54 protein-coding genes, 1 tRNA gene and 2 pseudogenes (2 of these 57 only partly in view) are annotated in these 56,416 nt (G+C 64.6%); 13 read left to right on the top strand and 44 right to left on the bottom strand.

Features of this window, described 5'->3' with window-relative positions; translation table 11 throughout:
* On the bottom strand, window positions 1–873 hold the 5' portion of the coding sequence (locus LRR16_RS14755; protein WP_232206334.1) for a glycosyltransferase. 6 nt of this gene lie to the left of the window's left edge; 873 of the gene's 879 nt are visible here — the first part of the coding sequence; it begins with the start codon at window positions 871–873; its stop codon lies off the left edge, out of view.
* 171 nt (window positions 874–1,044) lie between these two features.
* Between LRR16_RS14755 and LRR16_RS14750 the strand changes: the two genes are divergently transcribed.
* On the top strand, window positions 1,045–1,287 hold the full coding sequence (locus tag LRR16_RS14750) for a DUF2164 family protein (RefSeq protein WP_006575799.1): 243 nt from the start codon (window positions 1,045–1,047) through the stop codon (window positions 1,285–1,287).
* Between the two features lie 79 nt (window positions 1,288–1,366).
* Here LRR16_RS14750 and LRR16_RS14745 read toward each other — a convergent pair whose 3' ends face one another.
* On the bottom strand, window positions 1,367–1,930 hold the full coding sequence (locus tag LRR16_RS14745) for an ureidoglycolate lyase (protein WP_064577013.1): 564 nt from the start codon (window positions 1,928–1,930) through the stop codon (window positions 1,367–1,369).
* Window positions 1,931–2,133: 203 nt separating this feature from the next.
* On the opposite strand from LRR16_RS14745, the gene LRR16_RS14740 reads away from it, so the two are divergent.
* The 8 genes from LRR16_RS14740 (at window position 2,134) to LRR16_RS14705 (ending at window position 12,018) form a co-directional block, all read left to right on the top strand.
* Window positions 2,134–3,465 carry an MFS transporter gene (locus LRR16_RS14740; RefSeq protein ID WP_232206333.1) on the top strand — a complete coding sequence of 444 codons (1,332 nt, stop codon included), beginning with the start codon at window positions 2,134–2,136 and terminating at the stop codon, window positions 3,463–3,465.
* Window positions 3,466–3,594: 129 nt separating this feature from the next.
* On the top strand, window positions 3,595–4,311 hold the full coding sequence (locus LRR16_RS14735; RefSeq protein ID WP_232206332.1) for a FadR/GntR family transcriptional regulator: 717 nt from the start codon (window positions 3,595–3,597) through the stop codon (window positions 4,309–4,311).
* 271 nt (window positions 4,312–4,582) lie between these two features.
* On the top strand, window positions 4,583–6,013 hold the full coding sequence (dcm, locus tag LRR16_RS14730; RefSeq protein ID WP_232206331.1) for a DNA (cytosine-5-)-methyltransferase: 1,431 nt from the start codon (window positions 4,583–4,585) through the stop codon (window positions 6,011–6,013).
* A gap of 253 nt (window positions 6,014–6,266) precedes the next feature.
* Window positions 6,267–6,731: a very short patch repair endonuclease gene (locus tag LRR16_RS14725; protein ID WP_255674136.1), complete on the top strand. Its 465-nt coding sequence runs from the start codon at window positions 6,267–6,269 to the stop codon at window positions 6,729–6,731.
* Between the two features lie 148 nt (window positions 6,732–6,879).
* Window positions 6,880–8,160 carry a type II restriction endonuclease gene (locus LRR16_RS24510; protein WP_232206330.1) on the top strand — a complete coding sequence of 427 codons (1,281 nt, stop codon included), beginning with the start codon at window positions 6,880–6,882 and terminating at the stop codon, window positions 8,158–8,160.
* A gap of 357 nt (window positions 8,161–8,517) precedes the next feature.
* The gene (locus LRR16_RS14715; protein WP_232206329.1) at window positions 8,518–10,431 is read left to right on the top strand and encodes a hypothetical protein; all 1,914 of its coding nucleotides are present in this window, start codon (window positions 8,518–8,520) and stop codon (window positions 10,429–10,431) included.
* Window positions 10,428–11,270 carry a hypothetical protein gene (locus tag LRR16_RS14710; protein ID WP_232206328.1) on the top strand — a complete coding sequence of 281 codons (843 nt, stop codon included), beginning with the start codon at window positions 10,428–10,430 and terminating at the stop codon, window positions 11,268–11,270. The genes LRR16_RS14715 and LRR16_RS14710 overlap by 4 nt, the downstream gene beginning before the upstream one ends.
* Window positions 11,260–12,018, top strand: a complete 759-nt coding sequence (locus tag LRR16_RS14705) for a DUF6339 family protein (protein WP_232206327.1) — start codon at window positions 11,260–11,262, stop codon at window positions 12,016–12,018. The genes LRR16_RS14710 and LRR16_RS14705 overlap by 11 nt, the downstream gene beginning before the upstream one ends.
* A 377-nt stretch (window positions 12,019–12,395) precedes the next feature.
* Here the strand turns inward: LRR16_RS14705 and LRR16_RS14700 are convergent.
* From LRR16_RS14700 to petA, 6 genes are all read right to left on the bottom strand, one after another.
* Window positions 12,396–12,471: transfer RNA gene (locus LRR16_RS14700), tRNA-Thr, on the bottom strand.
* An 81-nt stretch (window positions 12,472–12,552) separates the two neighbouring features.
* On the bottom strand, window positions 12,553–13,047 hold the full coding sequence (locus LRR16_RS14695; protein WP_006575791.1) for a ClpXP protease specificity-enhancing factor: 495 nt from the start codon (window positions 13,045–13,047) through the stop codon (window positions 12,553–12,555).
* Window positions 13,048–13,101: 54 nt separating this feature from the next.
* A complete protein-coding gene (locus LRR16_RS14690) occupies window positions 13,102–13,713 on the bottom strand; it encodes a glutathione S-transferase N-terminal domain-containing protein (RefSeq protein ID WP_006575790.1) in 612 nt (203 codons plus the stop codon).
* 237 nt (window positions 13,714–13,950) lie between these two features.
* Complete coding sequence (locus LRR16_RS14685) at window positions 13,951–14,694, bottom strand: cytochrome c1 (protein ID WP_232206326.1); 744 nt, start codon at window positions 14,692–14,694, stop codon at window positions 13,951–13,953.
* A 26-nt stretch (window positions 14,695–14,720) separates the two neighbouring features.
* Window positions 14,721–16,124: a cytochrome b gene (locus LRR16_RS14680; RefSeq protein WP_006575788.1), complete on the bottom strand. Its 1,404-nt coding sequence runs from the start codon at window positions 16,122–16,124 to the stop codon at window positions 14,721–14,723.
* Window positions 16,125–16,126: 2 nt separating this feature from the next.
* Window positions 16,127–16,744 carry a ubiquinol-cytochrome c reductase iron-sulfur subunit gene (gene petA / locus LRR16_RS14675; RefSeq protein WP_023263298.1) on the bottom strand — a complete coding sequence of 206 codons (618 nt, stop codon included), beginning with the start codon at window positions 16,742–16,744 and terminating at the stop codon, window positions 16,127–16,129.
* Between the two features lie 232 nt (window positions 16,745–16,976).
* Here petA and mscL point away from each other — a divergent pair, with 232 nt between their 5' ends.
* Window positions 16,977–17,408 (top strand): large conductance mechanosensitive channel protein MscL, encoded by a 432-nt coding sequence (mscL, locus tag LRR16_RS14670; protein WP_064577018.1) that lies wholly within the window; start codon window positions 16,977–16,979, stop codon window positions 17,406–17,408.
* Window positions 17,409–17,470: 62 nt separating this feature from the next.
* Here mscL and LRR16_RS14665 read toward each other — a convergent pair whose 3' ends face one another.
* A complete protein-coding gene (locus LRR16_RS14665; RefSeq protein WP_232206325.1) occupies window positions 17,471–18,217 on the bottom strand; it encodes a Nif3-like dinuclear metal center hexameric protein in 747 nt (248 codons plus the stop codon).
* Between the two features lie 19 nt (window positions 18,218–18,236).
* On the opposite strand from LRR16_RS14665, the gene LRR16_RS14660 reads away from it, so the two are divergent.
* Window positions 18,237–19,427, top strand: a complete 1,191-nt coding sequence (locus LRR16_RS14660) for a Do family serine endopeptidase (RefSeq protein WP_006575784.1) — start codon at window positions 18,237–18,239, stop codon at window positions 19,425–19,427.
* 534 nt (window positions 19,428–19,961) lie between these two features.
* Here the strand turns inward: LRR16_RS14660 and LRR16_RS14655 are convergent.
* The 26 genes and pseudogenes from LRR16_RS14655 to LRR16_RS14530 form a co-directional block, all read right to left on the bottom strand.
* Complete coding sequence (locus LRR16_RS14655) at window positions 19,962–21,050, bottom strand: porin (protein WP_006575783.1); 1,089 nt, start codon at window positions 21,048–21,050, stop codon at window positions 19,962–19,964.
* Between the two features lie 236 nt (window positions 21,051–21,286).
* Window positions 21,287–22,075 carry a twin-arginine translocase subunit TatC gene (gene tatC, locus LRR16_RS14650; protein ID WP_006575782.1) on the bottom strand — a complete coding sequence of 263 codons (789 nt, stop codon included), beginning with the start codon at window positions 22,073–22,075 and terminating at the stop codon, window positions 21,287–21,289.
* A 125-nt stretch (window positions 22,076–22,200) separates the two neighbouring features.
* Window positions 22,201–22,722, bottom strand: a complete 522-nt coding sequence (tatB, locus tag LRR16_RS14645; protein ID WP_006575781.1) for a Sec-independent protein translocase protein TatB — start codon at window positions 22,720–22,722, stop codon at window positions 22,201–22,203.
* 144 nt (window positions 22,723–22,866) lie between these two features.
* A complete protein-coding gene (gene tatA / locus LRR16_RS14640; protein ID WP_006575780.1) occupies window positions 22,867–23,109 on the bottom strand; it encodes a Sec-independent protein translocase subunit TatA in 243 nt (80 codons plus the stop codon).
* A gap of 147 nt (window positions 23,110–23,256) precedes the next feature.
* Window positions 23,257–23,613, bottom strand: a complete 357-nt coding sequence (locus LRR16_RS14635; protein WP_006575779.1) for a histidine triad nucleotide-binding protein — start codon at window positions 23,611–23,613, stop codon at window positions 23,257–23,259.
* Between the two features lie 66 nt (window positions 23,614–23,679).
* The gene (locus LRR16_RS14630) at window positions 23,680–24,087 is read right to left on the bottom strand and encodes a hypothetical protein (protein WP_232206324.1); all 408 of its coding nucleotides are present in this window, start codon (window positions 24,085–24,087) and stop codon (window positions 23,680–23,682) included.
* 85 nt (window positions 24,088–24,172) lie between these two features.
* A complete protein-coding gene (locus LRR16_RS14625) occupies window positions 24,173–24,565 on the bottom strand; it encodes a phosphoribosyl-ATP diphosphatase (protein ID WP_232206323.1) in 393 nt (130 codons plus the stop codon).
* A complete protein-coding gene (gene hisI / locus LRR16_RS14620) occupies window positions 24,565–24,972 on the bottom strand; it encodes a phosphoribosyl-AMP cyclohydrolase (protein WP_006575776.1) in 408 nt (135 codons plus the stop codon). Before hisI ends, LRR16_RS14625 begins: the two co-directional genes overlap by 1 nt.
* Before the next feature lie 2 nt (window positions 24,973–24,974).
* Window positions 24,975–25,745, bottom strand: a complete 771-nt coding sequence (gene hisF, locus LRR16_RS14615; RefSeq protein ID WP_006575775.1) for an imidazole glycerol phosphate synthase subunit HisF — start codon at window positions 25,743–25,745, stop codon at window positions 24,975–24,977.
* A gap of 75 nt (window positions 25,746–25,820) precedes the next feature.
* Complete coding sequence (hisA, locus tag LRR16_RS14610) at window positions 25,821–26,567, bottom strand: 1-(5-phosphoribosyl)-5-[(5-phosphoribosylamino)methylideneamino]imidazole-4-carboxamide isomerase (protein ID WP_006575774.1); 747 nt, start codon at window positions 26,565–26,567, stop codon at window positions 25,821–25,823.
* A gap of 90 nt (window positions 26,568–26,657) precedes the next feature.
* Window positions 26,658–27,311 carry an imidazole glycerol phosphate synthase subunit HisH gene (gene hisH / locus LRR16_RS14605; RefSeq protein WP_023263297.1) on the bottom strand — a complete coding sequence of 218 codons (654 nt, stop codon included), beginning with the start codon at window positions 27,309–27,311 and terminating at the stop codon, window positions 26,658–26,660.
* Between the two features lie 143 nt (window positions 27,312–27,454).
* On the bottom strand, window positions 27,455–28,042 hold the full coding sequence (gene hisB / locus LRR16_RS14600) for an imidazoleglycerol-phosphate dehydratase HisB (RefSeq protein ID WP_006575772.1): 588 nt from the start codon (window positions 28,040–28,042) through the stop codon (window positions 27,455–27,457).
* Between the two features lie 4 nt (window positions 28,043–28,046).
* Window positions 28,047–29,147, bottom strand: a complete 1,101-nt coding sequence (hisC, locus tag LRR16_RS14595; RefSeq protein ID WP_232206322.1) for a histidinol-phosphate transaminase — start codon at window positions 29,145–29,147, stop codon at window positions 28,047–28,049.
* Window positions 29,148–29,224: 77 nt separating this feature from the next.
* A complete protein-coding gene (hisD, locus tag LRR16_RS14590) occupies window positions 29,225–30,553 on the bottom strand; it encodes a histidinol dehydrogenase (RefSeq protein WP_232206321.1) in 1,329 nt (442 codons plus the stop codon).
* A 31-nt stretch (window positions 30,554–30,584) separates the two neighbouring features.
* Window positions 30,585–31,247, bottom strand: a complete 663-nt coding sequence (gene hisG / locus LRR16_RS14585; protein WP_006575769.1) for an ATP phosphoribosyltransferase — start codon at window positions 31,245–31,247, stop codon at window positions 30,585–30,587.
* A 19-nt stretch (window positions 31,248–31,266) separates the two neighbouring features.
* On the bottom strand, window positions 31,267–32,520 hold the full coding sequence (gene murA, locus LRR16_RS14580) for a UDP-N-acetylglucosamine 1-carboxyvinyltransferase (protein ID WP_064577025.1): 1,254 nt from the start codon (window positions 32,518–32,520) through the stop codon (window positions 31,267–31,269).
* 25 nt (window positions 32,521–32,545) lie between these two features.
* Window positions 32,546–32,818 (bottom strand): BolA family protein, encoded by a 273-nt coding sequence (locus LRR16_RS14575; protein ID WP_006575767.1) that lies wholly within the window; start codon window positions 32,816–32,818, stop codon window positions 32,546–32,548.
* Window positions 32,819–32,886: 68 nt separating this feature from the next.
* Window positions 32,887–33,657, bottom strand: a complete 771-nt coding sequence (locus LRR16_RS14570) for an ABC transporter permease (protein ID WP_043436578.1) — start codon at window positions 33,655–33,657, stop codon at window positions 32,887–32,889.
* 77 nt (window positions 33,658–33,734) lie between these two features.
* Window positions 33,735–34,772 (bottom strand): ABC transporter ATP-binding protein, encoded by a 1,038-nt coding sequence (locus tag LRR16_RS14565; protein WP_232206320.1) that lies wholly within the window; start codon window positions 34,770–34,772, stop codon window positions 33,735–33,737.
* 430 nt (window positions 34,773–35,202) lie between these two features.
* A pseudogene (locus LRR16_RS14560) lies at window positions 35,203–35,454 on the bottom strand (lipid asymmetry maintenance protein MlaB); the annotation flags it as partial.
* Between the two features lie 139 nt (window positions 35,455–35,593).
* Window positions 35,594–36,217 (bottom strand): phospholipid-binding protein MlaC, encoded by a 624-nt coding sequence (locus LRR16_RS14555; protein WP_006575763.1) that lies wholly within the window; start codon window positions 36,215–36,217, stop codon window positions 35,594–35,596.
* A 194-nt stretch (window positions 36,218–36,411) separates the two neighbouring features.
* Window positions 36,412–37,245, bottom strand: a complete 834-nt coding sequence (locus tag LRR16_RS14550) for a VacJ family lipoprotein (RefSeq protein WP_232206319.1) — start codon at window positions 37,243–37,245, stop codon at window positions 36,412–36,414.
* Complete coding sequence (gene mlaD / locus LRR16_RS14545; protein ID WP_006575761.1) at window positions 37,242–37,721, bottom strand: outer membrane lipid asymmetry maintenance protein MlaD; 480 nt, start codon at window positions 37,719–37,721, stop codon at window positions 37,242–37,244. The genes LRR16_RS14550 and mlaD overlap by 4 nt, the downstream gene beginning before the upstream one ends.
* Before the next feature lie 49 nt (window positions 37,722–37,770).
* The gene (gene mlaE / locus LRR16_RS14540) at window positions 37,771–38,559 is read right to left on the bottom strand and encodes a lipid asymmetry maintenance ABC transporter permease subunit MlaE (protein ID WP_231906581.1); all 789 of its coding nucleotides are present in this window, start codon (window positions 38,557–38,559) and stop codon (window positions 37,771–37,773) included.
* Window positions 38,559–39,380, bottom strand: coding sequence for an ABC transporter ATP-binding protein (locus LRR16_RS14535; RefSeq protein ID WP_006575759.1), 822 nt, complete (start codon window positions 39,378–39,380; stop codon window positions 38,559–38,561). Before LRR16_RS14535 ends, mlaE begins: the two co-directional genes overlap by 1 nt.
* Before the next feature lie 184 nt (window positions 39,381–39,564).
* Window positions 39,565–40,737 (bottom strand): tripartite tricarboxylate transporter substrate binding protein, encoded by a 1,173-nt coding sequence (locus LRR16_RS14530; protein ID WP_232206318.1) that lies wholly within the window; start codon window positions 40,735–40,737, stop codon window positions 39,565–39,567.
* A gap of 206 nt (window positions 40,738–40,943) precedes the next feature.
* On the opposite strand from LRR16_RS14530, the gene LRR16_RS14525 reads away from it, so the two are divergent.
* Window positions 40,944–41,468 carry a GNAT family N-acetyltransferase gene (locus LRR16_RS14525; protein WP_232206317.1) on the top strand — a complete coding sequence of 175 codons (525 nt, stop codon included), beginning with the start codon at window positions 40,944–40,946 and terminating at the stop codon, window positions 41,466–41,468.
* A 206-nt stretch (window positions 41,469–41,674) separates the two neighbouring features.
* On the opposite strand, the gene LRR16_RS14520 is transcribed toward LRR16_RS14525, so the two are convergent.
* From LRR16_RS14520 to LRR16_RS14480, 9 genes and pseudogenes are all read right to left on the bottom strand, one after another.
* Window positions 41,675–43,138: a glutamate synthase subunit beta gene (locus tag LRR16_RS14520; RefSeq protein ID WP_064577030.1), complete on the bottom strand. Its 1,464-nt coding sequence runs from the start codon at window positions 43,136–43,138 to the stop codon at window positions 41,675–41,677.
* Window positions 43,139–43,276: 138 nt separating this feature from the next.
* Window positions 43,277–48,082, bottom strand: a complete 4,806-nt coding sequence (locus LRR16_RS14515; protein ID WP_006578486.1) for a glutamate synthase-related protein — start codon at window positions 48,080–48,082, stop codon at window positions 43,277–43,279.
* Window positions 48,083–48,385: 303 nt separating this feature from the next.
* Complete coding sequence (locus LRR16_RS14510) at window positions 48,386–49,102, bottom strand: transposase (protein WP_232206316.1); 717 nt, start codon at window positions 49,100–49,102, stop codon at window positions 48,386–48,388.
* Window positions 49,103–49,346: 244 nt separating this feature from the next.
* Window positions 49,347–50,483: a deoxyguanosinetriphosphate triphosphohydrolase gene (locus LRR16_RS14505; RefSeq protein WP_006578484.1), complete on the bottom strand. Its 1,137-nt coding sequence runs from the start codon at window positions 50,481–50,483 to the stop codon at window positions 49,347–49,349.
* Between the two features lie 60 nt (window positions 50,484–50,543).
* Window positions 50,544–51,650, bottom strand: a complete 1,107-nt coding sequence (gene aroB / locus LRR16_RS14500; RefSeq protein WP_064577032.1) for a 3-dehydroquinate synthase — start codon at window positions 51,648–51,650, stop codon at window positions 50,544–50,546.
* Window positions 51,637–52,272 (bottom strand): shikimate kinase AroK, encoded by a 636-nt coding sequence (gene aroK / locus LRR16_RS14495; protein WP_023263292.1) that lies wholly within the window; start codon window positions 52,270–52,272, stop codon window positions 51,637–51,639. The genes aroB and aroK overlap by 14 nt, the downstream gene beginning before the upstream one ends.
* Before the next feature lie 187 nt (window positions 52,273–52,459).
* A pseudogene (locus LRR16_RS14490) lies at window positions 52,460–53,824 on the bottom strand (type IV pilus secretin PilQ); the annotation flags it as partial.
* 119 nt (window positions 53,825–53,943) lie between these two features.
* Window positions 53,944–55,083: a pilus assembly protein PilP gene (locus tag LRR16_RS14485; RefSeq protein ID WP_232206315.1), complete on the bottom strand. Its 1,140-nt coding sequence runs from the start codon at window positions 55,081–55,083 to the stop codon at window positions 53,944–53,946.
* Window positions 55,070–55,594, bottom strand: coding sequence for a PilN domain-containing protein (locus tag LRR16_RS14480; RefSeq protein WP_232206314.1), 525 nt, complete (start codon window positions 55,592–55,594; stop codon window positions 55,070–55,072). The genes LRR16_RS14485 and LRR16_RS14480 overlap by 14 nt, the downstream gene beginning before the upstream one ends.
* A gap of 638 nt (window positions 55,595–56,232) precedes the next feature.
* Here LRR16_RS14480 and LRR16_RS14475 point away from each other — a divergent pair.
* Window positions 56,233–56,416, top strand: the 5' end (the start) of a protein-coding gene (locus LRR16_RS14475) for a penicillin-binding protein 1A (protein ID WP_064577035.1). Its footprint extends 2,195 nt past the window's final position; the window shows 184 of its 2,379 coding nt (coding positions 1–184); its start codon is at window positions 56,233–56,235; the stop codon falls past the right edge of the window.

Below are 56,416 nucleotides of genomic sequence, written 5' to 3'. Positions count from 1 at the left end.
AAACGCCTGCACCGCCAGCAGCAGGATCACCGCCAGATAGCCCAGATGCATGCGCGTGCGCTGCCGCTTGTAGCGCCGCACCACGTCCGGCAGGAACAGCTGGCGCGCCATCTTGAAGCTCGTAATCGGATCGTCGACTACGTCCGAATAGACGTCCGTATTGTTGCGATAGATCGTCGCCAACGACTCGCGCTCATGGCCGCCCGATAACTGCTGCGTCGTTCGCGAACGCTTGCTGATGCGGTAGTAGAACAGCGGCGCATCGATCCGATGCACCTTCGCTTCGGAATCCAGCAGCCGGATATAGAACTCCCAGTCCTCGAAGCCGTGCTTCATCGCTTCGGAATAGCCGCTGGTCCGGTCGTACAACGCGCGCGGGTAGACCGCGCAGTTGTGGATCATGTTTTCGAACCGCAGCCGCTGATAGCTGTATTCGGGCAAGCGCCATTTGCCCTTCTTCGCGCCAAATCGCTTGACCTGGCAGTAGACCAGCGCGGTATCCGGCTGGCTGCGGAAATGCCGGATCGCGCGGCGCAGGTAGTCCGGATGGATCTTGTCGTCTCCATCGAGCGGCACGATGTATTCGCCCCCAGTCAGCCGGATGCCGAGATTGCGCGCCGACGCCACGCCGCCGTTCTGCTTGCGGATATAGGTGAAGCGGCGGTCCTTCTGCACAAAGGCCTGCACGCGCTGCGCGGTATCGTCGGTGGAGCCGTCGTCGACCACGATGCAGCGCCAGTGCCGGTAGGTCTGGCGCTGCACCGATTTCAGCGTGTCGGCGATCACGGCCGCCTGGTTGTAGCAGGGGACGATGATGGAGACTTCGGGTGGCGAATCGGTCCGCGAGCGGCGGATTTTGGAAAGAGACTTCAACAGCATCAAATGGGGAAAGCGGGTTCTGCGGTTGCGGCCAATGATCGCATATCCCCCGTGACGGGCCCGGAAATCGGGCATCGGCGTCCGGCGCGCTTGGTTGGTTACCGCCCCCGCTCCGTCAATTCGGCTCGATGGATTACATTCCTGAACTCGACCGAGGAGACATCGATGAGCCCGATGCAAAACGACAATTTCGACCTGATCAAGTTTTCTTCCGCAGTCCGGGATCTGCTCGACAGCGAGCTTCAGGTATCGGTCGGCAATATGGAAGTCGTCCCCTTTGCCGAGAAGCTGTACAAGCTGGTGCGATCGCAGGCCTACAACGAAGGCGTGCTCGACGCGAAACGCGTGATGGAGCGCAAGCTGACGGATGTTTCGGAGCAGCTCGATATCTTGCTGCAGTATCAGTAGCGCAATACGTCGGAGCGAAAGGCGAGGGCTCCTTCGCCTTTCGCTTCCCCGGGTTACGGCCAACGATACGGCCGGCAGCTCAGAACAGCGTGGCTTCGGTTCCCGATGCCTGTTCCAACTCTGTCTGCGACAAGGTCAGCCGCAGCGTGGCGCCCCCGGCCAGCTCCAGTTCATCGCAGTTATTGCCGGGCCCGCCACGGTCCACCACGATGAACCGGGCAACGCCTTCTGTCACGATCAGGGAGTGGTGCCACACGCCCTTCCGATAGTTGACGCCCTGCCGGCCATTGGTGACGAAGGCCCGCACCGCATGCGGTTCCACCGTGTCGCCAGGCGGCGCAACCACGACCAGGAACGGCGCATCCCCCAGCGGAATGAATGCCTGGCTGCCGAGCGGGTGCCGCTCGAACGAGGTCAGTGCCAGCGGCAGCGCATAGGGCTGCGACTCGAACAGATTGATCAGCGGCCGTCCGTCGTTCGAGGACACGTCGACTTCGGCAAGATCGTGAAAGCGATGACACATGCCCCGGTTGATGACGATGGGCGCGTGGCCATCGCTTTCGATGACGTCGCCAAACGGCGCGAAGGCGTCCGCGGTCAGCGGTTGCGCGATCAGGGGCAGTGAATCGGTGAGCAGCGGCATGGCAATTCGAAGTCGGGTTCGCATACTGGTCTTACCAGTATTACGGTATGAGTGTCCATTGTCAACGGACACTGACAACGGGTAAACGCCGATATATACGCAGATCGGCAAGAAGTTATCGTTGCGCCCTGACGCGTGGATCATACTGGTAATACCAGTTGGGATTCGGGCCCGGTGACACAACAAAGACGAGGAGACTTGCCATGACACCCTACCAAGCCGGCCAGGCAATAACGCCGGCAGCCGAGGCCGACATCCCGGCCGTCGCGCAAGAAAACGCGCTCTACCGCAAGGTGGCATGGCGACTGCTGCCGTTCCTGATGCTGTGTTACGTCGTTGCGTATCTCGACCGCGTCAACGTCGGCTTCGCCAAGCTGCACATGCTCGCCGACCTGCAGTTCAGCGAAGCCATGTACGGCCTGGGTGCGGGCCTCTTCTTCATCGGCTACTTCTTCTTCGAGGTGCCCAGCAACATGCTGATGCACCGGATCGGCGCCAAGGCGACCATCTCGCGCATCATGATTACCTGGGCGCTAATCTCGGCGGCGATGATGTTCGTCACCACGCCGACGCAGTTCTACGTGCTGCGCCTTCTGCTCGGCGCCGCCGAGGCCGGCTTCTATCCCGGCATGATCCTGTATCTGACCTACTGGTTTCCGTCGCACCGCCGCGCCAAGATGGTGGCGCTGTTCATGTGTGCCATTCCTGTGTCGGGCATCTTCGGCGGGCCGCTGTCGGGCTGGATCATGGAATCGATGCAGGGCGTATCGGGGCTGCGCGGCTGGCAGTGGATGTTCCTGATCGAGGCGATCCCCTCGCTGCTCGTCGGCGTCGCGGTGATGTTCTACCTCGACAACAACATCCGTTCCGCGAAGTGGCTGACCGAATCCGAGAAGGCCGTGCTCGAACGCAATATCGCGAACGAACGCCAAACCAAGGACGCCCATCCGACGCTGCGCGCGTTGTTCGCCGATACGCGCATCGTCAAGATGGCCTTCATCTGCTTCTGCACGGTGATGGGCCAGTACGGATTGACCTTCTGGCTGCCGACGCTGATCAAGCAGTCGGGCGTATCGGGCGCGCTGCATATCGGCCTGCTGACCGCGGTGCCGTTCTCGGTCGCGGTCTGCTCGATGATCCTGGTCAGCCGCAGCTCCGATCGCATGCGCGAACGCCGCTGGCATCTGATCGTGCCGTTCTGCTGCGGCGCTGCGGGACTGATGCTGAGCGCCGTGTTCAGCGACAACGTGACATGGTCCCTCGCCGCGCTGGCACTGGCCGCGGGCGGTAGCCTTGCCACCTCCCCGCTGTTCTGGAGCCTGCCGACCGCCATCCTGTCGGGCGCCGGCGCGGCCGCTGGCATCGCGATGATCAACTCCTTCGCCAACCTCGCCGGCTTCCTGAGCCCCTACATGATCGGGCTGATCAAGGACGCGACGCAGAGCACCAACCTGGCGATGTTCGTCCTCGCCGGCGTGCTGCTGATGGGCGCCCTGCTGACGTACACGGTGCCTGCCAAGCTGGTCAACAAGTAGGCGTCGCGGCGCGAGGGGCGCGCCGACGCTCGGGTACAATCGTCTGCCTGAGCGGCGCCCCTCCGCTTCGTTGCGCGGCCAGTTCGTCCGCTGCTGCCTTGGCGCTCTTCCTCGTTCAGACATCCAGGCATGTTCAATTCGACCGCAGTCGCCGCCAATGCCGCCCGGCTGATCCAGCAGTGGATCCACGACGGCACCTATCCCGCGGGCTCGCTGCTGCCCTCCCAGCGCGAGCTCTCCGAGCGCCTCGGCATCAGCCGCACCTCGCTGCGGGAAGCGTTCTCGACCTTGCAGGGATTGGGTCTGATCGTGCCGCGCCCAGGCAAGGGGGTCTACGTCGCCGAAAACCCCTCGCCCTCCGTCCAGCCCTGGCGCTTCGCCGATTCGCATTCGCTGACCGACATCTACCAGCTGCGCTTCGCGCTGGAGAATTTCACCGCGCGGCTCGCTGCATTGGTGGTGGAGCCAGCCGATATCGATGCGCTGCGAGCCAATGCGGAAGCCATGCAGGCCTGCATCGAAGCGTCGGACTTCACGCAAGCGGCGCAGCTCGATTTCGATTTCCACATGCAGATCATCGCGATCTCCGGCAATCGGGCGATTGCGGAGATCCTGCGCAACAGCGCGGAGATCATTCAGGAAAGCCAGCGCCTGCCGTTCTACAAGCGCGGCGCTCGGCGGGCTACCTTCAACGAGCACACGGCGATTATTGATGCGTTGGCTGCGGGAGATCCTTCACTGGCGCAGCGGGCGATGGCCGAGCACATCGTCCAGGCGGCGCAAAGGGCGGGGGTGCATTTTCCGACGAGTTCGGATGGCAGCCTCGGGGCTCCGTCCCGCCAATAGCTTGGGTCCCTCGGGTTTAGCACCTCCATTGACATGTGGAGGAGCTCGGTGCCGTTACACCAACAATCAACAAAGTTGGACCGCCGCCATCAGGTGCTGCAGTGCCTGCCACCAAGCTTGGAGCCCGGAAACGAGCTGGGACACCCGGCAGATCCCGGCCCGCGTCAGAAAATCCGCCGCGATATCCTCTCACGATCTTTCAAGTTTTAACGTCGAGCAGCAAAAAATGGGGATAGAATCGTGACCGTTCGTCACACACTTGACCCAGAGCATGAGCGCCCGACACCCTGAAGTGAAGATTGAGGCTAACCCCACGAAGCGAACGGCTGCGAGCATCACTTCGGACGACGACCTGACACTCGTCAAGCGTGTCTTGGAGATCTACGACCAAAAGAAGGTTGCAGAGCTATTGAACGAGGCGAGTCCGGGACACTGGTGCAGGGAAACCATCAATCGATGGGTCAAAGGAAAGGCGTCGCCGAAGCTTTCTCACGCCGAGTACGGCCGCCTCGAGTCGCTACTGCCAGCCCGCAAAGTTTTGGACCCCGACTTCACCTTTATCGACCTGTTCGCTGGCATAGGGGGAATTCGGAAAGGCTTTGAGAGCATTGGCGGAGAATGCCTGTTCACGTCCGAGTGGGACAAGAATGCTGTGCGAACATATAAGGCGAACCATTTCTGTGACCCGGAACGCCATCGCTTCAACCTAGACATCCGGGACATCACACTATCAAATAGACCCAACGTCACCGAAGAGGAAGCGTACCGGAATATCGACCGCGAAATACCGAATCATGACGTATTGCTGGCCGGCTTTCCCTGTCAGCCTTTTTCTGTTGCGGGAGTATCCAAGAAGAATTCTCTAGGGCGAAAGCACGGATTTGAATGCGAGACACAGGGAACGCTGTTCTTCGACGTAGCACGGATATTGGCGGTTAAGCGGCCGGCTGCATTTCTTCTCGAGAACGTAAAGAATCTCAAAAGCCATGACAAGGGTCGCACCTTCCGTGTAATCTGCGAAACGTTGGACGAGCTTGGGTACGAAGTTGCGGACATTAACACCCCCAAGGGTCAAGATCCAAAAATAATCGATGCGCAGCTTTTCTTGCCGCAGCATCGCGAGAGAATCGTCCTGGTAGGGTTTCGTCGTGACCTCGGCATTCATCATGGTTTTACATTGAAAGACATCCATAAATATGTCCCAACAAAGAAGCCTTCGTTTGGCGAATTACTTGACAAGGACATTGATGAAAAGTACATACTGACCCCCAAGCTGTGGGAGTACCTATATCGGTATGCCGAAAAGCATCGTTTGAAGGGCAATGGTTTCGGGTTTGGACTGACGAGATCAACCGATATCGCTCGGACACTGTCAGCCCGGTATCACAAGGATGGCTCCGAAATACTGGTAGACCGGGGGTTTGACGAGGCCGATGACTTTCATAGCGAATCGAATATGAAAAAACGGCCACGCAGACTTACACCACAGGAGTGCGCCAGACTGATGGGCTTTGACCAACCAGGCGAGTCCAGCTTCATCATTCCTGTGTCGGATACGCAAGCGTATCGGCAATTCGGGAATTCCGTGGTTGTCCCGGTTTTTGAAGCTATCGCGAAACTGATGAAAGACAGAATTTTGTTAGCCAAGGCGGCCCAAGCCAAGCCAGTTTTGCACCAGCTGGAAATGGAATTTACCGATTAACATTGAAATCGAAAATTCCTTCACCAAATCAGAGCAACACTGGATTCGATAAAGAGGTGTCTTTGGAGGTGTGACTCAACGAAGGGCGGAAGTAAAAGCGATATGCGCAATTGTCGTGCGCACACAATATTTTACGTCTCCAGAAAAAGACATATTCATTGGTCACACATTATCTCGACGCCACACATCTATTTGCACTTCATAATTCGGCAGCGCACATGAACTTCCGTGGATTTCCCTTCTCGGTGGTGACATGGTAGACATTGTCAATAGGGAAACTCGATCGCGAATGATGTCGGGAATCCGCGGCAAAGACACCTCTCCGGAACTATCGGTACGTCGCTTCCTGCACGCCCGCGGATATCGATTCCGCCTTCACCGGAAAGATTTTCCCGGAACGCCCGATCTTGTGCTTGCGAAATACAAGGTTGCCATTTTTGTCCATGGTTGTTTTTGGCACCAACATCAAGGATGTGCGTATGCAGCGACTCCCGCAACCCGGCCTGATTTTTGGGCGTCAAAACTTGCTGGTAACGCGGAACGAGATAGCCGTCATATCGAAGCGCTAATCCGCTTAGGATGGCGTGTACTAATCATCTGGGAGTGTGGCCTTCGGCATCGAGGCAACGAACTGTGCGAAATAGAGGCGTTTTTCGAAGCACCCGACACCGTAGCCGAGTGGCCGCAACGTCCGCCCAAAGCCCGCTCCCCAAAGTAACGCCTCCAACACGATATGACCACGCTGAACCTCCCGCCGCTTCTAATACCGTCGGTTGGATATATTGACGTCACGTCTTCTTCACATGTACGCTCCCAAGCTATCGGCGCGCAAGACGCGCACCGCCAGCTTGGATCAATGGTGAAGCGTGAATAAGGGCGCACTGTCGGATTACTTTCACGGCGTAGGGACAAAAATTCTCAAGGGTACTGAGATAGATCCCACCGTTTCAAATGGCCATGAATTTCAGGGTATCGATGTATTCCGTGCCTTTTTAGGCACGCCCGCAGAAAAAACGTCCATACCGGTTACTTATGTATGGCTGGAAGATGATGCAGAACCATCGGCTCTTCCATTGCACGGTACTTGGTATGACAGCCGGCGAGGAAAGTCGCACCGCAATGCCGAGTACAGGCTGTATTACCCGGCGGCGGCCGAGGAGGTTGCCTACCGTGCGAAACCGGGAGACCGCCTGTTTCTCTGCAAGCCCAAAGATGGCCCTGTCCTGGCGCTGTTCTGCAAACGGCAAAGTTCGATTGAGCGCCAGCTCCTCTGGCTCTTCGGATTGCAGGACAGTGAGAACACGGACCTCCAGCAGATTGACCTCCGGGAAGGTGGAGGGCGCTTTCTCGATATCGCAGCCCGCCACGTCCTTGAGCTCATCAATGTGGAGGTCGTAGTAACGGAAGACGGTCTGCTTGAGAAGCTACTTAACCACTTCAAGGAAGCCCGCGAAAATTCGTTCCCGTCGACAGTGAAGTTCTCGCATTTCGCCAGACGAATGGCGGCCGATGCGGACCCGGTCGCTGACCCCGATAGCTCACTCCTGCGGTGGATGGATCTAGAAGAGCGTCTTTTCATGACGCTCGAGAAGTATTTTGTCGGCCAGCGTTTGCAACGGGGATTTATGGTCCAAGGCCAGCCAGATGTCGACGCCTTTCTCGCATACTCACTGTCGGTGCACAACCGAAGGAAGTCGCGAGCAGGTTGGGCCTTGTGCAACCATATTGAAGCACTGCTACGAGCGCATAACATCGTATTCAAACGTGAGGCGAGAACCGAAAAACGCAATGGCCCGGATTTCCTCTTCCCCGGAGAAGCCGAATATCACGACGCCTCTTTTCCCGACGCGCAGCTTATGATGCTGGCAGCCAAAACTTCCTGCAAGGACCGGTGGCGGCAGGTCTTGGCTGAAGCGGACCGGATCTCGCCAAAGCACCTGCTTACCCTCGAACCCGGTATATCGCTTGCTCAAACTTCTGAAATGCGGCGGTCGAACGTTCATCTCGTCGTGCCGCAGCCCCTACACGAGTCGTATTTGCCGCAACAACAGGATCAAATCACGACAGTCGCAGGATTCGTCGAGCTCTTGCGAGGGACCACTAATTTATATGTAGGTCAAATAACCCGTTCGAACCACATTAGTTGACTTCCAGCGATAGGGATACGACCGCGTAGCCCTCATCGAGTCGGCCCTGCCATTTAGAGGCGCCGGACCTCCCATGGAAAAAACTGCCATGAATCGTCTTCACCCTTTTTGCCCCCGAGAACGCAGTGCACGGAGGAGGTCATCGCACGCGCGGAGCTTAGGGTCAGTAACCTGACCCAATGGGCGTCGCTAGCATAAATCGCGCTCTGAACGACATACGCTTGATTGACAACCAGCCAAGTCGAAGTGCATCTTCAACCAAGCCCGATCGAGATTCGGCGAGGGTGACACCGGCAGCGCAGCGTACATCAAGCTCGATCAATGAGGGAATAGCGGTACAGACTCCTGGGGAAGAAAATGATCAAACCAATACTGGAGTTTCTGAAGAACGAAGCAGGCGAGGAAGAGGGTCTTGGCGATGCGGGCATCGAGACATTCCGGGACGCTCCCTATGCGAGCTGCGCTCGCGAGGCGGGACAGAATTCGCGCGACGCTGCGGCCGACAACGGTGCACCGGTGCGCATGACGTTCGATGTATTCGAAATATCGCCCCACGAGTTTCCATCGTATGATCCCCTCAGAAGCGCATTGTCAGCATGTAGTGCCGAAGCTCGTGAGGAACGGGCTAAAGAGTTCTTTGCGAACGCGTGCGCAACCGCCGACCGCCCCACGATTGCGGTGTTGAAAATTGCGGACTACAACACTAAAGGACTCATGGGGCCTCCCGATGAACCCGGGACGCCCTTTCACTCGCTGCTAAAGGGTTCCGGAGTGAGCAAAAAGGAGAGCGAAACTTCCGGTGGATCGTTCGGAATTGGCAAAAATGCCTCTTTTGCCGTTTCCGACCTGCAGACATTGTTCTATTCAACAATCTACAAAGAACCACTCTCCGGGTCAGTGCATTTTGCTGCGCAAGGAAAAGTCAAGCTTGCTTCGCACACGGATCCTCAAGGCGTAATGCGCCGCGCAACGGGTTATTGGGGCGACAAGACGGACTTTCGCGCCATCTGCGACCCCGCACAAGTACCCCAATGGATGAGGCGGGACGAAGCTGGAACGTCCATTTTTTGCATGGGCTTTCGGAAATCAAAAGACTGGGCTGAGCGAATGACATACTCGCTCGTCTCCAATTTCTTTGGCGCCATTCATCGGGAGGACATTGCTTTTGAGGTTGATTCTGGAAGAATAAAGGTCAATAGAAATACCCTCGAAAATCTAATGTCCCGCGATGATATCAAGTCGGCCGCAGAAAATACAGGTCACCTCGCGGATCTGGAGTTCGCCCGCCAGCTATATCGTTGCCTCGTATCGGAGATGGCCAAGGAGGAGATTTTCGATATCCCCGAGCTCGGACAAATTCGAGTTCGCATTCTTACTGAAGTAGACATGCCTCGCAGGGTGGGTTTCATCCGGAACGGGATGCTTATTACGGACAACCTACGTCACTTCGGGCATGCGTTGGCACGTTTTCCTGGATCGCGAGACTTCATTGTCTTGGTCGAACCCCACGACGGCGAAGCGGGCAAGTTGCTGAAAAAACTGGAGAACCCCGCTCATAGTGCGTTTTCGGCCGAGCGTATAGCTGATCCTATAAAGCGCTCTGCCGCGACACGCGCAATGCGGAAACTCGGGGAACGCATTCGCGACATGATCCGCGATACTGCGGGGGTACAACCTCAAGGATCGGTTGTTCTAGACGAACTGGGACGCTTCTTCGCCGAGCCAGGGAAGGCCGATGCCCAGCCCGGCTCCAACGCCGAGAGCGACCCCGAAAAGTACACCTATGATGCCGCTAAACGCGAACGGCTCAAAGGTGGTCAACCTAGTACGGATGAAGGTGCTTCAGGTGGACAAGCCGGCAAGCGCTCTGGCGGGCCCAAGCGCGACCCAAGCGGACGCGGAAAAGTTGGTCCCGGCGGAGGAGGCGGCGGCGGAGATTCAGGCTCAACGGCTACTCAAATTGCAGTGGAACTGAGAGATGTCCGAAATCGGATAGAACGAGACATGAACGGCAAAGCACGGGATCGTGTTCTGTATTTCAGCCCCGTAAGGTCAGGACGTGTGGCACTCACAGTGCAAGCGCTCGGCGTAAATGCTCCAGACAAGCTGATGCTTACCGCCTGCGGCATCGGTACGCTTTCGCACGGCACTGTCAATCTGCACGTAGAAGCAGGGCAGCGTTATTCATTTTCCGTATCATTTGATGAGCCCTACGAAGGGCCGATTGAACTCCTCGCAATGACGGCAGACGCTCGCGGAGCGCTAGCATGAGGCTATCCGACGATACTCGATTTCCGCACCCTGTCTTGAGCCCGTTCACTGGCGACTTCACTTCAGGCGAGTTCAATATCGATTTCCGCGTGGAGGAGAATCGTGAAACTGGATCACTTTCCCTAGACTATCGAATCAGCCTCACAGAGCCCGGGATCAAAAGCTTGCTTGAAAGCAACCGGGCAGCAGTTGGCTGCTTTATTCGATGTAATGATACATATTTCACTGAACTACGCCGACTTGCGTGGGACTCCGGCCGCTTCGACTTTCCCCCAGGCGCATTGTTAAATCGCGTTCTGTTGCGGCCCATAATTTGGCTAACTGACCCACTCACAGACTGGGATCCCGGCACGATTCATGCCGAATTCGCCCCACCTATTTCACTAGAGAATGGCGATATTATTGCCATAGGTGACGAATCGATTATCAGCGTTGGACTAGCAAAACTCACGCCTATCGAAAGCATCTTTGAACTCGACACATCACGCGACATTCCCGAAGGGAAAATTCAAGTCATCCTTGACAGAAACCGCATAGCTATTTTGGTAGCGCCCAATACATATAAAATGATCAGCCTACTTCGGGGACAGTCAGCGGGTGCCCCTGTAATCATGAATGCGGTTTATTTACCGGCGATCATGGAAGTACTTGATGCAATTCGAGATGCCCAGGATTCTTATGAGTCTCGGCGGTGGTTTAAGCCATTTATGGCACGGTGCGACGCCAAAGGCATTACCCCGGGAGCTGGCAAGTCAATTCTCGAAGATGCGCAGGCGCTACTCGAAAACCCCATTCGCACACTTGACAGCATTTTGGTAGGCGACGTCCATGGCGAGTGAAGCGCTTAAATTCCTGTCGGAAGCAAAATTACAACAGTTATACGAGGACATTTCCACCAACCGGCAGCGCTATAAGATCGGGGATTTCAAGGATCTTTTAGGGGACAACGGATGGGAAATTGAAAGTTCCGTCGTACGCATTGACCGCGAAAAATTCTCCATGCTTGACGGAGCAGAGGAGACAGCTGAAGCCTACGTACGAAACTCCCTCCTCGTCCACCAAGCGCTCGAAGGCATGACTCCCGCCATAGCCCGTGAAGAACGCGTCTGGGTACGTCTCACTCACATAGAGTGCATAGACTACACGCGCGCCCGTTGGCTACGGAAGATCAAAGACGACCAATTGGACAAATCAGTGGCGCTTCACTTTTTTGCTCAAGGACGTACGGGCGTTCGGGACGACAATGCCGTTTCCAAGTTGTGGTGGAATGTGCACATAGCAAAGATAGCCGACCCTTCAGATCCAGAAGGGACTCTTCGTCTCATTCTGAAGACTGCCGATATCCGACAAGCTTTTGTTGAGAGACCTGGCACCGCAGCCCGAGGGCCCCTTGCTAAAGCGGTCGTTCGCGCGATGAAATCAATATCTTGGCTCACATCGACGGAAGCAGCATTCCGACAATTCATGATTGCGCTAAATCGCGATGGAGGAGGGGTTTTATTCGAAGCCCTCACGCAAAATGAAGCTGATAGGCTAGTTGCGAGCTGTGTGGCCAAAGCGGAAATTCACTTATCGCGCGGAACTTGAAGGAGCCAGCCCAAGGCTTCACTCTTTTGCGGTGTTAATTGTTCGCGGGCGCGGGGGTGAGACCCGGAAGGCTGACACGAATGACGCCCCGGCGCATGAACATGGATGTGTTCTCGAAAGCGACAGGAAGTCAGATGATGCCAAACATCCGAGGAATGGATACTCGACCCGAGCTGGTAGTACGGTAGCTTTTACATTCCTCAGGCTTTCGCTATCGGTTGCATCGAAGAGACTTGCTGCCTCATCCTGCCAAAGTATCACGCTCCAGTATTGGTACATGGGTGCTTTTGGCACCATAGCAACTGCCCATTGTACGGACATGCAGCGCCCACAAAAGCAAAAGGGTCACGCGAAACTCGCGTAACCCTTGAACTCTTTGGTGCCGGCTGCAGGACTCGAACCCGCCACCTGATGATTACAAATCAACTGCTCTACCTGATGAGCTAAGCCGGCATGAATGCAGACCGCGATTCTACTGCATGCGGGCTGCCTTGGCGATGGTTGGCCAGTCAAGAACTGACCGGCCGAAGGGGCTTACTTGACGACCTTCAACGAAGGCTTGCGCGTACCAATCCGGGGCACCGGGGGCGGATTCGGATCGTCGTCGTCCGAAGCATCGGCGCCGTCGGCTTGCGCGGCGCCATCGCTTTCGACCGGAGCCAGTTTCGGCGGCGGATTCAGTTCTCGTTCGGTTGCAGCCTGGGTCTCTGGCACGCTGCGTTCGACCGGGAAGGCCATGCCCTGCCCGTTCTCGCGCGCGTAGATTGCCAGCACGTTATCGACCGGCACGTCGAGCTTGCGCGAGACGCCGCCGAAGCGGGCGCTGAAGCTGATCCACTCGTTGCCCATTTCCAGACCGCTGGTCGCGTCGAAGCTGACGTTCAGCACGATCTCGTTGTTCTTGACGAATTCGCGCGGCACGTTGGTGTTCGCGTCGACGAACACGGCGATATACGGAGTGAAGCCGTTGTCCGTGCACCATTCGTAAATGGCGCGGATCAGGTAGGGCTTGGTCGAGGTTTCAGGCATAAGACTTCCAGTGGCGTCGCGCCGGTGGCCCGAGCGGGCTCGGGCCGGGCCGGCTTAGCGGCGCATCACCTTTTCCGACGGGGTCAGCGCTTCGATATAGGCGGGGCGGCTGAAGATCCGTTCCGCGTACTTCAGCAGCGGCGCGGCGTTCTTCGACAGCTCGATGCCGTAATGATCCAGGCGCCACAGCAGCGGGGCGATGGCAACGTCCAGCATCGAGAACTCTTCGCCGAGCATGTACTTGTTCTTGACGAAGATCGGCGCCAGTTGCGTCAGGCGGTCGCGGATCGCGCCGCGGGCACGCTCGTGGCTCTTCTCGGCGGTCTTGCCCTTTTCGTTCTCCAGCACGTAGACGTGGGTGAACAGTTCCTTCTCGAAGTTGAACAGGAACAGGCGGGCGCGGGCGCGCTGCACCGGATCGGCCGGCATCAGCTGCGGGTGCGGGAAGCGCTCGTCGATGTACTCGTTAATGATGTTGGATTCGTACAGGATCAGGTCGCGCTCGACCAGGATGGGGACCTGGCCGTAGGGATTCATCACCGAGATGTCTTCCGGCTTGTTGAACAGGTCGACGTCGCGGATTTCGAAGTCCATGCCCTTTTCGAACAGGACCAGGCGGCAACGCTGAGAGAACGGGCAGGTGGTGCCCGAATACAACACCATCATGGTTGGGATTCCTTGGAGGCGGCGCTAGGCCGAAGTTGGGTCAAACATTCTGTCAGAACCCACCATCGGAAAGCAAATTCGTTACAAATAGCGTAACGGAATGCTGGATTGGTGGCTCGGCGGGCGCCGCATGGGGCGCCCCGGGCTCGATCCAAAATTCATTCCGTCACAAAGGAAAAAGGGCCAGGCGGTGCCGCATACGCAACTCCGCACTAGCCCTCGGGCGGTCTACCGGAATTACTTGACGTCTTTCCAGTAGGCGGCGTTCAGGCGCCAGGCGAACACGGTGAAGACGCCCAGGAACAGCAGCACCCACACGCCGAGACGGCGGCGATGGTTCTGCGCCGGCTCGGCCATCCAGTCCAGATAGGCGACCAGGTCGGCGACGGCGGTATCGTACTGCAGCGGCGTCATGCTGCCGGGCGTCAGCTGTTCGAAACCGACGAACTTGTGCACTTTCTGACCATGCTCTTCCGCTTCGGCGAACTTGGCGGCGCGCTGGCCCTGCAGTTCCCACAGCACGTGCGGCATGCCGACGCTCGGGAAGACCAGGTTGTTCCAGCCGGTCGCACGGGTGTCGTCGCGGTAGAAGGTACGTAGATACGTATACAGCCACGCGTCGCCGCGGGCGCGGGCGATCACCGACAGATCCGGCGGCGCGGCGCCGAACCACGCCTTGGCGTCCTTCGGCTGCATCGCGATGGTCATCGTTTCGCCGACCTTGTCCGCGGTGAACATCAGGTTCTCGCGGATCTGCTCTTCGGTCAGGCCGATATCGCGCAGCCGGTTGTAGCGCATCATCGACGCGCCGTGGCAGTTCAGGCAGTAGTTGACGAACAGCTTGGCGCCACGCTGCAGCGAGAACAGGTCGCTGGTGTTGACCGGCGCCGGCTCGAGCGGATAGCCCCCTTCGGCGGCGATGGCGGGCGCACCGGCAAAGCACGCACCGGCCAGCGCGAGAATGGAAAGCAGCTTTTTCATCGTTGTTCCTTGTCCTTGGGCCTGGCTTAGTGGTGCTTGAACGTCACGCGGTCGGGCACCGGCTGGAAGGTGCCGACGCGGCTCCACAGCGGCATCGCGAGGAAGAAGGCGAAGTACAGCAGCGTACCCAGCTGCGACACCTTCTCACCGATCGGCGACGGCGGCTGCACGCCGAGGTAGCCCAGGATCAGGAAGAACACGACGAAGACCATCAGGATCGTCTTGTGGAAAGCCGGACGGTAGCGGATCGACTTGACCGGCGAATGGTCGAGCCAGGGCAGGAAGAACAGGATGATCACCGAACCGCCCATGATCACCACACCCCAGAACTTGGCGTCGATGAAGTAGAAGCCCAGCGCCAGCAGCACGGCGATCGCGACCGCGATGCCCTTGACCTTCAGGCTCTTGCTGCGCAGGAACAGGATGCCCAGCAGCACCGCGAAGAAGATCCACAGGATCGGCAGGAAGTTGGCCGTGGTGGCACGCAGCATCGAATAGAACGGCGTGAAATACCAGACCGGCGCGATGTGCGGCGGCGTCTTCAGCGGATCGGCCGGGAAGAAGTTGTTGTGTTCCAGGAAGTAGCCGCCCATCTCGGGGAAGAAGAAGATCACGGCCGAGAAGAGGATCAGGAACACGCCAACGCCCATCAGGTCGTGCACCGAGTAGTACGGGTGGAACGGGATGCCGTCGATCGGCACGCCGTTTTCGTCCTTGTTGGCCTTGATCTCGACGCCATCCGGGTTGTTCGAGCCCACTTCGTGCAGGGCGATGATGTGCGCGACCACCAGACCCAGCAGCACCAGCGGCACGGCGATCACGTGGAACGAGAAGAAGCGGTTCAGCGTTGCGTCGCTGACCACGTAGTCACCGCGGATGAACAGCGACAGGTCCTGGCCGATCACCGGGATCGCCGAGAACAGGTTGACGATCACCTGGGCGCCCCAGTACGACATCTGGCCCCACGGCAGCAGATAGCCCATGAAGGCTTCGGCCATCAGCGTCAGGAAGATCAGGCAGCCGAAGATCCAGACCAGTTCGCGCGGCTTGCGGTACGAACCGTACAGCAGCCCGCGGAACATGTGCAGATAGACGACCACGAAGAACGCCGAGGCGCCGGTCGAGTGCATGTAGCGGATCAACCAGCCCCAGGGCACCTCGCGCATGATGAACTCGACGCTGGCGTAGGCCACCGGGATGCCGGCGGCGTTCAGCGTGCCGTCGGGCTTGTAGTTCATCACCAGGAAAATGCCGGTGACGATCTGGATCACCAGCACCAGCAGCGCCAGCGAGCCGAAGAAGTACCAGAAGTTGAAGTTCTTCGGTGCGTAGTACTTCGACAGATGGTCTTCCCACAGCTGCGTCGCCGGGAAGCGCGCGTCGATCCAGCCCAGCAGGCCGGTCGTCTTGACTTGCTTTTCCGCCGCCATGATCAAGCCTCTCCTTTTTCGTCTTTGCCGATCACGATCGTGGTGTCGGTGAGGAACTGGTATGGGGGAACGTCAAGGTTCTGGGGTGCCGGCTTGTTCTTGAAGACGCGGCCTGCCAGGTCGAAAGTCGAGCCGTGGCACGGGCAGAGGAAACCGGGGTCGGAACCGAGGGTGGGATTGGCGCCAGCCGCGAACGGGCCGGACGGGGAGCAACCGAGATGGGAGCAGATACCGACGACGACGAGAATGTCCTTGTGCTCGGGCCGGGAGCGGGTTTCGTTCCTGCAGTACTCGGGGGTCTCCATCGTGAACGGGATTTCCGAGTCCGGGTCGGCCACTTCGGCGTCGGTCTTTTTCAGCGACGCCAGCATTTCGTCGGTGCGACGCAGAATCCAGACGGGCTTGCCGCGCCATTCGACCGTCATCATTTCGCCGGGCTTGAGCCCGCTGATGTCGGCCTCGACCGGCGCGCCTGCCGCCTTGGCCTTTTCCGACGGTGCAAACGTACTGACAAACGGCACCGCAACTGCCACTCCTCCGATGCCGCCAGCCACAGACGTCGCGATCAACCAATTGCGACGCCCCTTATCCACGCTCTTCACGCTTTGCTGGTCACTCATTCCAAACCCCAGGGGAAGTCAATTTAGATTTTGCGTCAACCGTAAATTGTACCTTAGGCACATTGGCCAGTGAAAGCGCGGTTACCCGGGGGTGTTCGGTCATCGCGCCAGGGTGTAGGGGAGCGACATCAGTCTGCCGCAAAGCCGCTTCAGGCTTGCGTTTGCGGCATCGTTGCGGCAGTCTTGCGCTGCGGTCCGTGGTGAAAAATGAACAACAGCAAGGAGTTAAGCCATGAGCATGATGTCGGAATTCAAGACCTTCGCGATGCGCGGCAACGTGGTCGACCTCGCGGTCGGCGTGATTATCGGCGCGGCTTTCGGAAAAATCGTGGATTCCGTGGTCAATGACCTGATCATGCCCCTGGTGGGCCGCATCATCGGCAAACTGGACTTTTCCAATCTGTTTCTGGTGTTGTCCGATCCCCCCGCGGGAACGCCAATGACGCTCGATGCCTTGAAAAAGGCCGGCGTGCCGGTATTCGCCTACGGCAATTTCCTGACCATCCTGGTCAACTTCCTGATCCTGGCCTTCATCATTTTCATGATGGTACGTGCGATCAATCGCCTGCGCGCCGCCGAACCGCCGGCACCGGCGCCAGAGGATCCGGAAGACATCAAGCTGCTGCGCGAGATCCGAGACAGCCTGAAGAGCAGCCGCGCCTGAGTGCAGTCGGTACCGGCCTCACGGCCGGCGCCCGGTGAGAAAGCCGGCCGAGAAAGCCCGCTTTATACCGGGTTCGGAATGTCGATGAAGGTATGGCGCAGGCCGAACTGCTGCGCCAGATGGGTGCCGAGCGCGCGGACGCCGTAGCGCTCGGTGGCGTGATGGCCGGCGGCGATATAGCCGACGCCGCTCTCGCGCGCCAGATGCGTGGTCTGCTCGGACACCTCGCCGCTCAGATAGACATCGACTCCCGCGGCAATCGCTCCGTCGAAATAGCCTTGCGCGCCGCCGGTACACCAGCCAACCGTGCGTACCGGCAGATCCGGATCGCCGATCGCCAGCGGCTCGCGGCCGAGCACGCCGGCGATGTGGTCGGCCAGCATGCGCAGCGTCATCGATTGCGGCAGCGTGCCGGTCCAGCCGAGCTGGTCGTCGCCGAAACGTCCGGTCGGATTCAAGCCGAGCTCGCGTCCCAGTTGGGCGTTGTTGCCTAGTTCGGGATGGCCGTCGAGCGGCAGGTGGTAGGCCAGCAGATTGGTGTCCGACACCAGCAGGCGGCGCAGCCGGCCATGCTTTTGGCCGATCACGCGGGCATCCTCGCCGCGCCAGAAATAGCCGTGATGGACCAGGATGGCATCGGCACCGGCTTCGATCGCGGCATCGAGCAGAGCAACACTGGCGGTCACTCCGGTCACGATATGAGTGACTTCCGGCCGACCTTGTACTTGCAGACCATTCGGACAATAGTCCTTGTAGCGGGGGACCTCCAACAGGTCGTTCAAGTACAATTCAAGCTCTTTTGTTTTCATTTTCAGCCCAAACTCCAATATGTTGCGCCGCTTCTGGCTGTTCTTTGCCCAGGCCGTCACGGTTGTGCTGGCCATCTGGTTTGTCGTGGCGACGTTGAAACCGGATTGGCTGCAACGCGGGCGCGTCGCGGTCCAATCCGGTTCGCCGATCGTCGCGCTCAAGGAAGTGGTGCCGAATGTCACCGGACCATCGGCGGAACGCTCGTATAGCGAGGCGGCGCAGCTGGCGATGCCGGCGGTCGTCAACATCTTCACCAGCAAGAACGGCGCGCGCCGGGGCAATCCGCAGGCCGACGATCCGTGGTTCCGCTTCTTCTTCGGTGACCGGCTGCCCGAGCGGCAGGAGCCGGTATCGAGCCTGGGCTCGGGGGTGATCGTCAGCGCCGAGGGCTACATTCTAACCAACCATCATGTGGTGGACGGCGCCGACGAGATCGAGGTCGCGCTGACCGATGGCCGCAAGGCCAACGCCAAGGTCGTGGGCTCCGACCCGGAAACGGACCTGGCGGTGCTCAAGATCACGCTGACGGATCTGCCGGCGATCACGCTGGGGCGCCTCGAGAACGTCAAGGTCGGCGATGTGGTGCTGGCGATCGGCAACCCGTTCGGCGTGGGCCAGACGGTGACGATGGGCATCGTGTCGGCGCTGGGCCGCAGCCACCTCGGCATCAATACCTTCGAAAACTTCATCCAGACCGACGCCGCGATCAACCCGGGCAACTCTGGCGGCGCGCTGGTCGACGCGCAGGGCAATCTGCTGGGCATCAATACGGCAATCTACTCGCGCTCGGGTGGTTCGCTGGGGATCGGCTTCGCGATTCCGGTGTCGACCGCCAAGCAGGTAATGGAGTCGATCATTTCGACCGGTTCGGTGACGCGCGGCTGGATCGGGGTCGAGCCGCAGGACATGACGCCGGAGATCGCCGAATCGTTCGGGCTCGAAGCGAAGGAGGGCGCGCTGATCGCCGCGATCGTCCAGGGCGGCCCCGCCGACAAGGCCGGCGTGCGTCCGGGAGACGTGCTGGTCGCCGTCCAGGATCAACCGATCACCGATACCACGGCCCTGCTCAATGCGATCGCGCAGCTCAAGCCGGGCACGGAAGTCAAGATGAAGGTCGTACGCCGCGGCAAGCCGACCGAAGTCACGGTGATGATCGGCAAGCGTCCTCCGCCGCCGCGGCGTGTGTTGCCGTACGACGAGGAAGATTGAGGAGGATCCTCCCTTCCCGTCGGCGGTCGAACAAAAGCCCCTTGGTGTTTGCCAAGGGGCTTTTTTATTGGCGTCTACCGATCGTGGATGAGCCGAGCGGTATGGATTGCCATTCGGATTGCCGATCGGTATGGCCTACGCCGCGCGATCTTTCGAGATGCGCGTGCTGATGGCGCAGAGCCGGTCTTCGCGCTGCCCTGCCCACCCACACCGAACCCGGCCATGCTTTGGGGGACCGATGAAGGCGATGCTGCCGCACCGACAGGCGTTCGGCTAAACGTCGACGCCAGCGTGGAGATACCAGGAGACGGTTGGAGCCCGACAGCATGCCGCCGCCTGTTCGTCTGCTCGTCGACTGCAATCCACAGCTAGAGCACTTCGGCGGGGCAGCGCGCCGCTTGCATAGCGCGCGTCGCAGCGCCCGATCCTGCAGATCCGGACCTGACAAAACGGACCCTACAAAACAAAACGCCGGCATCCCGAAGGATGCCGGCGTTTCGATCAAGCTAACTTGATGCGATTGCTCGCGTCAAATTAGAACTTGTGGCGCACGCCGATGATGGCACCGAACTGGTCCTTGCCCGGCTCCACGTTGAACGTGGCAGGCGCGGTGGCGGTAGCGGCGGTGTTGAAGCCCGACACGCCCAGAGCCGAACCATCCTTGTTCAGGGTGTACGACAGCGAGGTGTAGATGTCGGTGCGCTTCGACAGAGCGTAGTCGCCGGTCAGCACGAATTGCCACGGATCAGCACCGCTGCGGCGGAAGTCCTGGTAGTACGCAGCACCCGTGACCGAGAAGGCCGGGGTCATTTGGTACGCCAGGCCAGCCCAGTACAGGTTCGACGTCGTGGTGTCAGCACCAACAGCGCCCGGCAGAACAGCGCCGTCCGAAGCCTTCGCCCAACGGTAGCCAACGAACGCCTTGGCCGGACCGAAAGCGTAGGTACCAGCAACCGTAGCGCGGCGGATCACCGGAGCCTGGTTAGCTTCGGTACCGACGTGCAGGTCGTCGTAGGCAGCACCGATCGCGAACGGACCAGCTGCGTACGACAGCATGGCGCCCATTTCGCGGCCGAACACGTTGCGGCCAGCAACTTCTTGGCCGTCAGCGCGGAACGAGTACATTGCCGACGCGGTCAGGCCGCCGAACTTGCCGACGTACTTGACGGCGTTGTCAGCACGCGATTGGAACTCGACAGCTTGCGAGGTGATCGAGTAACGCGGAGCGATCGCCATCGGGTCGAACTGCAGACCGAAGTCGTAGAACGGGGTCTGTTGACGGCCCAGGGTCAGGGTGCCGAACTGGTTCTGCAGACCGACGTAGGCGCTACGACCGAACAGACGGCCACCTTGGCCCGAACGGCCGGTGTCGAGATCGAAACCGCTTTCCAGCACGAACAGACCCTTCAGGCCACCGCCCAGGTCTTCCACGCCACGCAGGCCCCAACGCGAGCCCGACTGGCCGCCGGACGTCATCTTGAACAGGTTTTCGCCCGTCTGACCAGCGTTGTTGTTGTACTCGATACCAGCGTCGACCACGCCGTACAGGGTCACGCTCGACTGGGCGTAGGCACCACCAGCGGCCAGGGCGGCGACTGCAGCTGCAAACAGTTTCATCTTCATATCGACACTTTCCTTGTCAACTGATTGGGAAATCTTGGGTTGCCCAAGTGCTTGGGCGACGCATTCACCATCACGTCTGCTGCGTATTATGTGTCAGGCTCCCGCGCGCTCAGAAGGCTTTTTCGTCGTAAACCGTTCCTGAGGGCGGCTTTTGTTGCTGAACAGCAACAGGAGAAACGGTGATTTTCCCCATTTTGGTGCAAAAAGGACGCAATGTTTGCGCCCCGTAGCACCAATCAGTCGGCTTGCGACTCCTTTGCGGCGCCGTCATTGGGCAACGGACGGCCGATGACCTTGGCCATCAGCAGGCCAAGCTCGTAGAGCAGGATCAGCGGAATCGCCAGCAGCAGCTGCGACAGCACATCGGGCGGCGTGACAATGGCCGCGATGATGAAGGCGCCAACGATCACATACGGGCGGATCTGCTTGAGTTTCTCCAGTTCCACCACGCCGAAGCGCACCAGCACGATGACGACCACCGGCACTTCGAACGTGATGCCGAAGGCGAGGAACGTTGTCATCGCGAAGCCGAGATACTTGTCGATGTCGGTCGACATCTCGGCGCCCAGCGGCGCGTTGTAGTGCGCCATGAAATGGAACACCGTGGGAAACACCAGGAAGTACGCGAACGCCACGCCGAACAGGAACAGCAGATAGCTGCTGGTGACCAGCGGCATGATCAAACGCTTCTCATGCTGATAGAGACCGGGCGCGACGAATTGCCAGACCTGGTACAGCACCCATGGCAGCGCGATCAGGAAGGCGACCAGCAACGTGACCTTCATCGGCACGAAGAACGAGCCGGTCACGTCGGTGACGATCATCTTGCCGCCCTTGGGCAGCGACTCCATCAGCGGACGCGCAAACAGATTGAAGATATCCGGCGCCCAGTACACCAGGCTGACGAATACCACCAGCACACCGGCGACGGCCTTGACGATGCGCTCGCGCAGCTCCACCAGATGCGAGATGAAGGTTTCCTGCTGGGATTCGTCTTGGGGTTCGGGAGAACGCGATTCGCTCATGGCGGCAGCCGCTCAGCAGCGGTGGGCGGACAACAGGGAAGAGAAAAGCGACATCGCACGCGGCAAGGCGCGCGACAAACGTGCGGACCGGTCGGCCGCCGGCATCGGGGCGGACTGCCGCATGGTCACTCGAAGAAAGAACGCGCGGGGCGCGTTGCCGGGCGGTGCCGCTTGACGCGGGCAGCGCCGGACTGCGCCCAGCCGCGGACATTGTTCTGGCGCTTGTACCACTTCGGCACGGCGGCCTGCTTGACGCGCCAGCTCTTGCGGCCGTTGTGCATCTTGTGCGCGGTATCCCAGCTCGGCACATACGGCGCCGGCGCATCCCCCGAGCCGGCGCCGGGCGCGCCAGGCTCGGCGATCGCATCCGACAATGCCTCGTTCAGCGACTGGGTCTGCTCGTTGACCTCTTTATGGATGGTCCGCTCGACGTCGCGCGCGGCGTCCTCGAACTCGGTACGCATCCGACGCAACTCATCGAGTTCGACTTCGCGGCTGACCTCCGCCTTCACGTCGCTGATATAGCGTTGCGCGCGGCCGACCAGCGCGCCGACGGTGCGGGCGACCTTGGGCAGCCGCTCGGGCCCGATCACGATCAGCGCGACCGCGCCGATCAGCGCCAGCTTGGAAATGCCCAGATCGATCATGCGGGATTCAATGCCAGTGCCGACAGCGGGCGGGCGCAATGCCGCACGCCGCTGCCGGGAGGAAGGAGGAAATCAGTGTACCGGGGCACGGCCGGACCGATGCGGGGCCGTGCGGGCCGGACGCCGACTGACTGCATGGTCGGATTACTGCTGCTGGCGCGACTTTTCCTTGGCGTCCACGTCGATCGTGGTCGAATCGCGCAGTTCCTTCGGCGTACCGGTGGCAGTGTCCTCGCCCGCCGGGGCGTTGGGGTCCTTCATGCCGTCCTTGAAGCCCTTGACCGCGCCGCCCAGATCCTGGCCGATGTTGCGCAGCTTCTTCGTACCGAAGACCAGCATGACGATCACCAGCACGATCAGCCAATGCCAAATGCTAAACGAACCCATTTTCCTGCTCCTGATGAAGCCCCGCGGGGCACCTTGCCACGCGGACCCGTTGTTCCGTCCGAGCTCGCACGCCGGGCGACGGTAGCCGGCGCTGTTTCGTCCGCCGCAAGCGGCCAGACGTGATTCTCTACTGAAGGCTTGCCGCGGCTACGGCAGCGCGACCTTCCATTCGGTCCGCGGCCCGCCCATCACGTGCAGATGCAGGTGATAGACCTCCTGGCCGCCATCCGGACCGGTGTTGATCACGGTGCGAAAGCCATTGCCGCAACCCAGTTCCTGGGCCAGCTGCGGCGCCTTGAGCAGCATTTTAGCAAGCACGTCGCCTTCGCCCGGGCCACAGTCGGCGAGCGAGTTCACATGCACCTTCGGAATGATCAGGAAGTGCACCGGCGCCTTCGGATGGATATCGTGGAACGCCAGCATGTCGGCGTCCTCGTACACCTTGCGCGACGGTATCTGGCCGGCGACGATCTTGCAGAAGATGCAATTCTCGTGTGCGTTCATGAAAGTTTCATTGCGAAGTGAAGGACACCGGCAAGCCCGATTCGACCCTGGCCCAGTTCGCGCCGTCTAGAAACGCTGCTCCGGGTACATCGGCTTGCTGTCGTTCAAATACAACCAGCCTTTGACAATACGGTAAAGAATCCACAGCGACAACAGGCCCCAGACGATGAAGGCCAGCGCGATGCCGACCACGGTGGCGAACAGCACGCCGCCGAGCACGGTCCACGCGACCGACCACCAGAACGATCGGATCTGCCACGCAAAGTGCGATGCATAGAGCGTGCCGCGCGCATCGTCGCGCTTGACGTAGTTGATGATGATCGCGATCAGCGCGGTGATGCCGCCGGTCAGCCAGAAAATCGCATACAGCCCGTACAGGATGTGGGTCAGCTTGCGCAGGCTGTCGAGCTGCGCGCCGCCGCTGCTCGGCACCACCTGGCCCGGATAATCGCGGCCGGGATAGTCGTTGCTCATTGCGCCTCCTTGCATGTGCGCACGGTTCGGTCCAGACGATACTGTGCCACACGATACACCGCGGCCCGCCGAGGAGCGCCGACGATCACTTCGACTCGGGCGTGCGCGCCGCCTTTTCGGCCAGTCCCGACAGCCCTTCGCGGCGCGCCAGTTCGGCGACCACGTCGGCCGGGCTCAGGCCGAAGCGGGCCAGCAGCACCATGCTGTGGAACCACAGGTCCGCGACCTCGTAGACGACCTTGTCGAGCGCAGGCGCGGCGAGACCCTCGGCGCGCGCGTCCTTGGCCGCCATCACGGTTTCGGTGGCTTCCTCGCCGATCTTCTTCAGGATCGCGTCGTCGCCCTTGTGGAACAGCCGCGCCACATAGGACTGGTCGGGATCGCCGCCGTGTTCCGGCTTGCGCGATTCGAGTACCGCGGCCACCCGTGCCAGCACGTCGGCCAGCGCGTCCGCCTGGTTTGCAGAAGCGTCGCTCATCAGTGATTGCCGCCGTAGATGGACGAGGGGTCCTTCAGCACCGGTTCGACGGTCTGCCAGTCGCCGTCCTCGACGTCGCCCTCGAATTTCTGGAAGAAGCAGGAATGGCGGCCGGTATGACACGCGATGTCGCCGGCCTGCGTGACCTTCAGCAGTACCACGTCCTCGTCGCAGTCCAGCCGGATCTCGTGCACCTTCTGCACATGGCCCGATTCCTCGCCCTTGTGCCACAGCCGCTTGCGCGAGCGCGACCAGAACACCGCCTCGCCGAGCTCGACGGTGCGCTGCAGCGCCTCGCGATTCATGAAGGCGAACATCAGCACGTCGTTGGAACCGACTTCCTGCACGATCACCGGCACCAGGCCGTGATCGTCCCACTTGACCTTGTTGAGCCACTTCTTTTGCATCGTCAAACCCGCATCGGAATGCCCTCGCGGGCCATGAATGCCTTCGCCTCGGCCACCGTGTGCTGGCCGTAGTGGAAGATGCTCGCCGCCAGCACCGCGTCGGCATGGCCGATGCGGATGCCGTCGGCCAGATCCTGCAGCCCGCCGACGCCGCCCGAGGCGATCACCGGCACGCCGACCGCGTCGCTGACCGCGCGGGTCAGCTCCAGATCGAAACCACTCCTGGTGCCGTCGCGGTCCATGCTGGTCAGCAGCAGCTCGCCGGCGCCGCGGCGCGCCATTTCGCGCGCCCACTCGACCGCGTCGAGCCCGGTCGCCTTGCGCCCGCCGTGGGTGAACACCTCCCAGCGCGGCGGCTCGCCCGGTGCCGAGCTGCGCTTGGCGTCGATCGCCACCACGATGCACTGCGAACCGTAGCGCGCGGTGGCATCGGACACCAGCTGCGGATTGCTGATCGCCGACGAATTGACGCTGATCTTGTCCGCGCCGGCATTGAGCAGCCGGCGCACGTCCTCGACGGTGCGCACGCCGCCGCCGACCGTCAGCGGAATGAAGACCTGCGAGGCCACCGCCTCGATGATGTTCAGCATCAGGTCGCGGCCGTCGCTGGTCGCGGTGATGTCCAGGAACGTGATTTCGTCCGCGCCCTGTTCGTCATAACGGCGCGCGATCTCGACCGGATCGCCCGCGTCGCGCAATTCGACGAAGTTGACCCCTTTGACCACCCGCCCATTGGTCACGTCCAGGCAGGGGATGATACGTTTGGCTAGCATCGGAATCCTTGCCACGCGGCGCGCCAGTGCGGCACGACGCGGGCAGCAGCGCCCCCCGGGCGCAATGGCGACGGCTTACTTGTCCGCGCCCAGTTTGTCCGCGAGCGCCTGCGCGTCCGCGAAATTCAGGTCGCCGGAGTAGATCGCGCGGCCGCAGATCACCCCTTCGACGCCTTCGCTCTCGACCGAGCACAGCCGGTCGATATCGCTCATGTTCGACAGGCCGCCGCTGGCGATCACCGGGATCGACACCGACTGGGCCAGCTTGACCGTCGCATCGATGTTGATGCCCTGCAGCATGCCGTCGCGGCCGATGTCGGTATAGATGATCGCCTCGACGCCGTAGTCCTCGTACTTGCGCGCCAGGTCGATGACCTCGTGGCCGGTCAGCTTGCTCCAGCCGTCGGTGGCGACCTTGCCGTCGCGCGCATCGAGGCCGACGATGATGTGGCCGCCGAACGCCGAGCACGCGTCCTTCAGGAAGCCCGGGTTCTTGACCGCGGCGGTGCCGATGATGATGTACGACAGGCCGTCGTCCAGCCAGCGCTCGATGGTGTTCAGGTCGCGGATGCCTCCGCCGAGCTGGACCGGGATCTCTTCGCCGACCTCGGCAATGATGGCCTTGATGGCCGCCTCATTGCGAGGCTTGCCGACGAAGGCGCCGTTCAGGTCGACCAGGTGCAGACGGCGCGCGCCCTGTTCCACCCAATGTCGTGCCATGGCGGCGGGCTCTTCGGAGAAGACGGTGGCCTGGTCCATATCGCCTTGTTTGAGGCGTACACACTGACCGTCCTTCAGGTCGATGGCCGGAATGAGCAACATAAGCGTGACGAGCGTGTTGAAGTAAAAAGGTTGTCCTGGCGTGACCGGCGCTGCCGGCCCGGGCTTGCCTGCGTCGAACGGCTTGGTGAATCAGGGCTTCCAGTCCACGAAGTTCCGGTAGAGCTGCAAGCCAAGCGCCGCGCTCTTCTCGGGGTGGAACTGCGTGGCAAAAATATTATCCCGGGCCACCGCGCTGGTAAACACGACGCCATATTCGGTTTCCCCGGCAGTATGGGCGGAATCGCGCGGCTGCACATAGTAGCTGTGTACGAAATAGAACCAGCTCTGATCGGGAATACCCTGCCACAGCGGATGCGGCCGGGTCTGGCGAACGCGGTTCCAGCCCATCTGCGGCACCTTGTAGCGCGAGCCGTCGGGCTGCGTCATGCCGTCGAGCTCGAAGCGCACCACCTCGCCCGGCATCAGGCCCAGGCATGGCGTGCTGTCCGCACCGGCCCTACTTTCCCTGCTCGCTTCGAACAGCATCTGTTCGCCAACGCACACGCCCAGCAGCGGCTTGCTGTCCGCGGCCTCGAGCACGGCCTCGCGCAGCCCGGAGGCGTTCAGCGCCGCCATGCAGTCGGGCATCGCGCCCTGGCCGGGCAGCACCACGCGCTCGGCGGCACGGATGCCCTCGGGCGCATCGACGACACGCACATCGGCGTCCGGCGCCGCACGGCGCAGCGCCTGCGCCACCGAGCGCAGGTTGCCCATGCCGTAATCCACAATTGCAATCGTAGTCATGATGTTGGAAACGGCCGTGGCATCGCGCGGCCGTCCCCTCGGAAACGGTGGGGGTGGTGGAGTCCGGTAGAGATCGATGGAGATCGGTCCGCGTGATCGTCGGCGGTAGGACTGTCCGGCCCTCGATCACGCCGGTAGCGATATCAGAGCGTGCCCTTGGTCGACGGAATCGTGTTGGCCGCGCGCGGGTCCAGCTCCACCGCCATGCGCAGCGCCCGGCCGAAGGCCTTGAACACCGTTTCGCATTGATGGTGGGCATTGATGCCGCGCAGATTGTCGATATGCAGGGTCACGCCGGCATGATTGACGAAGCCGCGGAAGAACTCGATGGTCAGGTCGACATCGAAGCTGCCCACCCGTGCCCGGGTGAACGGCACGTGGAATTCCAGCCCCGGCCGGCCCGAGAAATCGATGACCACGCGCGACAGGCATTCGTCGAGCGGCACGTAGCTGTGCCCGTAGCGCGTGATGCCCTTCTTGTCGCCGATGGCCTTGGCCACCGCCTGCCCCAGCGTGATGCCGACGTCCTCGACCGTATGGTGGTCGTCGATATGGGTGTCGCCCTTGGCCTCGACCTCGAGGTCGAACATGCCATGGCGGGCGATCTGGTCCAGCATGTGGTCCAGGAAGGGAACGCCGGAAGCCAGCAGCTGGCGTCCGGTGCCGTCCAGATTCAACGCGACGCGGATCTGGGTCTCGGAGGTATTGCGGGTGACCTCGGCAACACGCATGGTGCTAATCCTGCAGCGAGGCGGCAAACGCCTCGAGAAACTGCGCATTTTCTTCGGGGGTGCTGACCGTCACGCGCAGACAGTTGGCCAGCAATGGGTGCATTTTACTCACGTTCTTGATCAGCACCTTGCGCGCGAGCAGCCGATCGAAAATTCGCGCGGCATCGGGCACGCGCGCCAGCAGGAAATTGCCGGCACTCGGAAACACCGTCACGCCGGGGTGCGCGGCCATCGCCGCGGCCACGCTGGCGCGCTCGGCGCGCAGCTGCGCGGCCTGTTCGTCGAGCACGTCGACATGCTCGAGCACAAACAGCGCGGTCGCCTCGGTCAGCACGTTGACGTTGTATGGCGGGCGGACCTTGTCGATCTGCGCGAGCCAGGCCGGATCGCCGGCCAGGTAGCCGAGCCGGATGCCGGCCAGGCCAAGCTTGGACACGGTACGCATCACCAGCAGGTTGCCGAACTCCGGCAGCCGCGGCATCCAGCTGTGCTGCGCGAACGGCTGGTAGGCCTCGTCGACGACCACCACGCTGTGGCAGACCTCGCCCTGCGCGGCGCGCACGATCGCCTCCATATCCTGCTCGTCGAACAGCGTGCCGGTCGGATTGTTCGGATAGGCGAGATAGATCACCGCCGGCTTGTGCTCGGCCATCGCGGCCAGCATCGCCTCGCGGTCCAGCGTGAAGTCCGCGCGCAGCGGCACGCCGACGAATTCGAGGCCGGTGAACTGCGCCGACATCGCATACATCACGAAGCCGGGCACCGGCGCCATCACCTTGGCGCCGGGCCGTGCGACCGCGAGCGCCAGCATGCTGATGATCTCGTCCGAGCCGTTGCCGAGCAGGATCTCCATGCCGGCGGGCACGCCCATCACGGTCTTGAGCCGCGCGCGCAGCGCCTCGCTGGTCGGCACCGGATAACGGTTCAGCGCGACCTCGGCGAGCCGCTTGCCCAGCTGTTCGCGCAACTCGGCAGGCAGCCGGTACGGGTTCTCCATCGCGTCGAGCTTGATCAGACCGTGCGAATCGGCCACGTGATAGGCGCCCATGGCGCGGACGTCGTCACGGATGATTCGCTCGATCAGGGAAGGCTCGACTGCTGACATGGTTTCCTCTTCGGTGGGGGAGTGAGGGGGCGGCACACCGGGGCGGCGCACCGGCCCGGCACGCACGCCCCGGCAATTCAACTGCGCTTGAGGCGGTATTCGGCGCTGCGGGCATGCGCCTGCAGGCCTTCGCCATAGGCCAGTTCTGCCGCGATCTGGCCCAGCATCTGCGCGCCCGTCTCGCTGACCTCGATCAGGCTCGAGCGCTTCTGGAAGTCATAGACGCCCAGCGGCGACGAGAAGCGCGCGGTGCGCGAGGTCGGCAACACGTGGTTCGGCCCCGCGCAGTAGTCGCCCAGCGATTCGCTGGTGAACTGGCCCAGGAAGATCGCGCCGGCGTGGCGGATCTTCTCGGCCCACTGGCGCGGATTGAGCGCGGAGATCTCCAGGTGCTCGGGCGCGATCGCATTGGCGATGTCGCAGGCCTCGTCCATGTCGCGGACCTTGATCAGCGCGCCGCGGCCGCCGATCGAGGCCGCGATCACGTCGCGGCGCGGCATGTCGTCGAGCAGGCGGCGGATGCTGTCCTCGACCTTCAGCAGATAGCCGGCATCCGGGCACAGCAGGATCGACTGCGCCATCTCGTCGTGCTCGGCCTGCGAGAACAGGTCCATCGCCACCCAGTCCGGGTCGGTGCTGCCGTCGCAGATCATCAGGATCTCGGACGGGCCGGCGATCATGTCGATGCCGACCGTGCCGAACACGCGGCGCTTGGCCGCGGCGACATAGGCATTGCCCGGGCCGACGATCTTGTCGACCTGCGGCAGCGTCTCGGTGCCGTAGGCCAGCGCGCCGACGGCCTGCGCGCCGCCGATCGTGAACACGCGGTCGACGCCGGCGATCGCCGCGGCGGCCAGCACCAGCGGATTGCGCACGCCGCCCGGGGTCGGCACCACCATGATCACTTCCTTGACGCCGGCGACGCGGGCCGGAATCGCGTTCATCAGCACCGACGACGGATAGGCCGCCTTGCCGCCCGGCACATAGAGGCCGACGCGATCGAGCGGCGTCACCTTCTGGCCCAGTACGGTGCCGTCGGCCTCCGCGTATTCCCAGCTATGGCTGCCGCATTCGATCTTCTGCTTCTCGTGGTAGGCGCGCACGCGCGCCGCGGCCGCCTCGAGCGCGGCGCGGCGCTTGGGCTCGAGTTCCTCGAGCGCGGCGTCCATCTCGGCCGGCGACAGTTCCAGCGCGGCCAGCGACTCCGCCTCGACGCGGTCGAAGCGCAGTGTGTATTCCAGCACCGCGGCATCGCCGCGCACCTTGACGTCGGCCAGGATCTGCGCAACGGCGCGCTCGATGGCCTCGTCCTCGCCGGCCTCGAAGGCCAGCAGCTGGCGCAGCCGCACGGGGAAGTCCGTGCTGGCCGAATCCAGTCGGCGAATGTTCAGGCTTTGTTCGTTCATGATTCCCTTCCCCGGGCCGTCGGCCATGGCATCACGCCACGGCCGCGGAGGCCCGTTCAAACGCTTCGAGGATCGGCGCCAGCCGCTCGCGCTTGAGCTTGAGCGCGGCCTGGTTGATCACCAGCCGCGACGAGATCTGCACGATCTCCTCGACTTCCACCAGATTGTTGGCGCGCAGCGTGCCGCCGGTGCTGACCAGGTCGACGATCGCATCGGCCAGTCCAACCAGCGGACCGAGCTCCATCGAACCGTACAGCTTGATCAGATCGACGTGGACGCCCTTCTTGGCGAAGTGCTCGCGCGCGGTCTGCACATACTTGGTCGCCACCGCCAGCCGCGCGCCCTGGCGCACCGCGCGGGCATAGTCGAAGCCCGCCGGCACCGCCACCGACATGCGGCAGCGCGCGATATTCAGGTCGATCGGCGCATACAGGCCGGCCATGCCGTGTTCCATCAGCACGTCCTTGCCGGCCACGCCGAAGTCGGCGGCGCCGTACTGCACATAGGTCGGCACGTCGGAGGCGCGCACGATGATCACGCGCACGTCCGGGTCGGTGGTCGGCAGGATCAGCTTGCGGGAGGTTTCCGGGTCTTCGGTGACCTCGATGCCCGCGGCCGCCAGCAGCGGCATGGTTTCGGTAAAGATCCGGCCCTTGGAAAGGGCCAGGGTCAGCTGGTTCGGAGATGGGCTCATCGTCTTGTTCGTCGCTGGGTCAGCCGGCGATGCGCCGAATGCGCGCACCGACTGCCGACAGCTTGTCTTCCATGCGGTCGTAGCCGCGGTCCAGATGATAGATGCGGTCGATCACCGTTTCGCCGTCGGCGATCAGGCCGGCAATCACCAGGCTGGCCGAGGCGCGCAGGTCGGTCGCCATCACGCGGGCGCCGGACAGGCGCGGCACGCCGGTCACCACCGCGGTATTGCCTTCGACCGCGATATTGGCGCCGAGCCGGTTCAGCTCCTGCACGTGCATGAAGCGGTTCTCGAAGATCGTCTCGGTGACGCGCGCGGCGCCATCGGCCACGCAATCGAGCGCCATGAACTGCGCCTGCATGTCGGTCGGAAAGGCCGGATATTCGGAGGTCCGGAAGCTGACCGCGCGCGGGCGCTGGCGCATCGACAGCCGCACCCAGTCGGCGCCGCGCTCGATCGTTGCGCCGGCTTCGACCAGCTTGTCGAGCACCGCGTCGAGGATGCCAGGCGAGACATCGCGTACCACGACCTCGCCCAGTGTCGCCGCGGCTGCACACAGGAAGGTGCCAGCCTCGATGCGGTCGGCGATCACCGCATGCTCGGCGCCGTGCAGCCGCTCGACGCCCTGGATCACCAGCCGGTCGGTGCCGATGCCTTCGATCCGTGCGCCCATGGCGACCAGAAGATTGGCCAGGTCGGTCACCTCGGGCTCGCGTGCGGCGTTCTCCAGCACGGTCTCGCCGTCGGCCAGCGTGGCGGCCATCAGCAGGTTCTCGGTGCCCGTCACCGTGATCATGTCGGTGACGATGCGCGCGCCCTTGAGCCGGCGCGCGCGGGCGTGGATGAAGCCGTGCTCGATGGCGATCTCGGCGCCCATCGCCTGCAGGCCCTTGATGTGCTGGTCCACGGGGCGCGCGCCGATGGCGCAGCCGCCGGGAAGCGACACCCGCGCCTCGCCCAGGCGCGCGACCAGCGGTCCGAGCACCAGGATCGACGCGCGCATGGTCTTGACCATCTCATACGGCGCCTCGGGCGAGGCGATCTCGCGCGCGTCCAGCGTCAGCTGCGTGCCGTCCTGTTCGATGCGCACGCCCATCTGGCGCAGCAGCGCCAGCATGGTGCGCACGTCGTGCAGACCGGGGACATTGCGCAGCGTCAGCGTGTCGGCCGTCAGCAGGCTGGCGCACAGGATCGGCAGCGCGGCGTTCTTCGCGCCCGACACGCGGATCTCGCCGCGCAGCGGGCCGTTGCCGTGTATTTGCAGTTGATCCATGAGGGATACGCAGGTACGCGGCCGCTCAGCCGCGGCCCGGCTGGCCGCCCTGGTCGCCCTGCCCGCCTTGCCATTCGGCGGGCGTCAGCGTCTTCATCGACAGCGCGTGGATCTCGGCCCGCATGCGGTCGCCAAGCGCGGCATAGACGCGCTGATGGCGCTGGATCAGCCGCTTGCCCTCGAACTCGGCGCTGACGATCGTGGCGAAGAAGTGCTGGCCGTCGCCCTCCACTTCAAGGTGTTCGCAGGGCAGCCCCTGGGCGATGTAGTCCCTGACTTGTTCCGGTGTAGGCAGCATGGTGAATCTCGTTTCGTCTGTGTGCGTCCCCGCTGTCGCGCGTGTCGGTCCGGCCTGGTCTCGCAAGATCAGTGCCGCAGCTTGTAGCCGCTCTGCAGCAGCCGCAGCGCGATCGTCGCGACCACCGCGAAGGCGCTCGCCACCACGGCCAGGCTGAACCACGGCGACACGTCGGAGACGCCGAAGAAGCCATGGCGGAACCCGTCGATCATGTAGAAGAACGGATTGGCGTGCGATACCTTCTGCCAGAACGCGGGCAGCGAGTGAATCGAATAGAACACGCCGGACAGGAAGGTCGCCGGCATGATCAGGAAGTTCTGGAAGGCGGCCAGCTGGTCGAACTTCTCGGCCCAGATGCCGGCGATCAGCCCCAGCGTGCCCAGCATGCCGGCGCCGAGCAGCGCGAACACGACGATCCACGCCACGTTGGCCACATGCAGGTCGGCGAACCACACCGTCACCAGCAGCACGCCGAGTCCCACCGCGAGCCCGCGCACGATGGCCGCGGTCACGTAGGCCCCGAACATCTCCCAGTGCGACAGCGGCGGCAGCAGCACGAACACCAGGTTGCCGGTGATCTTGGACTGGATCAGCGACGACGAACTGTTGGCAAACGCGTTCTGCAGGATGCTCATCATCACCAGCCCGGGCACCAGGAAGGCGGTGTAGCTGATCTGGTCGTAGACCTGGACGCGGTCCTCCAGCACATGGCCGAAGATCAGCAGATAGAGGATCGCGGTGAGCACCGGCGCGGCCACGGTCTGGAAGCTGACCTTCCAGAAGCGCAGCACTTCCTTGTACAGCAGCGTGCGAAAGCCGACCAGGCCGCCCACCGCCATCGGCGCCAGGTGCCGGCTGTCGTCGCCGCCGCCGTTGCGCGCGTCCTGTTGCGCGTGATCGAGTCCGGCAGGATGTTTCATACCGGGCTCTCCAGCGAGGAAGGGGTGGTATTGACCGGTTCGGCCGGGTCCGTGGCGCGCTTGCCGCCGTCGCCCTTGCCTTGTCCGTCCCCACCTTCGCCTGCGCCCGGGTCACCGGAAGCCTGCTTGCGCCCTTCCCTGCCCATGATCTGCACGAATACGTCCTCGAGGTCCGCCTTGTTGATTTCCATGTCTTCGATTTCGCAGCCCGCCTCGCGGCAGGCCGCGAGGATCGGTTCGACCACCTGGTAGCCGGACAGCCGCAGCCGGATCGCGCGCTCGCCCGGATTGGAGGGCATCCGCAGCGGCTCCAGCGAGGCCGGCAGGCGTCCGGCCGACAGCGTCAGCACCAGCTGCAGGCCGGCGAACTGGCTCAGCAGGCTGCTGGTGCGGTCCAGCGCCACCACCTCGCCGAACTTGAGCATCGCGATGCGATCGCACAAAGCCTCGGCCTCTTCCAGATAGTGGGTGGTCAGGATGATGGTATGACCTTCGCGGTTCAGCCGGGAGATGAATTTCCACAGCGTCTGGCGCAGTTCCACGTCGACGCCTGCGGTGGGTTCATCGAGCACGATCACCGGCGGACGATGCACCAGCGCCTGCGCGACCAGCACGCGGCGCTTCATGCCGCCCGACAGCTGGCGCATGTTGGCGTCGGCCTTGTCGGTCAGGTCCAGGTTGGCCATGATCTCGTCGATCCAGTCGTCGTTGCGGGTCAGGCCGAAATAACCCGACTGCAGGCGCAGCGTCTCGCGCACCGTGAAGAACGGATCGAATACCAGCTCCTGCGGCACCACGCCGAGCATGCGGCGCGCCAGCCGGTAATCGCCGACCACGTCGTGGCCGTGCACGCGTACCTGGCCCGAGTCGGCGCGGTTCAGTCCCGCGAGGATCGAGATCAGCGTGGTCTTGCCCGCGCCGTTGGGGCCGAGCAGGCCGAAGAATTCGCCGCGCTCGACGCTGAAGCTGACGCCCTTGAGCGCCTGCAGATTGCGGTAGCGCTTGCGGACATCCTGGATTTCGATGGCTTTCATGGCCGATATCGTCTGGCGGGCGTGCGAGCGTCGCGCTGCCGCGCCGGGCTCCTGGAAATGGCGGGGACCGCCTTGGGGGTGTGACAGCAGCCGGACTGGTCGCCCGCCTGGCGTGCCGGCTGCCGGCGTGGCAGGCGCATCGCGCGTTGGCGCGCGGCGGTGCTGACGAACGAATAACCCGGAATTATAGGGGATGCGGGGAAGTCCCCGCTTGGGACGCGGCGCGGGCTGGCGGCCGGCGCCGAGGCATCGCGACGGTGCCGGCCCGGGCCTCGGCCCTGCCCTCACCGCGGATGCCGGTTCAATGTCGATGCAAGGCGGCTTGCTCGAGGGGTACGGCGCCGGATGCCGACGCCGATTCGGCGGCGGGTTCCGCCTCCGTTGCGGCAACCGCTTGCGCCGGTACCGATGCGGGGCTCTGCGGCGACAGGGCCAGCAGCGTATCGACGCCGTACAGGCTGGCCAGTGCGGCCAGTTGCTGCGGCACGCCGACGAAGGACAGCGTCCGGCCGCGCGCGCTGGCGTCGCGATGCAGCGCCAGCATCACGGCCACCGCCGAGGAGTCGACCTGCCCGAGCGCACTGCAGTCGACCTGCGCTTCCCCCTGGGCCACGCGCGCGGCCGCGTCGCGCAGCACGGCGGCGGCGTTGCGGTTGGTCAGCGAGGTTCCGAGTGAAAGCATCGAGGCGGTCGGTAAGGAATCGGGTCGGATCGGATCGGATCGGATCCGATCGGATTTAGAGGCCGGTGCGCGAAAAGCATGCACACCGACCCGGCATTGTAACGCGGCGCAGCATCCACGTGCTGCGCCGCAACGGGTCTTAACCCTTCGCGCTGGCCAGCTGGCGGTTGCGGTCCTGCAGCGTCTTGATCACGCCTTCGATGCCCTGCTGGCTGGCGATCGTATTGAAGCTGCCCTTGTAGGCCTCGGTCAGCCAGGCGCCCAGCACGTTGATGTCGTAGACCTTCCAGCCCTGCGCCGTCTTTTCCAGGCGGTAGTCCATCTGGATCGGCTCACCCTTGTTGATCACCTGGGTGCGCACGGTCACCTCGGTGTCCTCGGGCGCGGCGCGGAACGGACGGAACTGCACGGTCTGGTCCCGGATCTGCGAGACGGCGCCCGCGTAGGTGCGGATCAGCAGCATCTTGAACTCCTCGACGATCTGCTTCTGCTGCTCCGGCGTCGCCTTGGCCCAGTTGCGGCCCATCGCGATCTGCGTGGTCTTCTGGAAGTTGGCGTTCGGCAGGATCTTCTGCTCGACCAGCGCAGTGATCTTGGGAATGCTGCCGGCCTGCATTTCCTTGTCGGCCTTGACGGTGGCCATCACGTCGTCCACCAGGGCCTTGATCAGCCCGTCCGGCGTGGAGGTATCCGCGCTCTGGGCCATGGCCGCGCCCGCCATGGCGAAGGCGGCGATGAAGGGAAGCAACAGTCGCTTGAACATGGTTTTTCCTTGTCTATCTTGTTCCGCCGGGGGCGGCGGGGGGTGCGTACGTTGGAGAGCGCGCACCCCGGGCAAGTTCATGGTGCCGGGCGCGCGTGGCGCTGGCACCCGTTATCACAGTTTGTTGCAGCGGTGACCGGCCACTGACAAAGCCGGTCGACCGCAGTGGCGCACAAGCCTCGCGGCGCCGGCACTCACAGGCCGAGCCGGCCGGGCGTCAGCGACGGCGCCACCGGCGGCACCGGCATGGTCTGACCCGGCAGGCTTTCGCCAGAACCCGAGCTCGGCGGCTTGGGCTCGGCGTCGCGGTCGACGTCATCGTCGTCGCGGTCCGGCGGATTGCCGTCGTAGACCAGGTACTCGCGGCGCTGCAAATAGGCGTCACGCATGAACGAGTAGCGGTCCAGCGCGGCCATCTCGACCAGGCTGCTGGCGCCGAGCAGTTCGGCGCGGGCGCTGACCACGCGCACGCCGATCAGCGTATTGCGCATCCAGACCGGATGCAGGTAGGCGGTCGGGTCGGCCTGCCGGTCCACCAGCATGCCACCGGTGTCGCGCACCGTGCTCGGGCCGAAAAGCGGCAGCACCAGGTACGGCCCGGGCGGCACGCCCCACACGCCCAGCGTCTGGCCGAAGTCTTCCTTGTACTTCGGCAGGCCGGCCGGCGTGGCGATGTCGATCAGGCCGCCGATGCCCAGCACCGTGTTGATCGCCACCCGCATGGTGTCCTCGGCGAAGCGCGTCGGCTTGCCCTGCAGCAGGTTGTTCAGCGCCGAGTAGACATCGCTGACGTTGGAGAACACGTTGCTGACCGCGGTGCGGACCGGCGACGGCACGTAGTCTGCATAGACCTCCGCGATCGGGCGCATCACGCCCTTGTCGAAGTCCTCGTTGATCTTGTTGACTTCGCGGTTGAACGGCTCGAGCGGGTCGCGCGGATTGGCGTCCGGCCCCGTCGCGCAGCCCGCCAGGGCGACCGCCATCGCGCCGGCCAGCAGCCAGCGCCCGTGTACTCCCAAACCCCTCATTTCTCCGCTCCCGTGCCGCCTGCATCGGCCGCCTTGTTGTATAGGAACTGCCCGATCAAATTCTCCAGCACCACGGCCGACTGGGTCATCGTGATCCGTGCGCCGTCGGCCAGCATTGCGGTGTCGCCGCCCGCTTCGAGGCCGATGTATTGCTCGCCCAGCAGCCCCGACGTCAGGATCTTGGCCGACGTGTCCTTGGGAAACTGGTAGCGCTGCTCCAGGTGCATCGTCACCGTGGCCTGGTAGTTCTTGTCGTCGAAGCTGATCTGGGCGACGCGGCCGACCACCACGCCGGCGCTCTTGACCGGCGCGCGCGCCTTCAGCCCGCCGATATTGTCGAAGCGGGCCTGCACGGTGTAGGTGTCCTCGAAGGTGAAGGCGCTCATGTTGCCGGCCTTCAGCGCGAGGAACAGCAGGGCCACGAAGCCGGCCACCACGAACAGCCCCACCCAGAAATCGAGTGCGTTCTTTCTCATCGGAATTCTCTAGTTCAACCAGCGGGATGCGACGGCGCCCATGCGGGGCTCAGGTACTGAACATCAGCGCCGTCAGCAGGAAATCGAGCCCCAGCACGGCGAGCGACGCGATCACCACGGTGCGGGTGGTGGCGCGCGACACGCCCTCGGGCGTCGGCTTGGCCTCGTAGCCCTGGTACAAGGCGATAAACGTCACGGCAATGCCGAAGATAAAGCTCTTGATGACGCCGTTCAGCACGTCGTCGCGCACATCGACGCCGCCCTGCATCTGCGACCAGAACGCGCCGGCATCGACGCCGATCAGCTGCACGCCGACGATATAGCCGCCGAGGATGCCGACCGCGCTGAAGATCGCCGCCAGCACCGGCATCGCGATCACGCCCGCCCAGAAGCGGGGCGCGACCACGCGCTGCAGCGGGTTCACCGCCATCATTTCCATCGCGGTCAGCTGCTCGCCCGCCTTCATCAGGCCGATCTCGGCGGTCAGCGAGGTGCCGGCGCGGCCGGCGAACAGCAGCGCGGTCACCACCGGCCCGAGCTCGCGTACCAATGACAGCGCGACCAGCAGCCCCAGCGCCTGTTCGGAGCCGTAGCGGTTCAGCGTGTAGTAGCCCTGCAGTCCCAGCACGAAGCCGACGAACAGTCCCGACACCGCGATGATCACCAGCGACAGGTTGCCGACGAAAAAGATCTGGTCCGATACCAGCCGGAAGCGCCGCAGCATCGACGGCGACATCGCCAGCATCGCGAAGAACATCCGCGTGGCCATGCCCAGGCCCTCGACGGTCTGGCGCACCGCCGAGCCGATCATCGCGATGACGTTGTAGAGCGCGCCCATTACCGTCCCGCCCCGCCGACGAAGTCCTCGGCGAGCGAGGGCCCGCCGTAGTGGAACGGCACCGGGCCGTCGGCCTCGGCATGCACGAACTGGTGGACGAAGGGGTCGGTCGACGCGCGCAGCGCCTCGGGCTCCCCTTCCGCCGCGATGCGGCCTTCGGCGATGAAATACACGTAGTCGGCGATCTGGAAGGTCTCGTGCACGTCGTGCGACACGATGATCGTGGTGGCGCCGAGCGCGTCGTTCAGCGTGCGGATCAGGCGCGCGGTCAGGCCCAGCGAAATGGGATCGAGCCCGGCAAAGGGCTCGTCGTACATCAGCAGCGAGGGATCGAGGGCGATCGCGCGCGCCAGCGCCACGCGCCGCGCCATGCCTCCGGAGATCTGCGCCGGCATCAGGTCGCGCGCGCCGCGCAGGCCCACCGCGTTGAGCTTCATCAGCACCAGGTCGCGGATCATCGACTCGGGCAGGTCGGTGTGTTCGCGCAGCGGAAAGGCGACGTTGTCGAACACCGACAGGTCGGTAAACAGCGCGCCGAACTGGAACAGCATCCCCATCTGCCGCCGTGCCGCATAGAGGCCCGCGCGGTCCAGCGCCGGAATATCGGCGCCGTCAAAGCGGACGTGGCCGCGCTGCGGCCGCACCTGGCCGCCGATCAGCCGCAGCACGGTGGTCTTGCCGCAGCCGGAGCCGCCCATGACCGCGACGACCTTGCCGCGCGGAATCCGCATGGACAGGCCCGACAGGATGGGCTTGCCGCCCGCCGCATAGGCGAAGTCGACCGCTTGCAGCTCGACGAGGTTGGGTGTGGTTTGGGTCACGTTGGCATCGCGCTAGAGACGGTCGGCATTATAAGTGCTAATACCTATACTCGTCCGTTCGCGTGCCGGGCAATGCGCCCGCGATGAAATGCTGCAGGGCAGCGCGACGTGCACTATCGAGCGACGAAGGGGTGAACACCGGGGTGGAGGCCCGGCGGACGCGCCCGCGGACGCCCCGCCCGACTCAAGGTTCGACCGGCCGGCCGGCCTGGCGCAGGATCACCTGCCACTGGATCGATTCCGAGCGGATCGAGGTGGCGAAGGCCTCGGGCGAGTCGCGCAGCGGCGTCAGCCCGACCGATTCCAGCCGGCGCGCGACGTCGCCCTCGCGCACGACCTCGTCCAGCACCGTGGCCAGCCTGGCGACGATGGCTCGCGGCGTCTTGGCCGGCGCCAGCACGCCCAGCCACGGACCCGCGCCGTAGCCGTCGAGTCCACTCTCATGAAGAGTCGGCACACCCGGCGCCAGCGGCGAACGGGCCGATCCGGCCACGCCGAGCAGCCGCAGCGTGCCCTCCCGCACATGCTGCTGGACCGGCGCGAAATTGCAGAAGCAGGCACTGATCCGGCCCGCCAGCATCTCCTGCACCAGCGCCGCCTCGCCCTTGGCGGTGACCAGCGGCACGCCGTTGGGAATGCCGCGCACCGCGTATTCGGCATACAGATGCGCCGGCGTGCCGGCCTGGGCGGTGCCGACGCTGTAGGCACCGGGATTGGCGCGCACCGCGGCGATCCATTGCTGCGGCGTGCGGATCGGCAGCCGGGCGTCGATCACCAGGAACAGCGGCATCGCCGCCACGCGCGCCACCGGCGTGAAATCGCGGACGACGTCGTAAGGCAGCGGCTCGACGCCGGACTGGATCAGCATCGTCGACTGGTGCAGCAGCAGCGTATGGCCGTCGGAACTGGCCTTGGCCACGACGTCGCCGGCGGTGGTGCCGTTGGCGCTGGGGCGATTGTCGACCTCGACCGGCACGCCCAGCTTGGCGGTCAGCTTCTCGGCCAGCGTGCGCGCGATGGCGTCCGGCACGCCGCCGGCCGGAAACGGCACGACCAGCCGCAGCGGACGGGCGGGGAACGACATCGAGGCGGAGCGCCCGGTGGCGCCCGATGGCGCGGCGGAAGGCGCGGTGGGCTGCGCGGTGGGCTGCGCGCTGGACTGGGCGGCCGGCGGGGCGGCCAGCGCGTCGCTGACCGGGCCGAGGAGAGCCGACAGAAGACACATCACAACCACCGCGCGCCTGGGACCGGCCGCGGCGTGCGGTCGCGCGCCAGGTGCGCCGGTCGCCGTCACGGCGGGGAAGCGCAACGTCGCCTTACCTCGCCAAAGCCGCGCAAGCATGCGTACTTCGGGCATCAAGATCCTCCGGGGCGCCGCGCTGGCGGGCGCCTGGATTGGCTGACAGGGGTGAGCGAGGCAGCGTTGTTCTTGCTTGGGACGATTGTACGAAGCCGCTTACGGCCAGCACAAACCGCGTTAACCATAGCCGGGTCAACCCGGAAGCACATTGTGCCGCGGCGTATCGCCCGGACGCCTCCCCGGGGCGCCCTATAATCCGCGCCATGTCCGATTTCCTGTTGCGGCCGATGGCGGCGGCCGATCTGCCCGAAGTGCTGGCGGTGCAGGCGCAGTGCTACCGCCCCGAACTGATCGAATCGGCCGACGCGCTGGCCAGCCGGCTGGCGCTGGCGCCGACGCTATGCTGGGTCGCCGCGCACGCCGATGCGCCGCAACGGCTTGCCGCCTATCTGCTGACCCATCCGTGGCCGCGCGAGACGCTGCCGCCGCTCGACGGCGTGCTGCGGCACGATGGGGCCGCAGACCATACCCTGACCTGGTTCATCCACGACATGGCGGTCGCGCCTGCGGGACAAGGGCAAGGGCTGGCGAAACGGCTCTATGCGAAGGCGCGGCAGCATGCGATGCAGGCAGGCCTGCGCTGCTCGCGGCTGATCGCGGTCCAGAGCGCGGCGCGCTGGTGGCAGCAGCTGGGCTACGCGCCGGTGGCGCTTGTGGGGGAAGCGGCGACCAGGCTGTCGCGCTATGGGAAGGGGGCGGTGGTGATGGGGAGGGAGATCGGCGGGTAGGGTTGGATGGCGGTGGCATGGCATCCGCCCGCTGCCCTCTCCCCCGGCCCCTCTGCCGCAAGCGGGAGAGGGGAGCCACGCCTACAGCGGACGATACGTAGGCGAACCTGTGGCGCTCGTCCTCTCCTTGCTGGGTTTTCCCTCTCCCGCTTGCGGGAGAGGGTCGGGGAGAGGGCAACCGGGCCCCTCCCCCGCGCCAGCGCCAATCAGCGCGGCAGTTCCGAATGCCCCATCAGGAAGGCATCGACCGAGCGTGCGGCCTGGCGGCCTTCGCGGATCGCCCAGACCACCAGCGACTGGCCGCGGCGCACGTCGCCCGCGGCGAACACCTTCGGCACATTGGTGAAGTAGGCGCGCTCGCCTTCGGTCGACGCCCTGGCGTTCTTGCGCGCATCGGTGTCGACACCGAACGCTTCCAGCATCGAGCCCACCGGGTTGGTGAAGCCCATCGCCAGCAGCACCAGGTCGGCCTTTAGCACGAACTCGCTGTCGGGCACTTCCTGCATGCGGCCGTCCTTCCATTCGACGCGGCACGCCTTCAGCGCGGTAACCTTGCCGTTCTCGCCGATGAATTCCTTGGTCGCCACCGACCAGTCGCGCTCGCAGCCTTCCTCGTGCGACGACGAGGTGCGCAGCTTGATCGGCCAGTACGGCCACACCAGCGGCTTGTTCTCCTCTTCCGGCGGCTGCGGCAGCAGTTCGAACTGGGTCACCGAGACGGCGCCATGGCGGTTCGAGGTGCCGACGCAGTCCGAGCCGGTATCGCCGCCGCCGATCACCACCACGTGCTTGCCGTCGGCACGGATCTCGTTGGGGCCGTCGCCGGCCACTTCCTTGTTCTGCGGAATCAGGAATTCCAGCGCGAAATGCACGCCCTGCAGCTCGCGCCCCGGCACCGGCAGATCGCGCGGCACTTCGGCGCCGCCGGCCAGCACGACCGCGTCGAACTGGTCCATCAGCTCCTGCGCCGAGATGGTTTCGCGCGCGTAGTTCTTGATGCCGGCCGGCAGCTTGCCGTCGGTCACCATCACGCCGGCGCGGAAGGTCACGCCCTCGGCCTGCATCTGCGCCATGCGGCGGTCGATCAGCGCCTTCTCCAGCTTGAAGTCGGGGATGCCGTAGCGCAGCAGGCCGCCGATGCGGTCGTTCTTCTCGAATACGGTGACGTCGTGGCCGGCGCGCGCGAGTTGCTGCGCGGCCGCCAGGCCCGCGGGGCCCGAGCCGACCACGGCCACCGTCTTGCCGGTCTTGTGCGCGGGCGGCTGCGGCTTGACCCAATCCTCTTCCCACGCCTTGTCGCCGATCGCGCGCTCGATCGACTTGATGCCGACCGGGTCTTCGTTGATGCCGAGCGTGCAGGCGGCCTCGCACGGCGCCGGGCAGATGCGGCCGGTGAATTCGGGGAAGTTGTTGGTCTGGTGCAGCACGTCGATCGCCGACTTCCAGTCCTGGCGATACACCAGGTCGTTGAAGTCCGGGATGATGTTGTTGACCGGGCAGCCGTTGTTGCAGAACGGGATGCCGCAGTCCATGCAGCGCGCGCCCTGCACCTTGGCTTCGTTGTCGCTCAGCCGGAACACGAATTCCTTGTAATGCCGGACCCGCTTCGGTGCCGGTTCGTAACTCTCGCTCTGGCGCGGAAATTCGAGAAAGCCAGTCGCCTTGCCCATGTCGCTTCCTTGGGTTGTGCTCGGGGCGCAGCGCGACGCGCGCGCCCCGTTGTGAGGTCATAGTGGTGTGGTGGACCGCGCGGCGGCAGCGATTCGCCACCGTTGCCGCCCGCGCCGTCCCGGCTGCGGTGCCCGCCCTCAGGCGGCGATCGCCTCGCGGTCGCTGTCGCGCGCGGCCTGTTCCTTGGCGTACATCTCGCCCAGCGCCCGCTTGTACTCGGTCGGGAAGACCTTGACGAACTTGCGGCGCGCCGTGGTCCAGTCCGACAGCAGCGCCTTGGCGCGCTCCGAGCCGGTGAAGCGGAAGTGCTGCTCGATGAGGCCGCGCAGGATCACCTCGTCCAGCTGGCGCTTGCCGCCGAACTTGTGCCAGCTGGCCGCGCTCTGGCCCTTCTCCTGGTCGGCGGCGCCCAGCACCGCTTCGAGCGCGACCATCGAGGTGTTGCAGCGCTTGTCGAACAGGCCGTCCTCGTCGTAGACGTAGGCCACGCCGCCCGACATGCCGGCCGCGAAGTTGCGGCCGGTGGCGCCCAGCACCACCACGGTGCCGCCGGTCATGTACTCGCAGCCATGGTCGCCGGTGCCCTCGACCACCGCGACGGCGCCCGAGTTGCGCACCGCGAAGCGCTCGCCCGCGACGCCGTTGAAGAAGGCCTCGCCCGCGATCGCGCCGTACAGCACGGTGTTGCCGACGATGATGTTGCGGGTCGGATCGCCGCGGAACTCGTGCGGCGTGCGCACGATCACGCGGCCGCCCGACAGGCCCTTGCCGACGTAGTCGTTGGCGTCGCCCACCAGGTCCAGCGTGATGCCGTGCGCGAGGAACGCGCCGAACGACTGGCCCGCGGTGCCCTGCAGCTGGATGTGGATGGTGTCGTCCGGCAGGCCCTCATGGCCGTACTGCCGCGCCACCGTGCCCGACAGCATCGCGCCGACGGTCCGGTTGACGTTCTTGATCGGCTGGATGAACGACACCCGTTCACCCTTGTCGATGGCCGCGCGCGACTTGGCGATCAGCACGTGGTCGAGCGCCTTGCCCGATTCCGGCGCCAGGCCGTGGTCCTGCGTATCGGTGTGGAAACGCGGCTGGTCGCCCGGGAACGGCGGCTGATAGAAGATGCGCGAGAAGTCCAGGCCGCGCGCCTTCCAGTGCTCGATGCCGGCACGGGTGTCGAGCAGGTCGGCGCGGCCGATCAGCTCGTCGAAGGTGCGGATGCCCAGCTGCGCCATGATCTCGCGCGCTTCCTCGGCGACGAAGAAGAAGAAATTGACGACGTGCTCGGGCTTGCCCTGGAATTTCGCGCGCAGCACCGGGTCCTGCGTGGCGACGCCGACCGGGCAGGTATTCAGATGGCACTTGCGCATCATGATGCAGCCCTCGGCGACCAGCGGCGCGGTGGCGAAGCCGAACTCGTCCGCGCCCAGCAGCGCGCCGATCACGACGTCGCGGCCGGTCTTCATCTGGCCGTCGGCCTGCACGCGGATGCGGTTGCGCAGGCCGTTGAGCATCAGCGTCTGCTGCGTCTCGGCCAGGCCCAGCTCCCACGGCGTGCCGGCGTGCTTGATCGACGACCACGGCGAAGCGCCGGTGCCGCCGTCATGGCCGGCGATCACCACGTGGTCGGCCTTGGCCTTGGCGACGCCGGCCGCGACCGTGCCCACGCCCACTTCGGAGACCAGCTTGACCGAGATGTCGGCCTGCGGATTGACGTTCTTCAGGTCGTGGATCAGCTGCGCCAGGTCCTCGATCGAATAGATGTCGTGGTGCGGCGGCGGCGAGATCAGGCCGACGCCCGGCACCGAATAACGCAGCTTGCCGATGTAGTCCGAGACCTTGTGGCCGGGCAACTGGCCGCCCTCGCCGGGCTTGGCGCCCTGCGCCATCTTGATCTGGATCTGGTCGGCCGACGCCAGGTATTCGGCGGTCACGCCGAACCGGCCCGAGGCGACCTGCTTGATCTTCGAGCGCAGCGAATCGCCGTCCTTCAGTTCGATGTCGCGCTCGACCACGTCGTCGCCCAGCAGGCTCTTGAGCGTGTCGCCGTTCTTGATCGGAATGCCGCGCAGCTCGTTGCGATAGCGCTTCTCGTCCTCGCCGCCCTCGCCGGTGTTCGACTTGCCGCCGATGCGGTTCATCGCGATCGCCAGCGTGGTGTGCGCCTCGGTCGAGATCGAGCCGAGCGACATCGCACCGGTGGCAAAGCGCTTGACGATTTCCTTGGCCGGCTCGACTTCCTCCAGCGGGATCGCCTTGGCCGGATCGACCTTGAACTCGAACAGGCCGCGCAGCGTCATGTGGCGGCGGCTCTGGTCGTTGATCAGGTTCGCGTATTCCTTGTAGGTCTGGTACGCACCCTGCCCTTCGTTGGCGCGCACCGAGTGCTGCAGCTTGGCGATCGAGTCCGGGGTCCACATATGCTCTTCGCCGCGGATGCGGAACGCATATTCGCCGCCGGCGTCGAGCATGTTCTCCAGCACCGGGCTGTCGCCGAAGGCGTCGCGGTGCAGGCGCAGGGCCTCCTCGGCGACCTCGAAGATGCCGATGCCCTCGACGTTCGACGCAGTACCGTGGAAGTACTTCTGCACCAGCTCGCGCGACAGGCCGATGGCCTCGAAGATCTGCGCGCCGGTGTAGGACATGTAGGTCGAGATGCCCATCTTGGACATCACCTTCTGCAGGCCCTTGCCGATCGCCTTGATGAAGTTCTTGATCGCCTTGTCGGCCGACAGGTCGCCCGACAGGCCGCCGGCCATCTCGGCCAGCGTCTCCATCGCCAGGTACGGGTGCACCGCCTCGGCGCCGTAGCCGGCCAGCAGCGCGAAGTGATGGACCTCCCGCGCCGAGCCGGTCTCGACCACCAGGCCGGTGGACGTGCGCAGGCCCTTCTCCACCAGGTGATGGTGGATCGCCGAGGTGGCCAGCAGCGCCGGGATCGCGACGTGCGACGGATCGACGCGGCGGTCCGACACGATCAGGATGTTGTAGCCCGACTTCACCGCATCGACGGCCTCGGCGCACAGCGACGCCAGGCGCGCCTCGATGCCTTCCTTGCCCCACTGGGCCGGATAGCAGATGTCGAGCTCGTACGAACGGAACTTGCCGCCGGTGTAGTGCTCGATGTTGCGGATCTTGGCGATGTCCTTGAAGTCCAGCACCGGCTGGGACACTTCCAGGCGCATCGGCGGGTTGATGTTGTTCAGCTCCAGCAGGTTCGGCTTCGGTCCGATGAAGGACACCAGCGACATCACCATGTTCTCGCGGATCGGATCGATCGGCGGGTTGGTGACCTGCGCGAACAGCTGCTTGAAGTAGTGGTACAGCGTCTTGTTCTTGGACGACAGCACCGCCAGCGGCGAGTCGTTGCCCATCGAGCCGGTCGCCTCTTCGCCGGACAGCGCCATCGGCGCCATCAGGAACTTGACGTCCTCCTGCGTGAAGCCGAACGCCTGCTGGCGGTCCAGCAGCTTGGCCGCGGGCTTGGCCTCGGAGGCGACATCCTCGGGCTTCGCGTCGATCTCGTCGAGCTTGATGCGCACGGCATCGATCCAGCTCTTGTACGGCTTGGCGTTGGCCAGGTTGTCCTTCAGTTCCTTGTCGTCGATGATGCGGCCCTGCTCCATATCGATCAGGAACATCTTGCCCGGCTGCAGGCGCCACTTCTGCACCACGCGCGACTCGGGGAACGGCAGCACGCCGGCCTCGGAGGCCAGCACCACGACGTCGTCCTCGGTCACGTAGAAGCGCGCCGGACGCAGGCCGTTGCGGTCCAGCGTCGCGCCGATCTGGCGGCCGTCGGTGAAGCAGATCGCGGCGGGGCCGTCCCACGGCTCCATCATCGCGGCGTGGTACTCGTAGAACGCGCGACGGTTGTCGTCCATCAGCGTGTGCTGCTCCCACGCTTCCGGAATCATCATCATCATCGCGTGGACCAGCGGGTAGCCGGCCATCGTCAGCAGCTCGAGGCAGTTGTCGAACGACGCGGTATCGGACTGGCCCGGATAGATCAGCGGCCACAGCTTGGGCAGGTCCTCGCCCAGCACCGGCGACGAGATCGCGCCGGTGCGCGCGTTGATCCAGTTGACGTTGCCCTTGACGGTGTTGATTTCGCCGTTGTGGGCGACCATCCGGTACGGGTGCGCCAGTTCCCAGGCCGGGAACGTGTTGGTCGAGAAGCGTTGGTGGACCAGCGCCAGCGCCGACACGGCGCGCGCATCCTGCAGGTCGCGATAGTACTGGCCGACCTGGTTGGCCAGCAGCAGTCCCTTGTAGACCACGGTGCGCGCCGACATCGACGGCACGAAGTATTCCTTGCCGTGCTTGAGCTTGAGCGCCTGGATCGCGTGGCTCGCGGTCTTGCGGATCACGTACAGCTTCCGCTCGAGCGCGTCCGTCGTCATGATGTCGCGGCCGCGGCCGATGAAGATCTGGCGGATCACCGGCTCGGTCTTGCGCACGGTCGGCGACATCGGCATCGCCGCGTCGACCGGCACGTCGCGCCAGCCCAGCACGACCTGGCCCTCCAGCCGAACGGTGCGCTCGAGCTCCTGTTCGCAGGCCAGCCGCGAGGCGTGCTCCTTCGGCAGGAAGATCATGCCCACGCCGTACTCGCCGGCCGGAGGCAGCGTCACGCCCTGCCTGGCCATTTCCTCGCGATAGAACTGGTCGGGGATCTGGATCAGGATGCCCGCGCCGTCGCCCATCAGGTGGTCCGCGCCCACCGCGCCCCGGTGATCCAGGTTCTCCAGGATCTTCAGGCCCTGCAGGATGATCTCGTGGCTCTTCTTGCCCTTGATATGGGCGACCATGCCGACGCCGCAGGCGTCATGCTCGTTGGCGGGGTCGTACATGCCTTGCGCCTGCGGGCGCTCGGCGCTGGCGTGGGTCTGCAGCGCCTGTTGGGCCTGCTGGGCCTGCTCGGCCGGCGGGAATTGCGATTGGTCCACGGGCTTCGATTCCGGTGAGGGCAGCGCGCCTCGTGTGGCATCGGCCGGAACGGCGTTCGCGTGCAGTCCGGGCGGACGTGGTGGGCAGCGAAGGAGACCGCAGCGGCGTACACAGGACGTGACGCGCCGCACAATGAATGTGGGTGGAGCAAATATAAAAGAATCGTCTGAGGCCCGCAAAAAAATAAAACGGGGTCAGATCATATTAACCGATGCCCTATTTTGGTGAGGGTCATTTATTGGGGACACATTAATATTGCACCATTTCTGGGCGGCGTCCGGCGGCCATGAAGTGACAATTTGTCAGGACGTCGCCGCCCTATCGGGTTCGGCCGGTGCGCGCTTCGGCCGGCCCTTCGGCAGCGGCTGCACGCGCCGGTCCGCGTGGCGCTCCAGGCCGCGCAGGAAGGCCTCGTTGCCGAGCGGCCAGCCGCTGTGCGCGTGCTTGCGCAGCACAGCCAGCGCCGAGGACGACAACCCTTCCGCCGCCAGCGACTGGTAGCGCGACTGGCGCTCGAACGGGGTATTGCCTAGCGCCCAGTAGGCGGAGTGATCGCTTACAAAGGGACTCGCCTCGAGGCCGACGTGATGGCGGTGGCTGCTCCAGCGGTCCTCCTCCGGCGTGTTGGCCTCGCCGGCGCGAACGGCGTTGCCTTCGACATAGAGCATCGCCGGCAGCAGCCAGGCGTCGGGCTCCAGCACCGCGGAGCGGAAGCGCCCTTCCCACAGCGTGCCGGTGCGGCCGGCGACGCGATTGAAGTAACGGGCGTAGCGGCGGCCCACCGCCTGCATCGTCAGGCTCAGCGCGTCGTCGCGCCGGGGCGTCGCTACCAGATGGATATGGTTGGGCCGCAGCCCGTAGGCGTGCACCGCCAGATCGTGCTCGCGCGCGGCCATGCGCAGGCAGTCGAGGTAAAAGCGGTAATCGTCTGGGGTAAGGAAAACCGGCTGGCGGTTGTTGCCACGTTGCAACACCAGTGCCGGCAGGCCGGTCGGAGAGAAGCGGGGAAGTCGAGCCATGGCGCCATCGTGTCGAGGGGATGGCGGGATGATAGCGGATCTGTCCCTATTTTTTGCAGCGGCGATCGATTTGCCCAGAGTTTGCCGAGAGGATGGCCACTCCTTGGGTTTCTCCCCTCCCCTCGCGGGGAGAGGGACGTGGCGGACCACCGGGATGCTCCCCTCTCCCGCTGGCGGGAGAGGGGAGAAAACCCTGCTGGCGTTTGGCGCTTCCATTCTGCCCGCCCACCGGGCGTTTGATGCTTCAGTTCTGCTCGCCCACCGCAAACATCCGCCGATGCTCGCGGATCGCGTAGCGGTCGGTCATGCCGGCGATGTAGTGGGCGATCAGCCGCGGCTGATCGCCGCCGTGGGCCGCCTGGTATTGCGGCGGCAGCAGGCGCGGGTCGCCCATGAAGGCTTCGAACAGGTCGCCGATGATGCGCTGGGCCTTGGCCGACATCCGCATCACCAGATAGTGGCGGTACAGATGGCGGAACAGGAAGCGCTTGAGCGCCTGCGCCTCCTCCCTGACCGTCGGGCTGAAGGCGACCAGCGGCCCGGCGGCGCGCACCGCGTCGATATCGGCCGGGCGCGCGGCGGCGATATTGCGGCGAGTCGTCTCGATCAGGTCGACGATCAGCGTGTTGATCATCCGGCGGACCGTCTCGTTGATCAGCCGGCGGCCGTTGATGCCCGGATAGGCCGCGATGACCTCGGCGCGGTGACGGCCCCACATCGGCACCTCGTCCATCTGCTCGAGCGTCAGCAGCCCCGAGCGCAGCCCGTCGTCGATGTCGTGGTTGTTGTAGGCGATCTCGTCGGCCAGGTTGGCCAGCTGCGCCTCCAGCGACGGCTGCGTGCCCTCGAGGAAGCGCCGCCCCAGCTCGCCCAGCGCGGCGGCGTTGACGCGCGAGCAATGCTTCAGGATGCCCTCGCGCGTCTCGAACGTCAGGTTCAGGCCGTTGAAGCCGCCGTAGCGCTCCTCCAGCTCGTCCACCACCAGCAGGCTCTGCAGGTTGTGCTCGAAGCCGCCGTGGTTCTTCATGCAGGCGTTCAGCGCATCCTGGCCCGCGTGGCCGAACGGCGTATGGCCGAGGTCGTGCGCCAGCGAGATCGCCTCGACCAGGTCCTCGTTCAGCCGCAGGTTGCGGGCGATCGAGCGGGCAATCTGCGCTACCTCGAGGCTGTGCGTCAGCCGCGTGCGAAACAGGTCGCCCTCGTGATTGACGAAGACCTGCGTCTTGTATTCGAGCCGGCGGAACGCGGTGCTGTGGATCACGCGGTCGCGGTCGCGCTGGAACTCGCTGCGCGAGGACGACGCCGGTTCGACATGGACACGCCCGCGCGACTGCGCCGAGTGCGCGGCATAGGGAGCGAGATGGCTTTCGAGATCGGTCATGCGGCAATCCGGTTGGGCGATGCGGGCATCGTCTGAGGGTTGCGAGGCATGGCCGACCGCTTACGCGACCGGTGCCTCGACGGGACGTTTCAATACGGCGTGCTGCAGCGTGGCGCGCAGGTCGGCATCGGGCACGCTGGTGATCAAGGCCTCGCCGAGCTTCTTCAGCAGGATGAACTTGATCTGGCCGGCTTCGGCCTTCTTGTCGACCTTCATCAGTTCGATGTAGCGGTCCACGCCGAGATCGGGCGCGACGACCGGCAGCATCGCGGCGGCCACCAGCCGCTCGATGCGCGAGCGCGTCTCGATGTCGATGAAGCCCAGCCGCAGCGACAGGTCCGCGGCCATCACCATGCCGCAGCCGACCGCCTCGCCGTGCAGCCACTCGCCATAGCCCATGCCGGCCTCGATTGCATGGCCGAAGGTATGGCCGAAATTGAGCGTGGCGCGGATGCCGCCCTCGCGCTCGTCGGCGGCCACCACCGCGGCCTTGATCTCGCAGGAGCGCTGCACGGCCAGCGCCATCATGTCGGCATCGCAGGCGTTGAGCGCGCCGATATGCTGCTCGATCCAGCCGAAGTAGTCGGCGTCGGCGATCGCGCCATGCTTGATGACCTCGGCCAGGCCCGCGGCCAGTTCGCGCGGGGGCAGCGTCTTCAGCGTGCCGATATCGGCGATCACCGCCTGCGGCTGGTGGAAGGCGCCGATCATGTTCTTGCCGAGCGGATGGTTGATGCCGGTCTTGCCCCCCACCGACGAATCGACCTGGGCCAGCAGCGTGGTCGGCATCTGCACGAACGGTACGCCGCGCATGTAGCAGGCCGCGGCAAACCCGGTCATGTCGCCCACCACGCCGCCGCCGAGCGCGATCAGCGTGGTCTTGCGGTCGGCGCCGGCGCCGAGCAGCGCATCGAAGATCAGGTTCAGCGTCTGCCAGTGCTTGAAGGACTCGCCGTCGGGCAGCGTCACCGTGCGCACGATCTTGCCGAGACCGGCCAGCGTGGCTTCGACGCGCGCCGCGTACAGGGGACCGACGGTCTCGTTGGTGACAATGACGGCGTGGCGGCCACGGATATGGGGGGCCAGCAGATCGGCGCGGTCCAGCAGGTCCGCGCCGATATGGATGGGATAGCTGCGCTCTCCCAGGTCGACTTCAAGCGTGATCATCGGTCTTGGTATCTTGGGCCGGCTCGATGCCGGCATCGCTGCGGGCATCGTCGGGAACATCGTTGCGGGGATCGTTGCCGCCGGCCGCCGCGGCGATCCAGCCGGACATCTCGAGTTGCATCAGCACCATATTAGCAAGCTGGGCTACCGAGGGCTTGCCGGTCTCGATGACGAAATCGGCGACCTCGCGATAGAGCGGATCGCGCTCGGCATACAGCGCCTCCAGGCGCGCCTTCGGGTCCTGCGTCTGCAGCAGCGGCCGGTTGCGGTCGTGCCGCGTGCGCAGCCACAGGTCGTGCGGGCTGGCGCGCAGGTAGACCACGGTGCCGCGCGCCTTCAGCCGGCTGCGGTTCTCGGGCCGCAGCACCGCGCCGCCGCCTGTCGCCAGCACGATGCCCTGGCGCTGCGTCAGCTCGTCGATCATCTGCGCCTCGCGGTCGCGAAAGCCGCTCTCCCCTTCGTGATCGAAGATCACCGGGATGCGAACGCCGCAGCGCGCCTCGATCTCATGGTCGGAATCGAAGAAGGAATAGCCGATGCGGCGGGCCACGGTGCGGCCGACAGTGGTCTTGCCGGCGCCCATCAGGCCGACGAAAAAAAGGTTCGGACGGGAAGCGGTCACGGATTCGCGGCGAGCCGATCGGCGCTCTGCAGGCGGCTCGCGGGTTGGAAACGGCATCATCTTCTTATGTCGGGCCCGGCGGGGCAAGACCCGTGCAGCCGCGCGGCCCGCTCCAGCGGCGAATCGCCGGCGAATATCGCCAGCTCCTGCCGCAGGCCAGCGCCGACGCTGCATTGCGGGCCTCAGTCTACTGCATCGCGCCGGGCGGGTCGCGTGAATGGCCGCGGCCCGGCGCGCCGGCATCATGCAGGATGCGCGGCGTCAGGAAGACCAGCAGCTCGGTGCGGTCGCGCCAGACCGCGCGGCTGCCGAACAACCGGCCGAGCACCGGGATATCGCCCAGCAGCGGCACCTTGGCGGCGTCGCCGCGCTCGGCGCGCGTATAGATGCCGCCGATCACCGCCGTGCCGCCGTTCTCGAGCAGCACCTGGGTCTGCACGTGCCTGGTATCGATCGCGAAGCCCTGCGTCGTCTGCACGCCGACGCTGTCCTTGCTGACGTCGACGTCGAGCAGCACCTGGCCCTCGGGCGTGATCTGCGGCGTCACCTCCAGCTTCAGATTGGCCTTGCGGAACTGCACCGAGGTCGCGCCGCTGGAGGTGGCCGCCTGGTACGGCAACTCGGTGCCCTGCTCGATCAGTGCCTTGATGTTGTTGGTGGTGACCACGCGCGGGCTAGACACGATCTTGCCCTTGCCGTCGGCCTCCAGCGCCGACAGCTCCAGCGCGACGAAACGGCTGGCCGCGCTGTTGAACAGGCTGACCGCCAGGTGGCCCGGATCGGCGCCATGCAGCGCGCCGGCCGGCAGGCTGAGCAAGGGGCCGGGTTCGCCGGCCGCGCCGGGAATCACGTCGGACAGGGTATCGGCGACGCGGCCGCGCCCGTATTGCGCGGCAAAGCTCAGCTTGACGCCCAGATTGCGGCTGAACTTGTCGTCGGCCTCGACGATGCGGGCCTCGATGATGACCTGGCGCACCGGCACGTCGATGCGGGCCAGGAAGGCGGCGATCTGCTGCAGCCGTTCGGGCAGGTCCGCGACGAACAGCTGGTTGGTGCGCGCGTCGGCGGTCAGGCTGCCGCGGCGGGACAGCAGCCGCAGCGGGGAGGCGCCCGCCGATGCGCCGTGCCCTTGCGAACCGCCGTATGGCCCCGCGCTCGCCGCCGGCGCCATGGATCCGCTGCCGAGCAGCAGCCGGCGGACATCGTCCGCACGCTGATAGTTCAGCTGGAACACCTGGCTGCCGACCGGCTCCAGGTCGGCCAGTTGCTGCCGGGCCTCCAGCTCCTGCCTGTCCCGCGCCGCGAGCTCGGCGCGCGGCGCGACCCACAGCACATTGCCGTCGCGCCGCGACGCCAGTCCCTTGGCATCGAGCACGATGCGCAGCGCCTGCTCCCACGGCACGTCCTTGAGCCGCAGCGTCAGATTGCCCTGCACGCTGTCGCTGGCGACCACGTTCAGATCGGTGAAGTCGGCGAAGACCTGCAGCAGCGCGCGGACATCGACGCGCTGAAAATTCAGGGACAGGCGCTCGCGGGTGGGCGAAGGCGCGGCGTCGGCCGCCGGCGCCTCGACCGTGGGCACGGCCAGCGCGCGCAGCGGAATCGCCCATGGCATGGCCAACGCCAGCGCGACCGCCATCCGCGGCGTCAGCTCCCTCAGCAGGCGCGCGATCACGCCGGCGCATCGAGCGCTAGGCGGGACGTCGTTTCGATCCATCGATCCTCTCCGTTCCAGACGCGCTCGCGCAGCACGATCTCGTCCCGTTCAATGCGCATCACGACGCCATCGTGGCGCCCCACACGCTGTCCGACCTGCAGCGCCGCGACCAGGCCGTCCGCGCCCACGCCATCGACCCGCACCAGGCCGTAGGCGCGGCCCGCGCCGTGCAGGCTGCCGACCATCCGCATCTGCTCCAGCGCATACGCCTCGAGCGGCTCGCGCGCCCGCGCCTGACGCCGATCGGCGAGCCAATCGTCCGGCGGCGCGAATAGCGGCGCAAGCAGCCGCGCGTAGGCGAAGGGGTCCGCCGCCGCCGGGTCAGTGTCGCCGGCATGGTTCGCGTCGAGCAGAGGCAAGAGAGGTGGCGAGTCCGGCGGCGTGGGAGTCCATGCCACCGGCGGCACGGCCTGGGCCGCGGCTTTCCCGCGCGGTGTGCGCGCCGCCCGCTGCTGCGCCTCGCGTTCGGCCGCATCGAGCGCGCGGTAGGCCAGCGCGACCGCCTCCATCGTCAGCCCGCCGCCCTGGCTGCCGCCCTTGCCGGCCGCCAGCTGCATCGACTGCAGCGTCACCAGCCTCGGCAGGGCCGCGATATCGGCCAGCCAGGCCGTGATTTCGCGATAGCCGCCGTCGACGCGCAGCTTCAGCGGAATCCGGGCGAAGTCCTCGCCCGCCGCCACGGGCTGCGGCTGGAACAGCGCGATCCGCAGGCCCCGGGCGGTGGCGAGCGTGCTCAACGTGACCAGCAGCTCGTCGACACCGCCATGATTGGGCAGATGGCGCTCGCGCATCGCCAGCGCCTGCGTCAGCTCGGCCAGGCGCCGCCGCGTCGGCTCGGCGCTCGCCGCCTCGGCCGCCTGTCGCGCGGCGGAATGGCGCAGCGCGGCTTGCTCGGCCCGCCGGCTGTCGAGCAAGGCCAGCTTGTCGCGCCAATGCCACTGCCATCCCGCCGCCAGCACGGCGCACGCGACCAGCATCGGCCACAGCGGCGGCCAGGCGGGAAACCCGCGCAGCGCGCCGGCATCGCCTTGCGCCGCGTGGCCGAGCCAGGACGCCGAGGCCGGCGGCAGCTCATCGTCTTCATGCGGGACCATCCACACTCCCGTGCGGCTGCGACGACGTTGGCGAGGAAGCGCCGACCGTGCTGCCCGTGCCGGTGGTGTCGGCCGGGCGATAGACCAGCCGGACCGAGAACGCGAATCCCGCCGCCGCATCGTCCGCTGTGCCAGCCGCGCCCGCCGCGGAAGATGCCGCCCGGGACTCGATCAGTTCGGCCCGCGCCAGCCACGGCAGCGGCTCGAACGCGCGCAGCAATGCCGCCACGCGCTCGTGACGGCGCGCCACGCCTTCGATCGTCACCGTGTCGTCCTGCTGGCTGACGGCGCCAAGATGGACGCCTGGCGGCACAAGGCGGGCCAGCGCATCGAGCAGTTGCGCGGGCCGGACGCGATTCCGCAGCAGCGCATCGAGCGCGCGGCCGCGCCGGCTCGCCACGTCGATCTCCTGCCGCAGCCGGGCGGCGTCGCGCGCCGGCGCTTCCCATTGGCGGGCCCGCTCGGCCAGCGCGCGGTTCTCGACCTCGACGGCCGCGATACGCCGATCCACGCCATAGCCACCCAACAGCACGGCAGCGCCGGCAACGCCGGCAGCGGCACGCCATCCCGGCCGCAATGAACCAGCCCGCCGCGCCAGATGACGGGCGAGACGACGTGCACGACGACATGCCAGACCTGCAATCCGCGCCGCGCGACCCGATCCCCGCCGCCAAACCCGCTGCCCCGGTATGCTCCTTTCCATCCGTCGAGCCCCTTCGTCGATCCCCTGGTCCGGCGCGGCGTTGAACTCGGCGGCCCGAACGCGGCTCTAACCGGCGCTTTCCCTGCTGACCGCCGATCCTGCCGCCGCCAAGTCACCGCCTACTCGCCGCCACCCTGCCGCCCCGCCGCTTGCCTGCCCGCCCGTCGCCGACACCGCGATCCGCGCCACGATCGAGGCCGCGCCGATGGACCGATTCTCGGCAGCCGGACACGGCACCGGCAATGCGACGCCATGCCCATCGAGCCAGTTTTCGCAAGTCACGGCGCGATTGCGCTTGGGCCGCGGGCGCCCATACTGGTATCAGCGGCGACGATTTTTGGCCTTACATCTTGTAACAGCATGGATGCGCCCGCCACGGCACTACCCGCCCGGGAGCCGCGAACGCGGGCGATATAATCCGGGCACCTCCAACTAGGTATTACCCAATGGCTACTGCACAACAGAAGCCGGCTAAACCGGCTCGCCGCCCGCTGTGGATACGCGCCAGCTACTGGGCGCTGGGCCTGATGGCCGCGGGTGTCGTCACGGTGGCCCTGCTGCTCGGCTACGCGCTGCTGGTCGCGGCGCCGAACCTGCCGTCGCTCGATACGCTGACCGACTACCGTCCGA

This window comes from Cupriavidus sp. UGS-1, from assembly GCF_021213615.1.
Classification (GTDB): domain Bacteria; phylum Pseudomonadota; class Gammaproteobacteria; order Burkholderiales; family Burkholderiaceae; genus Cupriavidus.
The sequence above is the reverse complement of the archived record's forward strand: the minus strand, read 5'-3'. Positions and strand labels throughout refer to the sequence as shown.

Excerpts from the sequence above, each read along its gene's own strand:
- LRR16_RS14525 (WP_232206317.1), top strand. The coding sequence starts at position 40,944 with ATGTCCGATTTCCTGTTGCGGCCGATGGCGGCGGCCGATCTGCCCGAA.
- LRR16_RS14510 (WP_232206316.1), bottom strand. The coding sequence starts at position 49,102 with ATGGCTCGACTTCCCCGCTTCTCTCCGACCGGCCTGCCGGCACTGGTG.
- LRR16_RS14485 (WP_232206315.1), bottom strand. The coding sequence starts at position 55,083 with ATGGTCCCGCATGAAGACGATGAGCTGCCGCCGGCCTCGGCGTCCTGG.
- LRR16_RS14740 (WP_232206333.1), top strand. The coding sequence starts at position 2,134 with ATGACACCCTACCAAGCCGGCCAGGCAATAACGCCGGCAGCCGAGGCC.
- LRR16_RS14705 (WP_232206327.1), top strand. The coding sequence starts at position 11,260 with ATGGCGAGTGAAGCGCTTAAATTCCTGTCGGAAGCAAAATTACAACAG.
- mlaD (WP_006575761.1), bottom strand. The coding sequence starts at position 37,721 with ATGAGAAAGAACGCACTCGATTTCTGGGTGGGGCTGTTCGTGGTGGCC.
- LRR16_RS14660 (WP_006575784.1), top strand. The coding sequence starts at position 18,237 with ATGTTGCGCCGCTTCTGGCTGTTCTTTGCCCAGGCCGTCACGGTTGTG.
- LRR16_RS14750 (WP_006575799.1), top strand. The coding sequence starts at position 1,045 with ATGAGCCCGATGCAAAACGACAATTTCGACCTGATCAAGTTTTCTTCC.
- LRR16_RS14745 (WP_064577013.1), bottom strand. The coding sequence starts at position 1,930 with ATGCCGCTGCTCACCGATTCACTGCCCCTGATCGCGCAACCGCTGACC.
- tatB (WP_006575781.1), bottom strand. The coding sequence starts at position 22,722 with ATGATCGATCTGGGCATTTCCAAGCTGGCGCTGATCGGCGCGGTCGCG.
- LRR16_RS14550 (WP_232206319.1), bottom strand. The coding sequence starts at position 37,245 with ATGAGGGGTTTGGGAGTACACGGGCGCTGGCTGCTGGCCGGCGCGATG.
- aroB (WP_064577032.1), bottom strand. The coding sequence starts at position 51,650 with ATGATCACGCTTGAAGTCGACCTGGGAGAGCGCAGCTATCCCATCCAT.
- LRR16_RS14570 (WP_043436578.1), bottom strand. The coding sequence starts at position 33,657 with ATGGCGGTGGGCGGCCTGGTCGGCTTTCGCACGCTGCTGTACAAGGAA.
- dcm (WP_232206331.1), top strand. The coding sequence starts at position 4,583 with ATGAGCGCCCGACACCCTGAAGTGAAGATTGAGGCTAACCCCACGAAG.
- LRR16_RS14710 (WP_232206328.1), top strand. The coding sequence starts at position 10,428 with ATGAGGCTATCCGACGATACTCGATTTCCGCACCCTGTCTTGAGCCCG.
- tatA (WP_006575780.1), bottom strand. The coding sequence starts at position 23,109 with ATGGGTTCGTTTAGCATTTGGCATTGGCTGATCGTGCTGGTGATCGTC.
- LRR16_RS14555 (WP_006575763.1), bottom strand. The coding sequence starts at position 36,217 with ATGTTCAAGCGACTGTTGCTTCCCTTCATCGCCGCCTTCGCCATGGCG.
- LRR16_RS14695 (WP_006575791.1), bottom strand. The coding sequence starts at position 13,047 with ATGCCTGAAACCTCGACCAAGCCCTACCTGATCCGCGCCATTTACGAA.
- hisH (WP_023263297.1), bottom strand. The coding sequence starts at position 27,311 with ATGACTACGATTGCAATTGTGGATTACGGCATGGGCAACCTGCGCTCG.
- mscL (WP_064577018.1), top strand. The coding sequence starts at position 16,977 with ATGAGCATGATGTCGGAATTCAAGACCTTCGCGATGCGCGGCAACGTG.
- LRR16_RS14655 (WP_006575783.1), bottom strand. The coding sequence starts at position 21,050 with ATGAAGATGAAACTGTTTGCAGCTGCAGTCGCCGCCCTGGCCGCTGGT.
- hisF (WP_006575775.1), bottom strand. The coding sequence starts at position 25,745 with ATGCTAGCCAAACGTATCATCCCCTGCCTGGACGTGACCAATGGGCGG.
- LRR16_RS14715 (WP_232206329.1), top strand. The coding sequence starts at position 8,518 with ATGATCAAACCAATACTGGAGTTTCTGAAGAACGAAGCAGGCGAGGAA.
- hisA (WP_006575774.1), bottom strand. The coding sequence starts at position 26,567 with ATGTTGCTCATTCCGGCCATCGACCTGAAGGACGGTCAGTGTGTACGC.
- petA (WP_023263298.1), bottom strand. The coding sequence starts at position 16,744 with ATGAGTGACCAGCAAAGCGTGAAGAGCGTGGATAAGGGGCGTCGCAAT.
- LRR16_RS14735 (WP_232206332.1), top strand. The coding sequence starts at position 3,595 with ATGTTCAATTCGACCGCAGTCGCCGCCAATGCCGCCCGGCTGATCCAG.
- LRR16_RS14635 (WP_006575779.1), bottom strand. The coding sequence starts at position 23,613 with ATGAACGCACACGAGAATTGCATCTTCTGCAAGATCGTCGCCGGCCAG.
- murA (WP_064577025.1), bottom strand. The coding sequence starts at position 32,520 with ATGGATCAACTGCAAATACACGGCAACGGCCCGCTGCGCGGCGAGATC.
- LRR16_RS14685 (WP_232206326.1), bottom strand. The coding sequence starts at position 14,694 with ATGAAAAAGCTGCTTTCCATTCTCGCGCTGGCCGGTGCGTGCTTTGCC.
- hisC (WP_232206322.1), bottom strand. The coding sequence starts at position 29,147 with ATGTCAGCAGTCGAGCCTTCCCTGATCGAGCGAATCATCCGTGACGAC.
- LRR16_RS14665 (WP_232206325.1), bottom strand. The coding sequence starts at position 18,217 with ATGAAAACAAAAGAGCTTGAATTGTACTTGAACGACCTGTTGGAGGTC.
- LRR16_RS14630 (WP_232206324.1), bottom strand. The coding sequence starts at position 24,087 with ATGAGCAACGACTATCCCGGCCGCGATTATCCGGGCCAGGTGGTGCCG.
- tatC (WP_006575782.1), bottom strand. The coding sequence starts at position 22,075 with ATGAGCGAATCGCGTTCTCCCGAACCCCAAGACGAATCCCAGCAGGAA.
- LRR16_RS14725 (WP_255674136.1), top strand. The coding sequence starts at position 6,267 with ATGGTAGACATTGTCAATAGGGAAACTCGATCGCGAATGATGTCGGGA.
- LRR16_RS14530 (WP_232206318.1), bottom strand. The coding sequence starts at position 40,737 with ATGCCCGAAGTACGCATGCTTGCGCGGCTTTGGCGAGGTAAGGCGACG.
- LRR16_RS14520 (WP_064577030.1), bottom strand. The coding sequence starts at position 43,138 with ATGGGCAAGGCGACTGGCTTTCTCGAATTTCCGCGCCAGAGCGAGAGT.
- hisG (WP_006575769.1), bottom strand. The coding sequence starts at position 31,247 with ATGAGCCCATCTCCGAACCAGCTGACCCTGGCCCTTTCCAAGGGCCGG.
- hisI (WP_006575776.1), bottom strand. The coding sequence starts at position 24,972 with ATGCAAAAGAAGTGGCTCAACAAGGTCAAGTGGGACGATCACGGCCTG.
- LRR16_RS14680 (WP_006575788.1), bottom strand. The coding sequence starts at position 16,124 with ATGGCGGCGGAAAAGCAAGTCAAGACGACCGGCCTGCTGGGCTGGATC.
- mlaE (WP_231906581.1), bottom strand. The coding sequence starts at position 38,559 with ATGGGCGCGCTCTACAACGTCATCGCGATGATCGGCTCGGCGGTGCGC.
- hisB (WP_006575772.1), bottom strand. The coding sequence starts at position 28,042 with ATGCGTGTTGCCGAGGTCACCCGCAATACCTCCGAGACCCAGATCCGC.
- LRR16_RS14690 (WP_006575790.1), bottom strand. The coding sequence starts at position 13,713 with ATGATGGTGTTGTATTCGGGCACCACCTGCCCGTTCTCTCAGCGTTGC.
- hisD (WP_232206321.1), bottom strand. The coding sequence starts at position 30,553 with ATGAACGAACAAAGCCTGAACATTCGCCGACTGGATTCGGCCAGCACG.
- LRR16_RS14565 (WP_232206320.1), bottom strand. The coding sequence starts at position 34,772 with ATGAAAGCCATCGAAATCCAGGATGTCCGCAAGCGCTACCGCAATCTG.
- LRR16_RS14505 (WP_006578484.1), bottom strand. The coding sequence starts at position 50,483 with ATGACCGATCTCGAAAGCCATCTCGCTCCCTATGCCGCGCACTCGGCG.
- LRR16_RS14575 (WP_006575767.1), bottom strand. The coding sequence starts at position 32,818 with ATGCTGCCTACACCGGAACAAGTCAGGGACTACATCGCCCAGGGGCTG.
- LRR16_RS14625 (WP_232206323.1), bottom strand. The coding sequence starts at position 24,565 with ATGAGCGACGCTTCTGCAAACCAGGCGGACGCGCTGGCCGACGTGCTG.